Annotated in this window: 42 protein-coding genes (1 of these 42 running past the window's edge); 19 read left to right on the plus strand and 23 right to left on the minus strand. The window is 38.8% G+C overall.

Annotated features, from left to right (window positions below; genetic code table 11):
* A partial coding sequence (locus L2567_RS19820; RefSeq protein WP_235299601.1) for a T9SS type A sorting domain-containing protein occupies positions 1–2,259 on the plus strand: 2,259 nt, incomplete at its 5' end.
* A gap of 137 nt (positions 2,260–2,396) precedes the next feature.
* Here L2567_RS19820 and L2567_RS19825 read toward each other — a convergent pair.
* The 4 genes from L2567_RS19825 to L2567_RS19840 all read right to left on the minus strand — a co-directional run bounded on the left by L2567_RS19825 (position 2,397) and on the right by L2567_RS19840 (position 10,235).
* Positions 2,397–4,499 (minus strand): Tex family protein, encoded by a 2,103-nt coding sequence (locus tag L2567_RS19825; protein ID WP_235299602.1) that lies wholly within the window; start codon positions 4,497–4,499, stop codon positions 2,397–2,399.
* Between the two features lie 213 nt (positions 4,500–4,712).
* Complete coding sequence (locus tag L2567_RS19830; RefSeq protein WP_235299603.1) at positions 4,713–6,326, minus strand: M28 family peptidase; 1,614 nt, start codon at positions 6,324–6,326, stop codon at positions 4,713–4,715.
* 68 nt (positions 6,327–6,394) lie between these two features.
* On the minus strand, positions 6,395–6,826 hold the full coding sequence (gene rpiB / locus L2567_RS19835; protein WP_235299604.1) for a ribose 5-phosphate isomerase B: 432 nt from the start codon (positions 6,824–6,826) through the stop codon (positions 6,395–6,397).
* A gap of 373 nt (positions 6,827–7,199) precedes the next feature.
* On the minus strand, positions 7,200–10,235 hold the full coding sequence (locus L2567_RS19840) for a glycosyltransferase family 117 protein (protein WP_235299605.1): 3,036 nt from the start codon (positions 10,233–10,235) through the stop codon (positions 7,200–7,202).
* A gap of 217 nt (positions 10,236–10,452) precedes the next feature.
* Between L2567_RS19840 and L2567_RS19845 the strand changes: the two genes are divergently transcribed.
* Genes L2567_RS19845 through L2567_RS19855 form a run of 3 tightly spaced genes read left to right on the plus strand, consistent with a single transcriptional unit; the run spans position 10,453 to position 12,357 of the window.
* Positions 10,453–11,058 (plus strand): hypothetical protein, encoded by a 606-nt coding sequence (locus L2567_RS19845; protein WP_235299606.1) that lies wholly within the window; start codon positions 10,453–10,455, stop codon positions 11,056–11,058.
* A complete protein-coding gene (locus L2567_RS19850; RefSeq protein WP_235299607.1) occupies positions 11,055–11,576 on the plus strand; it encodes an LVIVD repeat-containing protein in 522 nt (173 codons plus the stop codon). The genes L2567_RS19845 and L2567_RS19850 overlap by 4 nt, the downstream gene beginning before the upstream one ends.
* Positions 11,577–11,586: 10 nt before the next feature.
* Positions 11,587–12,357 (plus strand): LVIVD repeat-containing protein, encoded by a 771-nt coding sequence (locus L2567_RS19855; protein WP_235299608.1) that lies wholly within the window; start codon positions 11,587–11,589, stop codon positions 12,355–12,357.
* 380 nt (positions 12,358–12,737) lie between these two features.
* Here the strand turns inward: L2567_RS19855 and L2567_RS19860 are convergent, their stop codons facing one another.
* From L2567_RS19860 to glgB, 3 genes are read right to left on the minus strand one after another with little or no spacing between them, the layout of a single operon-like run.
* Complete coding sequence (locus L2567_RS19860) at positions 12,738–14,030, minus strand: glucose-1-phosphate adenylyltransferase (protein WP_235299609.1); 1,293 nt, start codon at positions 14,028–14,030, stop codon at positions 12,738–12,740.
* Entirely contained in the window at positions 14,027–15,448 is a 1,422-nt protein-coding gene (locus L2567_RS19865) for a glycogen synthase (RefSeq protein ID WP_235299610.1), read from the minus strand. The genes L2567_RS19860 and L2567_RS19865 overlap by 4 nt, the downstream gene beginning before the upstream one ends.
* Positions 15,445–17,352, minus strand: a complete 1,908-nt coding sequence (gene glgB / locus L2567_RS19870) for a 1,4-alpha-glucan branching protein GlgB (protein ID WP_235299611.1) — start codon at positions 17,350–17,352, stop codon at positions 15,445–15,447. Before glgB ends, L2567_RS19865 begins: the two co-directional genes overlap by 4 nt.
* A 142-nt stretch (positions 17,353–17,494) precedes the next feature.
* Between glgB and L2567_RS19875 the strand changes: the two genes are divergently transcribed.
* The 4 genes from L2567_RS19875 to L2567_RS19895 are packed head-to-tail and all read left to right on the plus strand — an operon-like array spanning position 17,495 to position 20,544.
* Positions 17,495–18,145: a hypothetical protein gene (locus L2567_RS19875; RefSeq protein ID WP_235299612.1), complete on the plus strand. Its 651-nt coding sequence runs from the start codon at positions 17,495–17,497 to the stop codon at positions 18,143–18,145.
* Between the two features lies 1 nt (position 18,146).
* Positions 18,147–18,746, plus strand: coding sequence for a hypothetical protein (locus tag L2567_RS19880; RefSeq protein ID WP_235299613.1), 600 nt, complete (start codon positions 18,147–18,149; stop codon positions 18,744–18,746).
* 58 nt (positions 18,747–18,804) lie between these two features.
* The gene (locus tag L2567_RS21220) at positions 18,805–19,983 is read left to right on the plus strand and encodes a cytochrome-c peroxidase (RefSeq protein ID WP_319942145.1); all 1,179 of its coding nucleotides are present in this window, start codon (positions 18,805–18,807) and stop codon (positions 19,981–19,983) included.
* A gap of 48 nt (positions 19,984–20,031) precedes the next feature.
* The gene (locus L2567_RS19895; protein WP_235299614.1) at positions 20,032–20,544 is read left to right on the plus strand and encodes a hypothetical protein; all 513 of its coding nucleotides are present in this window, start codon (positions 20,032–20,034) and stop codon (positions 20,542–20,544) included.
* An 86-nt stretch (positions 20,545–20,630) separates the two neighbouring features.
* On the opposite strand, the gene L2567_RS19900 is transcribed toward L2567_RS19895, so the two are convergent.
* Positions 20,631–22,031: a tetratricopeptide repeat protein gene (locus tag L2567_RS19900; protein WP_235299615.1), complete on the minus strand. Its 1,401-nt coding sequence runs from the start codon at positions 22,029–22,031 to the stop codon at positions 20,631–20,633.
* A 228-nt stretch (positions 22,032–22,259) separates the two neighbouring features.
* Positions 22,260–23,153, minus strand: coding sequence for a DMT family transporter (locus tag L2567_RS21225; protein WP_319942146.1), 894 nt, complete (start codon positions 23,151–23,153; stop codon positions 22,260–22,262).
* A 63-nt stretch (positions 23,154–23,216) separates the two neighbouring features.
* On the opposite strand from L2567_RS21225, the gene L2567_RS19910 reads away from it, so the two are divergent.
* Positions 23,217–24,881: a glycerol-3-phosphate dehydrogenase/oxidase gene (locus L2567_RS19910; protein WP_235299616.1), complete on the plus strand. Its 1,665-nt coding sequence runs from the start codon at positions 23,217–23,219 to the stop codon at positions 24,879–24,881.
* A gap of 297 nt (positions 24,882–25,178) precedes the next feature.
* Here L2567_RS19910 and L2567_RS19915 read toward each other — a convergent pair whose 3' ends face one another.
* The gene (locus L2567_RS19915) at positions 25,179–26,171 is read right to left on the minus strand and encodes an NADP-dependent oxidoreductase (protein WP_235299617.1); all 993 of its coding nucleotides are present in this window, start codon (positions 26,169–26,171) and stop codon (positions 25,179–25,181) included.
* 157 nt (positions 26,172–26,328) lie between these two features.
* On the opposite strand from L2567_RS19915, the gene L2567_RS19920 reads away from it, so the two are divergent.
* Positions 26,329–26,952: a MarC family protein gene (locus tag L2567_RS19920; protein ID WP_235299618.1), complete on the plus strand. Its 624-nt coding sequence runs from the start codon at positions 26,329–26,331 to the stop codon at positions 26,950–26,952.
* Between the two features lie 147 nt (positions 26,953–27,099).
* Here the strand turns inward: L2567_RS19920 and L2567_RS19925 are convergent, their stop codons facing one another.
* The 7 genes from L2567_RS19925 to L2567_RS19955 form a co-directional block, all read right to left on the minus strand.
* Positions 27,100–28,416: a sugar porter family MFS transporter gene (locus L2567_RS19925; RefSeq protein ID WP_235299619.1), complete on the minus strand. Its 1,317-nt coding sequence runs from the start codon at positions 28,414–28,416 to the stop codon at positions 27,100–27,102.
* A gap of 11 nt (positions 28,417–28,427) precedes the next feature.
* On the minus strand, positions 28,428–29,153 hold the full coding sequence (locus L2567_RS19930) for an SDR family NAD(P)-dependent oxidoreductase (protein ID WP_235299620.1): 726 nt from the start codon (positions 29,151–29,153) through the stop codon (positions 28,428–28,430).
* Positions 29,154–29,211: 58 nt separating this feature from the next.
* Positions 29,212–30,198 (minus strand): alpha/beta hydrolase, encoded by a 987-nt coding sequence (locus tag L2567_RS19935; protein ID WP_235299621.1) that lies wholly within the window; start codon positions 30,196–30,198, stop codon positions 29,212–29,214.
* 213 nt (positions 30,199–30,411) lie between these two features.
* Complete coding sequence (locus tag L2567_RS19940; RefSeq protein WP_235299622.1) at positions 30,412–31,455, minus strand: phosphotransferase family protein; 1,044 nt, start codon at positions 31,453–31,455, stop codon at positions 30,412–30,414.
* Between the two features lie 88 nt (positions 31,456–31,543).
* Positions 31,544–32,758, minus strand: a complete 1,215-nt coding sequence (locus L2567_RS19945; protein ID WP_235299623.1) for an acyl-CoA dehydrogenase family protein — start codon at positions 32,756–32,758, stop codon at positions 31,544–31,546.
* A gap of 102 nt (positions 32,759–32,860) precedes the next feature.
* Positions 32,861–33,613 carry an SDR family NAD(P)-dependent oxidoreductase gene (locus L2567_RS19950; protein WP_235299624.1) on the minus strand — a complete coding sequence of 251 codons (753 nt, stop codon included), beginning with the start codon at positions 33,611–33,613 and terminating at the stop codon, positions 32,861–32,863.
* Between the two features lie 19 nt (positions 33,614–33,632).
* A complete protein-coding gene (locus L2567_RS19955; RefSeq protein ID WP_235299625.1) occupies positions 33,633–35,426 on the minus strand; it encodes an acyl-CoA dehydrogenase in 1,794 nt (597 codons plus the stop codon).
* Between the two features lie 180 nt (positions 35,427–35,606).
* Between L2567_RS19955 and L2567_RS19960 the strand changes: the two genes are divergently transcribed.
* Positions 35,607–36,803 carry a hypothetical protein gene (locus L2567_RS19960; RefSeq protein ID WP_235299626.1) on the plus strand — a complete coding sequence of 399 codons (1,197 nt, stop codon included), beginning with the start codon at positions 35,607–35,609 and terminating at the stop codon, positions 36,801–36,803.
* A gap of 33 nt (positions 36,804–36,836) precedes the next feature.
* Positions 36,837–37,526 carry a LytR/AlgR family response regulator transcription factor gene (locus L2567_RS19965; protein ID WP_235299627.1) on the plus strand — a complete coding sequence of 230 codons (690 nt, stop codon included), beginning with the start codon at positions 36,837–36,839 and terminating at the stop codon, positions 37,524–37,526.
* Here L2567_RS19965 and L2567_RS19970 read toward each other — a convergent pair.
* Positions 37,519–38,967, minus strand: a complete 1,449-nt coding sequence (locus tag L2567_RS19970) for an alpha/beta hydrolase (protein WP_235299628.1) — start codon at positions 38,965–38,967, stop codon at positions 37,519–37,521. The genes L2567_RS19965 and L2567_RS19970 overlap by 8 nt on opposite strands.
* Before the next feature lie 120 nt (positions 38,968–39,087).
* Here L2567_RS19970 and L2567_RS19975 point away from each other — a divergent pair, with 120 nt between their 5' ends.
* Positions 39,088–40,737: a histidine kinase gene (locus L2567_RS19975; RefSeq protein ID WP_235299629.1), complete on the plus strand. Its 1,650-nt coding sequence runs from the start codon at positions 39,088–39,090 to the stop codon at positions 40,735–40,737.
* 37 nt (positions 40,738–40,774) lie between these two features.
* On the opposite strand, the gene L2567_RS19980 is transcribed toward L2567_RS19975, so the two are convergent.
* Positions 40,775–41,950: a hypothetical protein gene (locus L2567_RS19980; protein ID WP_235299630.1), complete on the minus strand. Its 1,176-nt coding sequence runs from the start codon at positions 41,948–41,950 to the stop codon at positions 40,775–40,777.
* 210 nt (positions 41,951–42,160) lie between these two features.
* On the opposite strand from L2567_RS19980, the gene L2567_RS19985 reads away from it, so the two are divergent.
* Entirely contained in the window at positions 42,161–42,616 is a 456-nt protein-coding gene (locus tag L2567_RS19985) for a hypothetical protein (RefSeq protein ID WP_235299631.1), read from the plus strand.
* 144 nt (positions 42,617–42,760) lie between these two features.
* Positions 42,761–45,415 carry a TonB-dependent receptor gene (locus L2567_RS21100; protein ID WP_262913219.1) on the plus strand — a complete coding sequence of 885 codons (2,655 nt, stop codon included), beginning with the start codon at positions 42,761–42,763 and terminating at the stop codon, positions 45,413–45,415.
* A 90-nt stretch (positions 45,416–45,505) separates the two neighbouring features.
* On the opposite strand, the gene L2567_RS20005 is transcribed toward L2567_RS21100, so the two are convergent.
* On the minus strand, positions 45,506–45,931 hold the full coding sequence (locus tag L2567_RS20005; protein WP_235299632.1) for a (4Fe-4S)-binding protein: 426 nt from the start codon (positions 45,929–45,931) through the stop codon (positions 45,506–45,508).
* Between the two features lie 97 nt (positions 45,932–46,028).
* On the opposite strand from L2567_RS20005, the gene L2567_RS20010 reads away from it, so the two are divergent.
* On the plus strand, positions 46,029–47,306 hold the full coding sequence (locus tag L2567_RS20010; protein ID WP_235299633.1) for an Nramp family divalent metal transporter: 1,278 nt from the start codon (positions 46,029–46,031) through the stop codon (positions 47,304–47,306).
* 122 nt (positions 47,307–47,428) lie between these two features.
* Here L2567_RS20010 and L2567_RS20015 read toward each other — a convergent pair whose 3' ends face one another.
* On the minus strand, positions 47,429–48,772 hold the full coding sequence (locus L2567_RS20015) for a WD40/YVTN/BNR-like repeat-containing protein (RefSeq protein ID WP_235299634.1): 1,344 nt from the start codon (positions 48,770–48,772) through the stop codon (positions 47,429–47,431).
* A 108-nt stretch (positions 48,773–48,880) separates the two neighbouring features.
* Positions 48,881–52,858, minus strand: coding sequence for a hybrid sensor histidine kinase/response regulator transcription factor (locus L2567_RS20020; protein WP_235299635.1), 3,978 nt, complete (start codon positions 52,856–52,858; stop codon positions 48,881–48,883).
* Positions 52,859–53,018: 160 nt separating this feature from the next.
* On the opposite strand from L2567_RS20020, the gene L2567_RS20025 reads away from it, so the two are divergent.
* Both L2567_RS20025 and L2567_RS20030 read left to right on the plus strand, forming a co-directional pair.
* Complete coding sequence (locus L2567_RS20025) at positions 53,019–53,894, plus strand: ABC transporter ATP-binding protein (protein WP_235299636.1); 876 nt, start codon at positions 53,019–53,021, stop codon at positions 53,892–53,894.
* A gap of 1 nt (position 53,895) precedes the next feature.
* Positions 53,896–54,696, plus strand: coding sequence for an ABC transporter permease subunit (locus L2567_RS20030; RefSeq protein WP_235299637.1), 801 nt, complete (start codon positions 53,896–53,898; stop codon positions 54,694–54,696).
* 173 nt (positions 54,697–54,869) lie between these two features.
* On the opposite strand, the gene L2567_RS20035 is transcribed toward L2567_RS20030, so the two are convergent.
* The gene (locus L2567_RS20035) at positions 54,870–55,535 is read right to left on the minus strand and encodes a transposase (protein ID WP_235299638.1); all 666 of its coding nucleotides are present in this window, start codon (positions 55,533–55,535) and stop codon (positions 54,870–54,872) included.
* A 428-nt stretch (positions 55,536–55,963) separates the two neighbouring features.
* Between L2567_RS20035 and L2567_RS20040 the strand changes: the two genes are divergently transcribed.
* Positions 55,964–57,671, plus strand: partial view of an ATP-dependent Clp protease ATP-binding subunit gene (locus L2567_RS20040; RefSeq protein ID WP_235299639.1) — the 5' portion only. The gene runs 1,085 nt beyond the window's last position; only the first 1,708 of its 2,793 coding nucleotides appear in the window; it begins with the start codon at positions 55,964–55,966; the stop codon falls past the right edge of the window.

Below are 57,671 nucleotides of genomic sequence, written 5' to 3' on the forward strand. Positions count from 1 at the left end.
AATACTTCTTCAGTAAGTCAGACGATCATTGTAGAAGATAAAACAGCTCCAGTCGCACCAGCGGCTCCTGCTGATCTCACTTTGGACTGTGCTGCAGATCTACCGCCGCCTGTTAATCTCACTGCAAGCGACAATTGTGATGGTGACATTACTGTGTCACCAACTGCTCAAATAATACCGGGAAGTTGCCTGAATAATTTTACCATGTTTCGTACCTGGACATTTACAGACACTTGTGGCAATACTTCAGCGGTAAGTCAGACGATCATTGTAGAAGATAAAACAGCTCCAGTCGCACCAGCGGCTCCTGCTGATCTCACTTTGGACTGTGCTGCAGATCTACCGCCGCCTGTTAATCTCACTGCAACCGACAATTGTGATGGTGACATTACTGTGTCACCAACTGCTCTAATATTACCGGGAAGTTGCCTGAATGATTTTACTATGTTTCGTACCTGGACATTTACGGACACTTGTGGTAATGCTTCGTCAGTGAGCCAAAAAATAGTTGTACTGGATGATGCAGCTCCAGTCGCACCAGCAGCTCCTGCTGACCTCATTTTGGAATGTGGTAATGATGTGCCTCCGCCAGTGAATCTCACTGCAATCGATTATTGTGATGGTGACATTACTGTGTCACCAACTGCTCAAATAATACCGGGAAGTTGCCTGAATGATTTTACCATGGTCCGTACCTGGACATTTACAGACACCTGTGGCAATACTTCCTCAGTAAGTCAGACTATTATTGTAGAAGATAATACAGCTCCAGTCCCACCAGCGGCTCCTGCAGGCCTGATTTTGGACTGTGCTGACGAGGTCCCACCACCCATAAATCTCACTGCAATCGATTATTGTGATGGTGAAATCACTGTCTCGCCGACTGTCCAGATTACAGCAGGAACAAGTCCTAATGCTTACAGTGAATTGAGAACTTGGACATTTGTTGATACGTGTGGGAATGTAGCTAATGTGACACAACTTATTGACGTAGGAGATAGTTCTGCACCTAATATTCCTATTTTAGATGATATTACAGCGGAATGCGAATTATCTTCTTTAACTGCACCAGAGGCGCTGGACAATTGTGCAGGTTTAATTACTGGAACCACCAACGTATCTCTACCGATTTCAGATCTTGGATTAACAGTGATCAACTGGGAATTTGATGATGGAAATGGAAACACATCTATTGGGACGCAGAATGTGATCGTTTACGATTTATCACCACCTGAGATGAGCGAAATTATTATACCGTTGGATCCAATCCAATTAGGAACGAGCATAAATGCCTCAAGTTCTTATACTGACAATTGTGATAAAAATGACCATAGTGGAACATGGTTTTGGGGAGATGCCTCAGGAAGCTCTTCTCCGGCCAACATAGATCAAAATTTGAATACGATTACAGGGTCCCACACCTATTCGGAACCAGGCGTTTATATTATTTCTCTTTATCTTACAGATGCCTCTGGAAATAGCAGTGAATTAGCAGCAACCACATATGCTGTCATTTATGATCCAAATGGAGGATTTGTAACCGGAGGAGGTTGGATTGAATCCCCTATGGGTGCTTATAGACCCGATGTCAATATTTATGGTAAGGCTAATTTTGGATTTATATCTAAATTTAAAAAAGGAGCAAATGTTCCAGATGGCAATTCTACCTTTCATTTGAATGCAGCGAATTTTAATTTTAAAAGTACGGTTTATGACTGGTTGGTGATTGCTGGTGCGAATGCTAAATTCAAAGGAGAAGGTCAAGTCAACGGTGAAGGAAATTATGGTTTCATGATTACTGGTATTGATTCTGACATAAATGAACCTAGTGAAGCGGATAAATTTAGAATTAAGATATGGGACATGGATAATGGCGATTTTGTCATATACGATAACCAGTTCGGTGAGGATGATGAATCTTACCAGACCCAGGATATAGGAGGTGGTTCGATAACGGTCCACAAGTCAGCGAAAGGAAGATCAGCTCAATTAGATGATCATGCAGCCCGCCCAACCATGACATTATTTCCAAATCCAGCACGAGAAAGGATTACTATCAAAGTCGAAGGAGGTACTCAAAATCAAAAAGTTAAGATCTTGGATCAGCTCGGTAAAGTAGTATGGATGGGTTACGCAAAAAGCAACAATCAAGATTCAGAAATTACGATAAATACTGGAGATTTTGCAGCAGGTATATATTTTACAACCATAAATGTGGCTAATTACCAAATTGTAAATAAGTTCGTGATCATAAAGTGATGACGTAATTTCTTATGAAATAATGGGTCGTATTTTCTCGAAATACGGCCCTTTTTTATAGCCGAATAATTTTAAAAGTGTCAAAAAGTGAAACTTGTTTATAATCTAAATAGTTAAACTTTCACATATTCAACTGCTTAATTGACATCTAGCATACTCACACTTATTCTTTTTCTCTTCAAGTCCACATCGGTCACTTTAACCTCGACACTTTGTTGAATGGATAAAACTTCTGCAGGATCAGAAATAAACCGATCGGTGATTTGGGAAATATGCAAGAGGGCAGATTCTTTAATTCCAATGTCAATGAATGCACCAAACTTAGTCAAATTGGTAACTTGACCTTGAAGTATCTGGCCAATTCTAAGATCAGAGATTGTTTCTAGTCCTTCTTGGAAGTCAATTTGTTTGGCTTTTGACCTTGGGTCTAATCCGGGTTTCTTCAATTCATTCACAATATCATATACTGTTGGAAGTCCTACGGCACTATTAACAAATTGGCTTAAATCTATACTTTCAATAAGTCTAACATTACCTACTAAAGCCGATAATTCAGTTCGTAAGGTTTTTATGATATTCTCTACAACTGAATAGGACTCCGGATGAACTCCTGTATTGTCCAACGGATTCACCCCATCTTTAATTCGAATAAATCCTGCACATTGTTCGAAAGCTTTTACACCAAGTCTAGGAACTTCTTTTAGCTGTTCAATATTGGTAAATTTTCCAATCTCACTGCGATAGTCTACTATATTTTGTGCAAGTCCAGGCCCCAAACCTGAAACATAACTCAGCAAATGCTTACTGGCTGTATTCAGATTGATTCCTACTTTATTGACACATGCTTCCACTGTTTCAGTCAAACTTTCTTTCAATAGTTTCTGGTTAACATCATGCTGATATTGGCCAACCCCAATGGATTTAGGGTCAATTTTTACCAATTCAGCTAATGGATCCATCAATCTCCGTCCAATACTCACTGCACCCCTGACGGTGAGGTCTTCATTCGGAAATTCCTCTCTGGCAATTTCAGAGGCAGAGTAAATGGATGCACCATCCTCATTGACCAAATAGATTTCAACCTTAGGTAGATTTAATTTTTTCAACCATAGGAAAGTCTCACGTCCAGCAGTACCATTTCCTACAGCAATGGCTTCCGTTTCAAATTTTGATATTAGTGTGTAAACTTCATCTTCTGCCTTCTGTACATGATTTTGTGGAGGATGAGGGTAAATCGTTGTGCTTTTCTGTAAATCTCCCTTTTCATCTAGACAGACCACCTTACAACCAGTTCTAAATCCCGGATCAATGCCCATTACTTTCTTGGCTCCCAAAGGTGGACTAAGGAGCAAATCCGCAGCATTCCGCGCGAAAACCTTAATTGCTTCTTTGTCCGCTGCATCTTTGGCATCTTTCAAGGCTTCGTTTCTGATGGAAGGAAGAATGAGTCTTTTTAAGCTATCTTCAATTGCACTTATGATATAGGACTGTGCATCTGTTTGTCGTTTTATGTAGTATCGATTGAGCCTGCTTTGAGCTTCATCAATGTCAATGTCTACCTTGGATCTTAACATTCCTTCATTCTCTCCACGCAAAATGGCAAGTAAGCGATGTGAAGGCGTTTTCTTTAACAAACCGTTATAATCGAAGTAATCTCTATATTTTGAAGCTTCCTCTTTCTTATTTTTAATGACCTTGCTGGTAATTATCGCTTTTCTGTTGAAAATAGAACGGACGATATCTCTGACAGCTGGATTTTCACTGATCCATTCAGAGATGATGTGCCCTGCCCCTTCCAATGCCTCATCGGGATCACCAAACCTCTTAGCCTGAGATCGAATATTATCTGTTCGCTGGGCCATTATGATTTTAGCAAGCCCTTCATATCCTGCCTTTCTGGCAATTGCAGCTTTGGTCTGTTGCTTTCTCTTAAAAGGAAGATAAAGATCTTCCAATGTTTTGTCATTCCAGGTATCTTGAATGCGTTTCTTTAATTCAGCGGTGAGTTGGCCTTGTTCTTCGATAGACTTGAGGATGGCCTCTTTTCGTTTGAGGAGGTCTTGTACGTTTCTCAATTCTTGTTGAATGGTGCTGATTTGAACCTCGTCAAGGGAGCCGGTAGCTTCCTTTCTGTATCTTGCAATGAATGGTATGGTGGCTCCGTCGTCAAGAAGTTCGACCGTTTTAAAGACTTTGGATTGGGGCAGACCAGTTCGTTGAGCTACTAAGTTTTTAATCATAGGGTGAAGATATTTAAATAACTGGTCAAGAATTAAAAATGATAGGAGATTTGAGAATGGGATGTGTGCTGAAATTGCAGGATTGAAAGGCTTATATCTAATTACCTGGCAAATGGAATTTGGCAGTCCCAAGACAGTGTTTAAGACTCCGATAATTACAATAAAATACGATCACAGCTAGCGAACTACATCTTTCAGTCCTTGCATTCCTATTTACGCTTTACCATTGGTAATTCTTAGGTCTGCATCCTGATTAGACAACCTCCAAGCCAATTGAAAAATATGTCGCGCTACCTGCGTCATTTTATCAAAATTGATTTTCTCGACTGTATCTGTAGTCTTGTGATAGTCCTCATGCACACCATTGAAGAAAAAGATAGAAGGAATCCCATTTTTAGCAAAATTATAATGATCCGATCTGTAGTAAAATCTGTTAGGATCTTCTTCGGAATTATAGGTATAATCCAAAGTCAATTGGGTATAAAGTTGATTCACTTCCTCATTGACATTGTGAAGATCCTGGCTGATTCTGTCTGAGCCTATCACGTAAATATAATTGGGATAGTCTTCATATTTCTCATCTACTCTTCCCACCATATCGATATTAATATCTGCAATGGTTTTTTCGAGCGGAAAAACCGGATATTCAGTATAATATTCAGAACCTAGAAGCCCCTTTTCTTCCCCTGTTAACCATAGAAAAAGGATGCTTCTCCTAGGACCATTGCCATTTTCTTTAGCAATTTGAAAGGCCTCTGCCAACTCCAGAACTGTTGTACTTCCCGAGCCATTATCATCAGCACCATTGAAAACATCATCGCCTCTCATTCCAACATGATCATAGTGAGCAGATACGATCAAGACTTCATCTTTTTTATCTGTTCCTTCAATGTAGGCCAATATATTATTACCAGCTAATTCGTAATCGCTTCGCTTTTGCACCAATTCCATATCCGTCTTAAGTTTCACACGCTTAAACTTACCTTTCGCAATCCGCTTTCTAGCTCTAAGCATTTTTTTCTCTTTATTTCCAATAATCTCCTTAGCAATATTAGAAGAGATGTAAATTGAATTAGCCTTTTTAGTCTGACTGTCTTCTTGTTGGCCAATGATTACTGTTGGGCCCAATAACTTACTCCTATTTTCTGCCAACATCTTCTGAATATCCTTGGTAATGATCAATACCACCTTCGCGCCCTTCTCATATGCCAATTCCAATTTTTTATCAGGATACTGTGACCACTCTGACTCTCCTGTATCGCCGCTGATTAAATATTTGCCGTCCTCATCCATAGGTTCACCTTCATTAATCATGATGACTTTTCCTTCTATGTCCGCTCTTTTATAATCTGTATATTTTGGATCATCTATTCCATAACCCATGAAAATCACTTCATCAACATCGATTTTTCCTAAGTCCATATTTTGATCCGGAAAGGCTAAGAAATCCCATAAATGCTTAAATCTACTTTCTCCTACATGAATAGAAATCTCGTCCCAACTGATCCATTTAAAATCAACTTTTTGGAAGTAGCTATCTCCTTGCAAAGGTTCAATTCCCATTCTTTCTAATTCACCAGCGATGTATGCAGATGCCAGATCGTTACCTGGTGTTCCTGTTTCTCTTCCCTGAAATTCATCTGAAGCCAGAATGGTAAGATGCTTGATCAGATCTTCCTTTGTAATGGTCATACTAGTCGTATACGCAGGATCCTTCTCATCCATTATTTTTTGGATCGAGGTATCTGGTGTTGTGACACTCTCTATAAATTGAGCTTGAACTAGGCCAAATACGAGTAGCAATATTATTGTGAGTTTCTCTTTCATTGTTATTACATTAAATTGTACTTATAGCAAAACTTCCATATTTGAGTATTTCTCTTTTATGTCAATGGTTAGTGAGCCGGAATTTTATTGACTCTTCTCTCGTGTCGACCACCTTCAAATTCTGAGGTTAAAAAGGCTTTAACCATGTTTTTGGCCATTTTGAAACTCACGAATCTAACTGGAACCGCAATTGCATTGGCATTATTGTGTTGACGGGCCAACTCTGCCAGCTCTACTTTCCAACAGACCGCTGCCCTGATGTGCTGATGTTTATTAGCGGTAATGGCGACACCATTGCCACTACCACATAAAATAACGGCCAGGTCATGTTTCTTTTGAGCCAATTCATTGGACAATGGGTGAATATAGTCCGGATAATCAACAGATTGATCAGAGTTGGTGCCAAAGTCTTTGACTTCATGGCCCATTTTTTGAAGCATTTTAATAAGTGGTGCTTTGTAGGGAAAACCTGCATGGTCGCCACCAATTGCTATTTTCATTTTTTATATATTTTAATCTTCGAGGCCAATTGCAGATCGAAGAATTTTCTATCTGTAAAGCTTGCAAATGTATTTGGAAGTACGGTAATAAATGGTGATCAAAATTTAATCAAATCTTGCAAAGAGAGCCTGAAAGCCCAAAATCATTCGAAATCTGCTATCTGATAGCTTGAAAATAGAATTTAAAAGTCCCGTCGTGAATCTAATGCAAGTTTATCATCAAACTAATACTAGACTAAAACTGCTATCTGATAGCTTGCAATTTCAAAAGGCAGTTTAAAGCCTTATCTAACAGCTTGCAAATAAAATTTGCAAGTCCCAAAGCAGTCCCAAAAAAAATACCAAAGCACCTTCTAGCTATAGCTTTATTCAATTAATTAGCCAATCCGCTCAAATTCCAGTTGCCAACAAGGTTTCTCATCTCTGTCGCAAAGTTCGGATCTCCCAGCTTATCTACATCCTGCAAGATTTGATTTGCAGCCTTCAGTGCCAGAACATATTCTCTCCTAAAACTACCATCTCTGGTCTCCTCATCCAAAGTGTCAAAAAATGCAAGTCGTTCAGCAGATACTTCAGCTAAAATCCTCATATGTTTCTTAGCTTTCTCCATCTCTCCAGCCCTAAAATAAATCTGGATGAAAGGATAAACATTGTCATCATAAGGAAAATTCATGTTTGGAAATCCTTCAAAATACTTATCTGCTAATGCAACGGCCTTAGATCTATCATATTTAGCCATTTCTTCAGCACCCCGTCTGATCGTCATTTGCATCGCCTGAATTTCTGCACCATAGCTATTATCAATAAACAACTTCTTATTATCAAAATTACCCCATCGCCATTTGTTCATAACATTATCATACAATGCTTCCGTATTAACGCGACCGCTTCCGTATATGCCTATGTTCCTATCCGAAGTGGTTTTAAAAGGAACTACTCTGAAAGCAAGACCTTCCAATTGGGTATAGTCATTGATGCCCATCAACTTCTCATTCTTACAAGTGACCGCAAAATAGATTGGTCGTTCCCAAATATTAGAAGCAATCACATCCAAAATCGCTATCTCATCCTTTCTCAGCGACTGCTTGCCATCTGCAAATACAAATGGTATAGATGGTACAATTGCCGATGAATCATTTGGCACAGTCATGCCCATCCTGGCTACTGCTTCCCTATTGGTTGGTAAAACCAGGTGTTTGGAAGGCACATAACCTTTAATACGATCATTCACACCTTGAGGCCTGGCATCGCTACTCATCAATTTAAGTGCTGAATATATATTAACGGGATTTTTGTTATCAGGAGGAATGAAATACAATTGGTTCCTTTGCGATCCTCGATAAGCTTCTTCTGTAATAGTTAGGTTTAAAGCAGGGGATTCATTTACTTTCGACCTGAGTTTATTGATATACCAATCTACGGCAATTAAACTTAAGTTAACCACCCGTACATCAGTTCTGATTTCCTCGACTTCCTGAGCATACCACAGGGGATAAGTATCATTATCTCCATAAGTGAAAATGATGGCATTCTCTTCTAATGAATTTAGAAAATTAGAGGCATAATCTCTGGAAGCATAATGATCTTTTCTACCTAAATCATCAAAGTTCTCTGTTACCATCAGCAATGGTGCCACAAGAACCAAAGCCCCTGCAACAGCTGCCGCTGGAATACCCTTGAATTTATATCTTTCGAATCCAAGATAAATGGCATTGACCGCCATACCTATCCAGATACAATAACTAAATATAGATCCCGCTAAAACATAGTCTCGTTCTCTGGGCTCATTTGGAGGTTGATTCGAATAAATTACAATTCCGATACCTGTTATTAAAAATAACATAAAGAGTGCCGTAAAATCCTTCGGCCTCCTTTTGGCATGGAAAAAGAGTCCTATTAAACCAAAGAGAAAAGGCAACATGTAATAATTATTGTTGGCCAGACTTTCCATGCTCTCAGGCAAATCATCCATATCATAATTCAACTTGGCATCATCTACAAAACCTATTCCTGATACCCAATGACCGGCACTTTTATCCCATGGAAAATATCCCTGATCTCCATTCTGTCTTCCAGCAAAGTTCCACATAAAGTATCGGCCATACATCCACCCCAATTGATATTGGAATAGAAACTTCAGATTATACGCCATACCAGGTGTCCCTGTGTCCTGTCCCCACCACATGCGATGGAGCTGAGATCTCCCTGGGTCGTTATGACCTATCCTTGGAAACAAAATCTTATCTTCTTGATTATACACATACTCATACTTCTCATCGACGTATTCGTATTTGTCTCCCACTCTTCCATATCTTTTTTCAATCTCAACGTCTTGAGGTTGAGCATCAAAATGTGGCCCGTAAAGCAAAGCTCTTTCACCATATTGCTCCCTATTAAGATAGGGGAGTAATCTTACAGCATCACTAGGAACATTCATATTGACAGGAGTATCCGCATTGGCTCTGATCACAATTACTCCAATGGTACTAAATCCTATAGTAACTAGTGTAAGCGCTACCAAACCCATTTGAAGAAGATACTTTCCTTTAGTATGAGCATGTCTGAGCCCTATGTAAACCAAGGCACCTAATAATATTAAGGTGATGGCCAGACCTGAGTGAAATGGCAGACCCAAACCATTGACAGCAAAAATTTCAAAATTCTTCCACAGCGTAGGAATCCCTACAATGATCAATTTTTGAATAATACCCACGGCGACCATCCCAGCAGCGACGGCTAAAATTCCTCCACCGATTGAATGCTTTTTATATTTCTTGAAATAGTATAAAAGTGCAATTGCTGGAAGCGTCAGAATACTTAAAAGGTGAACTCCTGTAGATAAACCCACAGCATAAAGTGCAAATAACAACCATCTGTCTGAACGCTCGTCATCGGGAAGCGCATACCATTTAACTGCCGACCAAAAGGTCAATGCAGTAAAAAAAGTAGACATAGCATATACCTCACCTTCTACCGCAGAAAACCAAATGGAGGTCGCAAAGGCACTTGCAAGTCCTGCAACCACTCCGGAAAGTGCATTCGCAATACTTGCACCACCAGTCAATTCTCCTTCTCTTCCTACCATCGCTAATTTTCCAAAAATCATGGTAATCCAGGCTACAAACATCGCCATAAATGCAGAGCATATACCTGACATCAAATTGACAGCGAATGCGATGTCTGAAAGTTTGGAAGAAAAAATTTCTCCAAAAAAGGCAAACACTCTTCCTACAATCATAAACAGTGGTGCTCCTGGAGGGTGCACTACCTGTAATTTATAGGCGCCTAAGATAAATTCGCCGCAATCCCATAAACTACCCGTTCTCTCGGCTGAAAAAAAGTAAACTATAGCATTGATGGCAAAAACACTCCAACCTGCGATGTTTATTAGTTTTTTATTTGATAGCATATTAGTCTAAAATTGAACCACAAAAGTAATAAAATTGCTAAGATTACTCTTTTTTAACATGTGTCATAATGAGAATCACGTATTCAACGCAATAATTGTGTGTTCTTTGTATTCTTTGTCTATGAAAATCAATAAATTGTAGAATATAAGGTCCAAATCATGTAATGGCTCAAGGAATAAGCAGCGATATGGGTTCTTAAATCATTATTAATAAACCATGGTTAAATTTTTATCGACTCTTTTTTTAATTTTCCTGGGATGGAGCACTAGTGCACAAGAGGTCATGGTATTTCCAAAGTGGAGAATTGGAGTTACACCTACTGCATTGGTCAATCTATATCCTGGCCTTCAAATGAGTATTGATAAAAGACTGAATGAGCGAATTAATTTGACTTGCGAAACAGCCTATCTTTTTACATCAATTGAAGAACAGCAAGGCATACGAATACGACCCGGCGTAGAGATTTTCCTGGCCAGAAGTAGCTGGGTCTCTTATGTTTGCGGTGTTAATTTAACCCATCGGTTTACCAGGGGACAAGTGGTAAGACCTACCATTGCAACAAATGGTGAGTTTAATTTTCTCAATTATAGAAAATTAGAAACGATGCTGACAGGGATGAATCTATCTAATCAGTTGCTATTTAAACTCAACTCAAGAACCTATCTGGAAGCAGGTGGTGGCATTGGTATAGGTAGATTGACCACTGAACTAAAGGGTGATGAGACAGAGTTTTTTACGGTCAATAGAATGTTGGCCCGTTCTACCACACCTCATCCGATAGTATATGCACATTTGAACATTTCATACGCTCTGGGGAGATGAGGCTAGCAATCATTTTCATACTAGTTTTTCTACTGGGTTGCAGAGATCAGGAATTTAAAGCACTGGCCTACGTTCCCACTTACTTTGATGCACTTGATTTTAGCTCAATAAGAACTCTGCCACCCCAACCCATCGTTCAGCAAGGAACGATTGTCCAATCCGGCAATTATTTGTTTGTTAACGATAAGAAACGAGGTATTCATGTTATTGATAATACTGTGCCCGGCAATCCTTCCTATATTTATTTCTGGAATATTCCCGGTAATCAGACATTTAATTTTAGGGACGGCTTCCTTTATGCTGATAATGGGCCTCATATGCTTGTAATTAACATCTCAGATTTTGGAAATATCAAATTTGAAATGTATATTGAAGGAGTTTTCTTTAAAAATATGAAGGAGCAGTTTCCGGAATTTGCGACATCAGGTGAATTTTTTGTGTGTCCAGACCCCGAAAAAGGCTTGGTGAAGTCGTGGAATAAGGAAATCGTAGAAAACCCAAATTGTGAAAAAATCTAAAATAATTACTATGAAATTGACACATCTCTTATTTGCCAGCGCTCTTTTTCTGCTTATTTCTTGTGAAGTAGACCTGGGCATCTCCACTATCGCACCCTCTGATACCAATACACAGGGATCATACGCGAATATGATTGTTCTAGACAACCTCATGTATGTCATTACAAAAGAAGATTTACAAACTTATTCATTAGAAAATCCTGAAAACCCTGAATTGATCGATGAGCAATTTCTTGGTTTTAATATAGAATCATTGCTTCATTATAAAGGAAACTTATTTGTGGGTTCACCTCAGGCCATGTATATCTATGAAATTGATACAGAAGGAATTCCGAGAAACTCCAGCATCACTGATTATACCGGTTTCGGAGCAGATTTTTGTCAGCGCGACCCGATTGCTGTAAATGACGAAACAGCATTTGCAAGTTTGTCTTCCATACAAATTGGGCAGTGCCGTGAAGTAGATCGAAATGAAATCAGAGTATTTAATATTGAGAATATCAATCATCCCAAGCACATCAATACTGTACAGATGGAATCTCCAAGAGGAATTACTCTTGATGGTGACCTACTTTTCATTTGCGAAGCCAACAATGGTTTGAAAGTGATGGATGTCAGTGATCCTACTCATTTCATTGAACTATATCATTTTGAGGGTTTTAAAGCCTATGATGTGATTGCCAATGATGGTCTACTTGTTGTAGTGGGTCCTGAAAAGATCTATGAGTACGATTATTCAGATATCAACGATATGAGATACTTGTCTCAGCTGGATTTTTAGGCCAATAGTATTACTATAATTTACATGGTTTACAATAGCTTACCGATAGACAATATGTCTTTCTCTAAATTCAATTTGTATTAAGCTAATTTTACTGGTGATATCCACATAGGCAAAACACTGCTTAAAATTAAGGTTGAACGATTTTTTCATTTGAGCATGAAAGTTCTTACTGCATAAAGCTTTCTTTAATAAACCGTGTTACCATCATCCCTGAGCAAGAATTAATGGTATCCTCCCATATACTCAGATCTTCAATCAGCATAAGTATTGAAACACTCGTATCATCTTATATTCGAGACGTAAAAGTATAAATGACAATTTATCAAATAAATGAGTTGGCCTCCAATGCTCATCCATGACCGATAGAGGGATATATTTTAATATTGACCTTCTATAAACCCTATTTTTTTGTTGTCCGGGATATGAACACCCTTCTTGACCACCACGATACCATCTCGAATGCAGTACAAGTCTGTTTCTGAATCTTCCAGTTGGGCGCTCCCCTTTATTTCCACATGATTTCCAATCTTAACATTTTTCTCTACAATGGCCATTTCGATTTTACAATCTTTTCCAATACCTAAAAGTTTTTGCTGAGAGGCTTCAGAAATATCTTCTAATTTCTGATAGAAATCATTACCAAATATGACAGAATCTTTGACAAATGTACGTGGCCCAATTCGCGACCTTATTCCTATCACAGAATTTTCAATCTCCCTTGCATGTAAAATACAACCTTCAGATATTAAACTATTGTTGACTAATGTTCCAAATATTTTAGAAGGCGAAAGCATTCTCGCTCTTGAATAAAGCGGGAACGTATTGCTATACATGTCAAATTGTGGAAGAAAATCATTCAGCATCAGATTGGCCTCATAGTATGATTTAATCGTTCCAATGTCTGACCAATAGCCACCAAAAGGATAACTGGATACCTTGTAGTCATCATTTTCCACTGCATGTGGAATGAAGTGCTTTCCAAAATCTGTTGCTTCCGGCATGTCATCAAAAAGCTTCTTCATTGCTTCTTTACGGAAAACGTATATTCCCATAGAAGCCAGGTAGTGCTTTTCTTCCTTTGCATATTTCTCTTCGACAGGGGAAGTCCATTTATCCAATTGGTCTGTACTCGGCTTCTCGATAAAATCATTGATATTATCATCCTCATCGACCTTCATAATGCCAAAACCTGGCGCATCACTGGCGTCCACAGGTATGGTCCCGATGGTTACATCAGCACCTGTTTCAGTGTGATGGTTAATGATGGTTTTTAGATCCATCTGATAGAGTTGGTCTCCAGAGAGAATGATGATGTATTCATGCTCATGCATGTTGATCCTGGGCATCACTTGCTTGACTGCATCAGCGGTTCCCTGAAACCACTTTTCATTGTCCCGGGTCTGTTCTGCTGCATGGATGTCCACAAAACCTTTAGAAAATATGTCAAAGTGATAAGTATTGGTGACATGCTTATTCAAGGATGCTGAATTGAACTGGGTTAAAACCAAAATTCTCTTCAAACCGGAGTTTAGACAATTGCTCACAGGAATATCAATCAATCTGTATTTACCCCCTAGCGGTACAGCTGGTTTAGAACGGTCTTTCGTAAGTGGATACAATCTGGTTCCGGCTCCCCCGCCCAATATGATGGAAATTGTTTTTTCTGTCATTTTATTAATTTTTTATATTGATCTGCATACTCTTGAGCTGACTTCTCCCAGGAGAAATTCTTTCGCGTACATCTCAATCTTAATTTTTTGAATTCTTTTTTGTTCTTGTAAGTCTGAAGTGCTCTCATCATAGCTCTTGCAAAATCATACGAATTGCTTTGATCATAGGTAAATCCTGTCCCATCTTCCGGAGACTCAGTAACGGTATCTCTTAACCCACCGGTCGCCCTTACTACTGGCACTGTGCCGTATCGCATGGCAAACATCTGATTCAAACCACAAGGTTCAAAGCGAGATGGCATAACAATAAAGTCTGAACTCGCATATATTTCATGGGCAAGCGCTTCATTGTACATGATGAAAGACTTCACTATTCCCGGTGTTTCCAAATGTTGAATCTCAAATTCCAATCTTTTATCACCGCTACCCAGTATGATAAAACATGCATCATTGTCTTGTGTCAATAGTGCCCTAATCGCAGGAGCCAGCGTATCCACACCCTTTTGTTCTGTAAACCTTCCTATAAAGGAATACCATGCTTTATCCGGATTCAATCCATACTTTTCAGCGAAATGCTGCTTATTAGTTTGCTTAAAATTATCCCAACTCTTAGACCACTTATGAGTCAACAAATCATCAGTCTTGGGGTCCCATTCTTCGTTATCAATACCATTTAGAATACCTATACACTTGTGCCTTGCACCACCGAATAGATAGGCGAGACTGCCAGGTTGCTGAGTGATCTCTTCCATATAACTGGGAGAAACCGTATTGACCATAGAAGCACATCTCACCGCCGAAGCCATGGAATGAATGGTTCCATCCCAATCTAACAAGCCAGCATGTCTTCCTTCAAATGCTGGCAGTGTTTCGTAGTGATGCCAATCAAAGGCACCATAATAGGCTGCATTGTGAATGGTGTAAAAAGTTGGTACATTTTCGAGACCTCTGTACTCGTAACCATATTTCATAAAAAATGGGATCAATCCTGTCATATGATCATGACAATGTACCAGATCAAACTTGGACTGATCAGAATGAAGCCAACTCAGAACTACTCTCTGAAACGCAACATTTCTTTCTACTTCATCTCTGAAACCATGACCATCAGGAGCAAGATAGATGGAATCTCTGTCAAATTTTCCGGGGATATCTGCACAATATAAATCAAAATCCAAACCACTCTTCCGAATTTTCTGGATAGCAAATTGTATATAATCTCCTCTTTGGTAGAAAGCTCCTGTAAAGACTGTTTCATAAGCTTTGTCATGAAACCATATCATGTCATATTTAGGAATAATCACAGATGCTTCCACATCAAATTTCTTGAGGTACTTAGGCAATGATCCCACCACATCACCCATTCCACCAGCTTTTGCTGCCGGATAACATTCGGTACTCACTTGTAAAACTTTCATTTCTTCTCCTTTTTCAATATCACGGTTCCCAATGGCGCCAGACTCATTTCGAGACTGTATTCCCGACCATGAGATTTCTCCGCAATCGTGCTGTATACTCTTTTCTTTGAACTTCCACTTCCACCATACTTCACACTATCTGTATTTAAAAGCACTTTATACTTTCCTTTACCTGGAACTCCAATTTTATAACCATGCAGAACATTCGGTGTAAAATTACAAATGACCAAAACAGATTCATCTTCACTTTTTCGCACATAAGAAAGAACGCTGTTTTGATGATCGTCATAGGATATCCATTCGAAGCCATCAGGCGAAAAGTTCTTTTCATTCAATGCCGATTCTTCAACATAAAGTTGATTCAGGTCTTTGACCAGCTGTTGGATCCCCTTATGTAAAGTATAATCCAGAACAAACCATTCCAAGGATTCATTAAAATTCCATTCTGATCTTTGACCTATTTCATTACCCATAAATAGAAGCTTATCTCCCGGATGAGTATACATGTAGGAATAAAGTAATCTTAGGTTTGCAAACTGTTGCCAGTCGTCACCCGGCATACGAGAAATAATGGAACCCTTTCCATGAACAACTTCATCATGTGAAAGTGGCAACATAAAATTTTCTGTAAATGCATAAGTCATCGAGAAGCTGATCTCGTTATGATGGTATTTTCTATAAATGGGATCTCTGGAAAAGTATTCTAATGTGTCGTTCATCCAACCCATCATCCACTTCTTTCCAAATCCTAGTCCTCCTGTATGAGCGGGTTTGGTCACTCCAGGAAAAGCGGTAGATTCCTCCGCAATCATTTGCACATTGGGGAAAGTGCCATAAATGGCAATATTGAGATCTCGCAAGAAATCCTTGGCCGCCAGATATTCATTTCCTCCGAATATGTTGGGAGACCATTGACCTTCGTCTCTGGAATAATCCAGGTAAAGCATAGACGATACCGCATCCACTCTTAATCCATCGAAATGAAAGTGTTCAAACCAATAAAAAGCACTGGATATGAGGAAGGATCTAATTTCGTTTCGCTCGAAATTAAAAATCAAACTGTTCCAGTCAGGATGGAAACCTTTTTGCCGATCAAAATGCTCATAAACACAGGAACCGTCAAAGTCTGCAAGCGCAAATTCATCATTTGGAAAATGGGCCGGTACCCAATCCACGAGAACACCTATTCCTGCTTTGTGAAAGGAATCTACTAAAAACTTAAGTTCATCAGGATCTCCATATCTGCTGGTCGGCGCAAAATAAGAAGTAGAAAGATAACCCCAGGACGGATAGTACGGATGCTCAGTAATCGGCATCATCTCCACATGAGTAAACCCCATTTCCTTGACGTAGTCTACCAGGTCTTTTCCAAGCTCCTTATATGAAAGAGAATCTGTACCATTTTTTTTCCAACTTCCCAGATGGACCTCATATACTGCAAATGGCGACTCGTGCTGATTTTTCTCTGCTCGTCCCTTCGTCATCCATTTTTTATCTTTCCACTTATGTTTGGAAGTCCAAATAATGGACGCCGATTTCGGCATCAGTTCTGTTTTGAAAGCATAGGGGTCAGCTTTATGCCTGATTCTTCCATCTTTTGTGGAAAATATCTCGAACTTATACATTTCTCCCTCTCCCAGGCCTGGTGCAAAACCTTCCCATATACCTGAGCTATCCCATCTAACATAAAGGTCATAACCCTCACCAATCCAGCCATTAAAACTTCCTACAACCCTCACTCTGTCGGCGGATGGAGCATATACCGCAAAATAAACTCCTTTTTCACCATCCACTTCCATAGGATGCGCTCCGAATTTCTCATAAAGCTTGAAGTGTTTGCCAGCTCTAAAAAGATTGACATCAAAATCAGTAAAATAATTGTGAACCTTAGTTTTATTCTCCATTCGTTATATTTCGCGAATAATTTATTAAAATAATTCGTAAAAGCGGCTTTAATCTTTTGATAAAATCAATAAATTACTGAAATGCACGTTTTAAAGAGAAGTTGCCCTAAGTATACACCAGGATTCTGGCCAAAACAGAACTATGCATAAAACTTTTTTACTATTTCTATTCCTTCTATTTTTGATCAACTCTGTAAAATGTCAGGATGATTTCACTTTTCCCAAATCTGGTGATATAGGATTGAATATCACCAATGTTTTAAGTTCTTTTATAGGTAATAGTAGCAATCAGGATAACATCGCTTCCTATCCATTTGTCGCTAAATTGAATTACGGCAGAAACGCGGTCAGATTTGGTGTGGGTTTTACTTTTGATAATTCGAATGAGACTTTTGTAAACATTGAACAATTCATATTCAATAATTATCAGCTTAACGCGCGAGTAGGTTGGGAACGGAAGAAATACCTGGGCAATAGATTTGGCTTTTACTACGGATTAGATTTGGTCACGATGATCAAGAATGAAGAAACGACGGTAAGTAATTCGATAGATGTAACATCGATCAGAACCGACACTCAGGGGTTGGGAGGTGGCTTAGTTTACGGTTTTGAGTATTACATCAATAAGTTTATGTATCTCGGCACAGAAGGCAATATTTATGGACTATATAAAATCTCAAAGCGAACCGAGTCATTTCAATTCAACATGGACATCAACAGTGAACGAAAAATAATCGGATTTGAGGCGCAAATAACACCTCCTGTCAATTTATATGTGATGGTAAGATTTTAAGATGAAGCGAATACTACTTTTATTGATTATTTTTTATACCTATGGTCTTAGAGCACAAGACACCATAGAGGTAAGAACCCAGGAAGACTTGATCACTGAATTTGGGATGAATATAACGGCTCTCGTCAATCAATTGATTCCATTCAAACAGGTTTCGAATCGAACGGGACCTTATTCTGCTACATTGAAATTCATCAGAAACCAAAATGCCTTCAGAATGGGAATCGGTATGCATCTCTTATCAAATGATTTTAACGCTAATGTTCCTAATTTCAATGCTAAGGGTCCCGATATCTTCAATTTCAATCTCCGCCTGGGATTTGAGCGTCGACATCTGGTCAACGAGAAGTTTACCTTTTATCAAACTTTTGATCTGATGTTCATGGCGGGTAATTTTAATTCTCCGATCAACGATTTTTCTGACAATGAACATGCAGGTGCAGGGATTGGACTTGGCTTGGGAATTGAATATTTTATTTTTAAGAATTTAAGCTTAAGTACAGAAGGCATAGGGTTTTTAGGGGTGGTAGGTGGAACCTCCAGTATTTTTAATGCAACAGTAATACCACCCATATCTATATTTCTTAACTATAAATTTTAAGCCCATCATACAGAAATTGGAAAAAAATCGTTATAATAACAATCCACTTATGAAAATCATGAAGAAAACAATCTACACCACCTGTCTCCTGTCTTTGATATTCCTTCTCACCCTTAGTTGCGAGAAAAACATAGAAATTTATAAGAAAGACATTGTTCTGGAGCTGCCTGATGAAAACTTTGACTATATCAATGGAAGTTATAAAACCGCAATCAGTGAGGCAACAAGACAGGTTCCTCAACTCCTAAAAAATACCGGTGTAACCAATGAAGGGGCAAAATTAGGAAGAGTATTGTTTTATGATACCCAATTATCGCTAAATAACAGAGTTTCCTGTGCCTCTTGCCATGAACAGTCATTGGCATTTTCAGATTCTAAAGCTTTTAGTGTGGGGTTCGAAACCAAGGTCACGCCTAGAAATAGTATGGCCATTGTTAATCCAATCGTAAACAATAGTCTTTTCTGGGATTCAAGAGCCAGTTCGATTGAAGATTTGATTAGTGAGCCCATCAAAAACCACATCGAAATGGGTATGGAATCCATGGAGTCTTTGGTAAGAAAACTTAAAACTATTGAATATTATGATCCGTTATTTGAGGAAGCTTACGGAGATCGAGTGATTACAGAAAAAAAAGTGGTAGATGCCATGTCTCAGTTTTTGAGATCAATGGTTTCCATGGAATCCAAGTTTGATACTGGCGCAGCTAAGGGCTTTACCAATTATTCAGAACTTGAATTGAAAGGCAAAGAAATCTTCTTTAGTAAAGATGCACAGTGCTCTTCGTGCCACAAAGGCATAAATTTCAGTGCTCCGGACGGCGGAGGAGCAGGTGCGCGAATCTCTAACGATTTTATTGATCAATCGGACAACGGTTTTGGTGATAGCGAATATGCAGGTCCTGAAATCATGGGAACTGCAAATATTGGTTTGGATGTCGTTTATTCCGATAATGGATTCGGCCAGGGCCAATTTAAGATTCCAACTTTAAGAAACATTGAATTGACCGCTCCATACATGCATGATGGTCGATATGCTACTTTAGAAGAAGTGGTTGATCATTACAGTTCAAATATTCAATTGCACAATAATTTGGATGATAAATTTCTGGAAGCGGGGCAAGTCAAACACCTAAATTTCAATGACAGAGAAAAATCGGCTTTGGTTGCTTTCTTAAAAACACTGACAGACCAGGAATTTGTCACTGCAGAAAGATTTTCAGATCCTTTTATTAGGTAATTTCAGTCGATTGGGAACCGATTAAAAATTGAAAACATTGATGATCTTATGAAGACCAATCAAGTATATTCTAATTTTGAAAAAACCCAATATTTAAAAAATAAGATTTTTGATGCTTTTTTAGATGGGGATTATCCAATGGCTAGGGCATTTGTATCTGTCATGCTTAATTTGGCTGAAGTAGAGAAAGGAGAATGGAATTATTCTAATCTAATTCACATCAGTCATACCTATCTCGGTTTAATTCATCTTGCTGAGGAGAATATCGAAGAGGCAAAAAAGAACCTTTTAAAATCAATTAATTTTAAAATTGGCTCACCTCAACTCAAGTCTTTTGGACCCAATATGATGTTAGCAGAACAGCTATTGAAAGTTGGGGAAAAAGAAGTGGTTTTAGAATATTTGAAGAAGTCTGGTAAGATTTGGTATTTCATCTTTAGCTTTTACAGGCTTAATAAGTGGCGAAATCAAATTAGAAATAATGAGATTCCAGATTTCGGAGTAAATCAGAATTTACATCTCATGAAGCAAGAAAATTTAAATTTAGAAAGACGTCATTGATCAAAAAAAACAGTCTTCTGCAAGCAGAAGACTGTCGAATTTTGGTAATAAAGATTGAGTTTCACCCCTGAATAAAGAGGATTCTCTTACATCTTTGATTCTCCCTCATAGTAGTGTATGATAGAGAGTATGTCTTTGTCGAATTTCAGTGATGGATCCAGATCAAACAGTTTTCCGTGCATTGAAAAATCATCGATTAAGGCCTCATCCAATATCGCTAAAGCCTCTTTTTTTCTGCCGATCAGACTAAGGCAAACAGCACGACAGTAAAGCAATTCCGGACCCCAGGATTCTTCTTCAGCTTCATCCAGAGCTTCGAGGGCATCTTCTACACGCCCAAGTTTAATCAGCAAACTGGCATATTGGTACCATAGGTGTTCTTTGTAAGGGGCTAATTCTGTAGCTGTTTCGTAATACTTAACAGCATTCGTATTGTCTCCTAATTGAACATAGGCAGTAGCTATTCCTTCAAAGTACTCCTCCCTCTCTTCATCTATATTTGCTGCTTTCTTAAATGCACTTATGGCTGAATGCAAGGATTTCTCTTTCAAATAACATTGGCCTAAATAGAAATAAATTTCATCATTATAGGAGTCTAATCGAAGCGCACTAAATAAATTGGCTTTTGCAGATAACAAATTGTCCAGATTCAAATTGCATATTGCCATTTGAAGTAGTATTTCGCTATCTGGTCCGAAATATTGATTGGCCTCTTCGAAAATCGTGAGCGCCTTTTGATAATTATTGAGATAGATACAAGTCTCAGCACATTCAAGATAGGCCAGTTCAAAATCTTTATTTACTATAAAGCTATACTCCATGGCTGTTATGGCTTTGTCATATTCGCCTAAACTGGAGTAAGCATGTCCCAGATTATACCATGCCAAAAAGTTGTAAGGATTTATTTCAAGCAGCTCATTGTGAAATTCAATGCTTTTCTCATAACATTTCGAAATGTCTACGCTGATATATACTTTCTCCAGGGCCTCGGTGTATAAAGGATTGATCAAGAGCAGTTCTCTGAGCGTAGAAAACATCCGCTTATAACGTTTTCCACTCTCGTAAATCAGTGCTTCAGAGAAATAGATCTCACAAAGTTCATCTTTACCCGCATATTGCTTGATGGGCTCTAGCATTTTAAGTCCAACATTGCCACCGAAACACCTGGCTTTCAATATGGTGATTTCGTTCTCAAATGGTGATATGATTTCAGCCTCTTCAAGTACTTCAAGGGCTTCCTCTATTCTTTTACCTCTGATGAGCAATCTTGCTTTCGTGATAAAAAATTCAACTCTATATTGATATTGTTCGATGGCCATTTGGACCACAGCCAGCGCTTTGTCTATCAGAAATTCCCCCTGATAGTAATTGATCAACTGATAGTAAGTTTTTTCGTCGAGGTAAGACAGATTCCCAGTTTCTGACATAGCCTCGAACTCACTCACCAGATGTTTTAGTTTGTGGTCTCGTCTCGTTCTGTTTTCCATATTTCTCTTAAGCCGGATTATAATTAACAGGTGGTAAATATAAATAAAAAAGAAGCTGGCGGAATTGATTGCACCATTTATTTATCAACATATCCTTGACGAACTTCAAATTGGATAACAATTGCTAATTGTTGTTATTCAAGCTCATATATATATTTTTTATATTTATTTGTTTTGGATTATCAGCTAAATGTTTATAAAGCACTTCACTACACATTAGAATATAATCTACGTGTTCCGTGGAAAACTTTTTTTAATGACGAAATATAAACCAGTGAGAATTAAAATACCTGCAATGATCTTATGAAGGGTTAATTCATCTTTACCAAATCCAATGGACAGTACGGTGGTTATAAAGGGCTGGAGGTAGAGATATAAACCAGCGACTACAGGGCTTAAAATTTTAATGGCATATGCATTAAACAGATAAGTAAAGAAAGTGGCAAAAATGATGACGTAGATAAGTCCAATCCAGGCATAGGTTGTAAAGGCACTCCAGTCTATCTGAATAAAATCGCGATAGGAAATAATAATAATCATAGGTGCGGAGAAGGTGAATACCCATTTGATTACAGTCAAAGGATGATAAGTTCTAAGCAATGGTTTGATGAGCACCAGATAAAGTCCATAAGCGGTTGCGTTTAAAATAATGAGTGAATTCCCCAGTAAATAATCATTGCTAAAATCTATTTTTCCTCTGGCACTTAAAAGCACTGCTGTTCCGATTCCAGCGAGAACGATGCCTGCTATTCTATTTAGCGTCAATCGCTCTTTGAGTATAACTACGCTGAAGCCTGCTACAATAATGGGAGTGGTACTTACAAGCAGAGAAGCATTAATAGTCGGCGTTTTTTCCAGACCCATTAGAAATGAATTTTGAGCGATTACAATTCCGATAATAGAACAGAGAATAAAATATGGAACATCTTTCTTTTTTATTCGTTCTCTTATGAATGAGACATGTATGATCCAAAACATAGTTCCGGCCCCTATTACTCTGAAAAGTACAAGGGCTATAGGAGGAATAAAATCTCCTTGCATCACATCTTGGGCAATGATGTAGTTGCAGCTATAGAAAATACTGACAGCGAAGAGGGCTAAATGCGCTTTGACCTTATTAATATACTTGGATTTTTACATTGAGCTGAATAACTTACTTGAATTTACTGACCACAAGATTTAGATATGCATGATATTCCATTTTCTGGATTGAGAAGACAAGATATAGTAGAAACCTTGAATAAAGAACCGTTCGATCTACTAATTATCGGCGGAGGTGTAACAGGATGCGGAATTGCTCTTGATGCTGCCAGCAGAGGCCTTAAGGTAGCGCTTGTCGAGAAAAATGACTTTGCCTCAGGAACGAGTTCTAAATCTACCAAACTGATTCATGGCGGGTTAAGATATCTAAAGCAGTTTGATGTTGCGCTTGTACGTGAAACGGGTAAAGAAAGAGCTGTTTTAAATCAATTGGCTCCTCATCTTGCGCTTCCGGAAAAAATGCTTCTCCCCATTGTTGAAGATGGAACCTTCGGAAAGTATTCAGCTTCAGTCGGACTGTGGGTTTATGATTGGCTCGCCGGAGTTTCAGGTGATGATAAAAGAAGAATGCTAACCAAGGAGGAGGCACTAAAAAAAGAACCTTTACTGGATGAATCGATATTGAAATCAGCTGGTTATTACGCTGAATATCGGACTGACGATGCCAGACTGACCATAGAATTGATCAAAAAAGCAGTGAGTCTTGGAGCGGTAGCTTTAAACTACTGTGAGGTGGTTGACTTTTTAGAAGACGAAAAGATCAAAGGAGTGGAAGTAGTAGATCGACTGAAGAATCAGCACTACTATATCAAAGCCAAGAAGGTCGTTTCTGCAGCAGGTCCCTGGGTGGATACCCTTAGAAAAATGAACGATTCCTTTGAGGGCAAACGATTACATCTGACAAAGGGCGTACATTTGGTGTTTCCACATGTCAAGCTACCTTTAAAGCATTCCGTATATTTTGATGTTCCAGATGGAAGAATGATTTTTGCCATTCCCAGAGGAAGAGCTACATATGTCGGAACCACTGACACAGAATACCATGGCGATCTCAATAGAATTGTTGCAACCAAGGATGACCTGGCGTACCTTCTAGACGCTGTGAATAGTGCTTTTCCAGATATTGGCCTAAGTGCAGAAGATGTAGAATCAAATTGGTCAGGATTACGGCCGCTGATTCATGAAGATGGGAAGTCAGCTTCAGAAATTTCCAGAAAAGATGAAATTTTTCATGCGGATAATGGGTTGATATCAATTGCTGGAGGTAAATTAACGGGATATCGAAAGATGTCTGAAAAAATAGTCGATCTGGTATGTGATCTACTGAAAAAAGAGGAAAGCAAGCTATTTCCACCTTCAAAAACTGAATCCATACCACTTACTACGCAGCCATTTAAATCGAATAAGGAAGTAAAAAAATACATTGACACCTTAGCAGCAGCATTCGAAATAGAAAATATTAATCCGTACTATGCCTGGTACATCGTTACGAATTATGGACAGGATTGCAAAGAAATCATAGATGAAGCCAAGGGAGAGAATAAGACTATTTCTGAACAAGAACTAATTGCTGCTGAAGTAAATCACTGCGTAAAAAAAGAACTTACGGTGACTGTCGCAGACTTTTTTGTTCGAAGAACCGGACGTCTATACTTTAATATACAAAGTACCATCGATTATAAAGATTTCGTTATAGATAAAATGGCCAAATATTTTGATTGGTCACCAGAGCGTATAGAGAAAGAGTCAGAGGAAATGAACCAACTGATTCAAGACGCAACAACTTATTATGACCAGGAATTCGAATAAGCTTATTTTAACTTTATATGTGATCTACGCGCTACTTTATTTCGTGATCACAGCTATCATTTATCAACCCAGTTCGACTCAGAGTAAGAATATATTGATTGCTATTCTCCATTCGTTGAGTAATATGCTTTTCTGGATCAATGCGATAGGAATCTTTCTCTTGAGCATTTTACTCAGTTCAATAATAGGCATGATTGTAATGCACTGTCAAAACAAGCCCAAAGCCTTTGGAATCTTCAAATGGATATCAATCACAACCCTTCTGATATTTATGATCAGTTATATCATATCTCTATTTTAAACTTTTAGCACTAATTTTCCTCGCTTATCGCCACTAAACAATTTGAGAAAAGTGTCTCTAAAGTTTTCAATACCTTCTATGACCGTCTCTTCAGTTTTAATTTTACCCTCAGCTACCCATCGACCCAATGCTTGTAACGCTTCACTATACCTATCTGCAAAATGAAAGATGACAAAACCTTCCATTTTGGCACCATTGACCAATAATGACATATAATTAGAAGGTCCTTTCATTCCATCTGTACTGTTATACTGACTAATGGCACCACATATTACCACTCTTGCCTTCTTTTTTAAGGCTGTAAGTGCATGATCCAGAATGTCTCCACCTACATTGTCAAAATAAACATCTATACCGTCCGGACAATACTCATGAATTTTTCGTCTGACATTTTCATTTTTATAGTCAATGGCATGGTCAAAACCCAGTTCTTTTTTAATGTAATTGCACTTTTGTGGTCCTCCGGCAATACCGATTACCGTACAATTCTTGATCTTGGCGATCTGGCCCACCACACTTCCAACGGCTCCAGCTGCTCCAGAAACTAAAACGACATCACCTTCTTTTAATTCACCCACATCTAACAAGCCAAAATAGGCGGTCATTCCCGGCATCCCTATAGTTCCAGTGTAGGTTTCAAGTGGTGCCATCGATGGATCGACCTTATAGAAGCCTTTACCATCCGTCAACTTATATTGCTGCACACCACCCATTCCAAATACGAAATCTCCCTTTTTAAACTTATCATTTTTCGACTCCATAACCTCACCCACGGCACCAGCTCTCATCACATCATCCAATTTCACTGGGGGTATATAAGATCTGGCATCATTGATCCAGCCTCTCATCGCAGGATCCATAGATATAAACTTATTCCTTATGAGCATCTCACCATCTCCAACTTCTGGAATTTCAGTTTCTATAAGTTCCCATGTTTTTTCATCGGGAACGCCCACAGGACGATTTCGTAAAATTTGTTGCTTATTCATACTTTATATCATTTGCTGACCACTTGGCGTTGTCTGTTGAAATTGAAATTGTTCTTATCTCTTGACCTATATCACTAAGTTAAAAAGATACTGAATGTTCTATACTTAATCCCATTTAAAGGCAGTATGTTTGCACACTTTTTCTAAATTTCAACATATGGAACCTACATTTTCTATTATTAGTACTGCATTGGTCCTCACATTTATTTTAGACCCCTTTGGGAATGTGCCATTGTTGTTGACCATTTTGAAGGATATAGATCGCAAGCATCATCGCAGGATCATTATCAGGGAGATGATCATTGGTTTGATCATCCTGGTGCTTTTTCTATTTGCTGGTAGAAGCTTTCTGAATATATTTCATTTAGAAACCAGTTCGGTTTCCATAGCCGGAGGGCTTATTTTTTTAATCATTGCCTTAAGATTGATTTTTCCTGCGCCTGATGGCAGCTCCATTTTTTCTTCTACCGGAGGAGAACCATTCATCGTTCCTATTGCCATGCCGATGGTTGCCGGGCCATCTGCACTTGCAACGCTTATGGTCATGGCGAATAATCACGAAGGTCATCTTTCAGGCCTTTTTTTCGCAGTATTGATTGCTTGGGGCGCTACTGCTATCATTTTACTGCTCTCTCCACTGTTTTTTAGGTTACTTAGAAAAAAGGGATTGGTAGCATTAGAAAAATTAATGGGTATGTTGCTTTTAATTATGGCTGTTCAAATGCTATTGAATGGTATCAGCGAATATGCTCACACCTTGATGGCTACTTTCGAAAATTAAACCAGACTTAGCTTATCTAACCATGTCCTTATGTACAGCCGCTTGATTTCTGATTATCATTGTCATCTCTGACTAATTTTCTTCTGCGGAATTGTATATGTGTCTCACTGGGCCTTTTCGCACACAAGCTACTTTAAAGATTGTCATTTAATTTAATGAAGAATTCAGATCTTCCAGATTGCGACCTTTAGTTTCAGGCATCATTTTCCACACAAATAACAACTGTAGTAACATCATAAAAGCGAAAAATAAAAATACGGGTGCTGCTCCAATATTGGTAAAAAGAACCGGGACGAATGAAGGTATAATCGCTGCTAAAACCCAATGAGTACTACTTCCGAATGCCTGACCACTTGCCCGAAGATGGTTGGGAAAAATTTCTGAAATAAATACCCAGATCACAGCACCCTGTCCTATGGCGTGTGATGCAATAAACATGAAAAGAAACAGTGGCACAGCAAATCCCTGCCATTGATTTATAAAAGAAAGGGCCACCATAGTTAATGAGAAAATATAGCCTATGGAACCGATATACATCAATTGTTTTCTGCCTCGACGATCGATCAGGGCTATTCCAATCAGTGTAAATATCAGATTGGTTATTCCAATTCCCACACTGCTTAATAGTGCTGATTTTTCTCCAAGACCGGCAATTTCAAAAATTCTAGGTGCGTAGTACAGAAATGCATTGATACCGGAAAATTGATTAAAAAAAGCAATTAAAAAAGCCAGAATCAATGGAAAACGGTATTTCTTCATGAAAACATGTTCAGATTTAGGTTGATTTCCAAAGCTGTTTTCGATCTTATTAGCCAGTTCCTCTGGGTCTTCATTGGGATTGATTATAGCCAACGTTTTCATGGCTTCAGCTCTCTTAGATTTCGAAAGAAGCCATCTTGGACTTTGAGGCACACCCAAAACCATTAAGGTGTAAATCAGCGCAGGTAAAGCTTCTACGCCAATCATCCATCTCCATGCATTCTCAGGTATGCCACTTAGAAGGAAGTTGGAAATAAAGGCCACTAAAATGCCAAAAACAATGTTGAATTGATATAAGGCCACTAATTTACCTCGATCCTGGGCTGGCGAGATTTCTGAAACATAAGCTGGAGCGGCTATGGTGGATGCTCCGACGCCCAGGCCACCGATAAACCTAAAAATGGCAAACATATAAGGATCTGTAGCCAAGGCTGATCCAAGAGCTGATACCAGGTAAAGTATTCCGATGATAATTAGTGTTTTTTTACGTCCAAATACATCAGTAGGAATTCCTCCGAAAATAGCACCAATGACCGTACCCCATAGTGCTGATGAAATGATCACAAATCCATGAAACAAATCTCCCTTATCCCATAGTTCTTGCAAAGAAAGGTCCGCTCCTGAAATTACAATGGTGTCAAAGCCAAAAAGAAAACCAGCCAGTGCAACAGTTAATGACCAATACCAAATTTTTCTACTTGTCATCATTCAATGTGTTAAAGTGATAATCCTCCGTCTAATGTTATACATTGCCCCATCATGTAGGACGATTGGTCAGAAGCCAACCAAATGGCTGCGTCCGCAATTTCGTTTGCTTCTCCATATCTTCGCAAAGGAATGGATTTTTTTAAAGCCTCCTCTAACTCGGGTTTATATTGAAACATTTTATCCAACAATGGAGATATGGTATATCCGGGACAAATGGCGTTGATGCGAATATTCTTACTTGCATATTCCATAGCAGCCGATTTGGTCATCCCAACAACTGCAAATTTAGAAGCTGAGTAACTAATGTTATTGGGAGATGCTTTTAATCCTGCTAAGGATGCAATATTGATAATATTGCCATGCCCCTGATTGAGCATTTGCTTTAAGGCTGCTTTCATTCCATAAAAAACACCGGTCTGGTTCACAGCTATGACATTTTCCCAGTCTTCAAAGCTAAAGTCAGCGGTCTTTACCAGTTTTTTAGGTCCGATTCCGGCATTATTAATCATTACATCAACTTTTCCCCATTGATTTACACAAGTATTGATCAAATTCTCTACCTCATTGTACTGGGTTACATCCACCTTTTTGTGGATTATATTTTCATCCTGTGATTCATTAGCAATGTTGATATCTCCCAATAAGCAACGATAGCCCGCTCGCAGAAAAGTTTCGGCCATGGCTTTTCCCAATCCGGATGCTGCACCCGTTATGACGGCAGTTTTGTTTTGCATAAAAAGTCTGTGAATATAAGCTTGTCACTAAAGTTAAGATTATTCTAAAAATGACAGTCTAAATCTCAATATTTAGTTGATTCCGAAGAAAAGAAATAATTACTTCCACAGTAAGAGGATACTGAGAAGTCTTTATCTCACTTCCCATGAAATGGGTTTCAGGTTGATCCATGGGCTTCAGTACTTTCAAAGAATCAGGGGTCGAAAATTGCTTGAAAATTTTTGGGAAAATATCAACCTCGACATGACTGTCTTCTTGTATGATGTTTTTCTTATAATAAACCAACAACAAGGGTACAGTCACCTCACTAAAGGTCTCAGGCTTCATGGTTGTCTGCACTAAATTTTGCAAATGACTAAGAGCTTCAGCTGGATAAAGAGTGTCCCAATACAGATCAGCTTTTGGCTCTTTAAATTCTAATTTTCGATTTTCACCACCAGCTACTATATGCGCGACTTCCTCACCAATCAATGTATTCAAGATACCAGCACCAGTTTGATCATCTTTATAATTAGGAGAAATATTGATGATCGCGTGTACTTTTTCAGGATATTTTGCGGCCAACAAGGTGGCTAATGTGCCTCCGGTCGAAGTACTCATAATGATGGTTTTTTTTCCAATAGCATTGCCGATTGCAAGTGCTTCCTTAGCATCTTCCCATGAATTTTCAGGTGTGAAATCCTCCATTGAATGGGGTGGAAATTGCCCATGATCCCCCCACCGGGCATGGTAAACATTAGCCTTCAAGGTATCCGCTATGATTTGATTTGCAGGGAAGCCATCCATGTAAGATCCGGCAAAACCATGGAGATATACCACAGAATAATCAGTTTTTATGGGCTGATTATTATAAAAGTCGATTCTGGCTTGGTTGTCCTCTCTTATAGGAAAATTAGACTCCGCCATGGCTATGGAATCTTGCAATGACTTCAGAGGCTTTTCAATCTCCCGAAAATCAAAATCATAATTTGGTTTGACCTCAGAGCTATCTTTGCACTGCTGAATACCAATAAGAAACATGAAGAGGACGGCTACATTTTTCATATCCATTAGTATTATTCCTACGTACAGTCAAAGGTTCGATCAGTACATCATTTAAATCATAAAGCACTGATCCATTTATCTTAGCGATGATAGTCGTAACTTAACCATCATTTGAAATCTTAAAAACCAAACTTATCACTTGAATTAAGACTAAAAGTGTTTAAAGGAAATACTCACGCAAGTCCCACTTCTCTTTTAATTAGGAAATACTGTTCAATCTATCCTCTTTTTTTGAATAGCATATTTAGCCATCTTGCAAAGTCCTTCACTAGCAGACTCCAAATTCTTAAATTTGGGATCTTTGGTTAATCCTTTTTGATACCGATAGAAGATTTGCTGCGCGATCACTGCTATTTTGAAAAGTCCATATATATAGTAGAAAAGTATGTGATCAACACTCCGGCGAGTAAGTAGAGCATATCTTTCGACCAATTCTGATCTTCCCGGATTCCCCGGAAAAATAGTAGACGACGGCAAACCTTTCTGTAAAAATCCAGGATCGCTTTTCACTGTCCAATATCCCAATGTTGTTCCTAAGTCCATTAATGGATCTCCTATGGTCGCCATTTCCCAATCTAAAACGGCATTAATTTGCTCAAATGATTGGTCTTTAAAAACTACATTGTCATAGCGAAAATCGTTGTGAATCAAAGAGTAGTCTTCGGATTCCACCTGATGCTCAGCAAGCCAATTCATGACAAACCCAGCCTCATCGACCTCCTTTGTTTTTGCTGCAATATATTGTTTCGACCAGTTGGAGACCTGTCTCTTTACATAACCTTGAGGTCTGCCAAAATCTGATAGTCCTAAAATTTCAGTGTCCAGATTATGTAACTCGACGAATGTCTTGAGCCAGGTTTCAGCTATTTGTTGAAATTCAGACTCCGATCTCTTTTCATTTCTAATGATGATTCCCTTAACCCTTTCCATGATGTAGAAAGGAACACCGAGCAACTGTGTATCATCAAAGAAATAAACTTCAGGGACTTTATTCCAGTGACCATTTAAAGCGCTTAAAATCTTGTATTCCCGTGCCATGTCATGGCCTCGCTTAATGGCACCCAGAGGAGGTCTGCGTAAGACAAATTCCTTATTTTCAGTACTGATGAGATAGGTCAGATTCGAATATCCCTTTGAGAATTGTTTGAGGTCAATGGAAGACTTATCATCCTCAATGAGTGAAGCTTCATTTAGTATTTCTCTAATTTTGACTTCAGCAATTTCTTCGCCTGAAAGAACTTCTCTTATATCACTCATATTCCAAATTACTAAAATCTCATCAATGTGAAAAGACCCCTCAAGTGGGCGGCCTTTTTTTATTTATACGGAGTCATCAATTTACTAGTCAATAATCAGCTTCTCTTGCAATTTGCTTTCCCAACTGATACATGTGCACTTCATCGGGACCATCTGCGAGTCGTAATATACGGGCAGCTGCATAGAAATGAGCCAGTGGTAAATCCTGGCTGAGGCCCAAACCTCCATATATCTGGATGGCGCGATCTATAACTTTACAGGCCATTCGGGGTGCGACAATTTTAATCATGGCAATCAAATCTTTTGCCGCCTTATTACCTTCTTTGTCCATTTTATCTGCAGCTGCGAGGCAAAGTAGTCTTGCTTGATCAATTTCACATTTACTCAAAGCCAATTCCTGTCTTATACTACTATAGTCTTTGAATGTTTTTCCAAAAGTCTGCCTTTCGTTCACCCTACGTGCCATTAATTCAAGAGATCTTTGAGCCATCCCGATCAATCTCATACAATGATGTATTCTGCCTGGTCCCAAGCGACCTTGTGCAATTTCAAAACCTCTTCCTTCACCCAAAAGCATATTCTCCTTAGGAACACGGACATTATTCAACTTAATTTCACCATGTCCCTCTGGAGAATCATTGTAACCAAACACTGTCATAGGTCTGATGATGTGTACACCTTCCGTACTTACCGGTACTAAGATCATGGATTGTTGCAAATGTCTGTCTGCATTGGGATCAGTTTTACCCATAACAATCAGAATCTTGCAATTGGGATGTAGCGCACCTGAAGACCAAACTTTATGACCATTAATAACGTAGTCCTCTCCATCTGATTTGATAGTAGTTTCGATATTGGTTGCATCCGAAGAAGCCACCTGGGGTTCAGTCATCAGAAAAGCAGATCGGATTTCACCCTTTAATAATGGATTCAACCATTGATTTCTTTGATTTTCATTTCCATACCGGGCTAAGACTTCCATGTTTCCTGTGTCCGGGGCAGAGCAATTAAATATTTCTGATGACCAAAGGACTCTACCCATGATCTCCGCTAATGGAGCATATTCTAAGTTGGTTAATCCCGGACTATATGCTCCGTAAGCTTTAGGAAGGAACAGATTCCACAAGCCGGCTTCCTTTGCCTTTGCTTTTAGGTCATTGAATCCGGGCCAAATCTGCCAGTCAGATTTAGGATCATGATGGAATGCTGAAACTTGTTTTTCCAGCGGATAAATGTGCTCGTCCATGAAGGCCTGTAAACGATTTTGATAATCTCTGACGCTGTCTGTGTGTTCAAAATTCATTTCTGCATATAGTTATGTTTTCGTAAAAAACACGGAATAGCCATTGTTTCATTGACAAATGATCTTGCTCATTCCAACACTTCGTAAGTTGTGAAACATTCGTCATTTGACCAGGTAACCTCCATCCGCTGTATAGACACCCCCAGTCATGTATGACCCATCATCCGAAGCCAGCAACAAAGCCAGACCTGTCATCTCTTCAGGCATGGCCATTCTCCCACTTGGAATAGATTCTTCCAGATGGTCCAGAATTTTTTCATTCGACCATAAGGCCTGGCTAAACTTAGTTTTTACCAGTCCCGGACAAATGACATTGCACCTTACCTGATGCTTCCCCCATTCCTTAGCCTGATTTTTAGTCAACATAATAACAGCAGCTTTACTCATAGAATACAGTCCTAATCCAAATCCAGGATGTAGACCCTCCACAGAACTCACATTGATGATCGAACCTCCATTATTCTCGATCATGTGAGGCAGTACTAAATTAGATAAAGACCAAACGGATTTGACATTGACATTGATGATCTTATCAAAAGCCACGTCCTCCACATCCTCTATTGGTCCAAAAACAGGATTGATAGCCGCATTATTGACTAAAACATCAATTTTCCCATAAGCCTGAATCGTTTTTTCCACCAGGGATTGTCGTTGTAAATCATCCCCAACATGACATTCAATTCCAGTGGCTTCATATCCTTTGCCCTTCAGGTCAAATGCAACCTCCTCACATGCTTCCTGCTTTCTGCTGCTGATCACAACCTTAGCTCCTTGCTTGCAAAAGCGTTCAGCGATTGCCTTTCCAATACCTTTGCTAGAGCCCGTTATAATGGCCACTTTATCGTCTAAATTCATTTTGTTAATGGTTGTGAAATTAAATCAGTACTTCTTGCTGCGTCTTTAATGTCAATGTGGCTTCGTCCATAATAATATCCTTTAAGCCTGATATGGCTTTAAGTTCATAATGAAAAAAATACCTCATCGTGTGAATCTTACTATCTAAAAATTGATCATCATAGGTGCTAGAACCTTTCATTTCGTGTGCTTTAACCGCCATTTTGAGCCATTGCCAAGCCACGCAAACCGTTGAAAAATAGTTCATGAACAAGGTGGCATCTGCTAAATAGGTATTAAATTGACCCCTTTGAGCAAACTGACCCAGATATTGCATAATATCTACAATGTCTTTCAACCTTCTGCCCAATTGATCTGCATACTTTGAAAATCCTTCAATTTTTTGTGCTTTCTGCATGGTTTGGCTTATCTCCTGAGCCAACAATTGAGGTGCTAAACCATCTTTCATGGTCATTTTACGGCCTAATAAATCAATCGACTGAATGCCTGTAGTTCCCTCATACAAACTAAATATTCTTATGTCTCTAAAATACTGTTGCAAGATGTACTCTGAGCAAAAGCCATAGCCTCCCAGTACTTGTAGCCCATCGGAAACCGAGGAAATGCCCTGCTCTGAGGGATAGGTTTTGGCCATGGGGGTAAGCAATTCGAGCAACAAATGCCATTTTTGCCTTTCTTCATCATCCGAAGCAATGGTCATCGCATCGTGGTAAAATGCTGCCTGTAAAACCAAACTCATTGCGCCTTCACTTATGGCTTTTTGACGCAGCAACATCCGCCTTACATCTGGGTGATTTATAATCAATGTTTGGTCCTGTGACAGATCTTTTTTCCCGCTATCCGAAATCTTTCTACCTTGACTTCTTTCATTGGCATATTTTAAGGAGGCCTCATAAGCCGCCATGGCAATAGCAGCAGCACCTCTTCCTACCGCGATCCGTGCTCCATTCATCATTTTAAACATGTGCGCCAATCCTCGATTCTTTTCACCCACTAATTCACCAATACACGAATCCTTTTCTCCAAAGATTAAATGTGTTGTACAATAGCCTTTCTGCCCCATTTTCAAGAACTCTCCTGCCGTTGTCACATCATTGGAACGACCATCCGGTTTGTATTTTGGTACTGTGAATAATGAAATTCCTTTTGTGCCTGCAGGGGCACCTTCTATTCTGGCCAATAATAAATGTATGACATTATCTACGTGCTCATGATCGCCACCAGAAATGAAAATCTTTTGACCTTTGATCTTGTATGTTCCATCTTCTTGAGGATATGCTGTGGTCGTAATATCAGATAAGGACGACCCAGCCTGAGGTTCTGTCAGGCACATGGTACCCGCAAATACTCCTGTAATCATTTGCTCACTGTATTTAGCAATCAAATCCTCTGACCCAAATTCCAGTATCAACTCTAATGCACCAAAGGTCAAACCCGTATATCCCGGCATGGAATTGTTAGCCGCGTCCATAATGGCAAGTGCAACGGTATGGACTGACAAAGGAATTTGCAACCCACCGTGCTCTGCCGGCAATGGTCCAGCTATAATACCCAAATCTGCTCCTTCTTTGAACATCTTACCAACTTGCTCATGAGTGACAATTTTGCCATCTTGAAAGTGTGCGGGATGCTCATCCATTTCCTGGAAATAAGGAAAAAGCTCTTTCTCAGAAAAGTCAGTGATTGCATCGAGAAACATACTCAGTCCTTCTCTGTCATGATCACTGAAATAACCTTCTTTTAAATGTGTGTCCGCTTCGAGTACATCGAAAAGTTGGAATTTTAAAGTATCTGTATTTATAAATGTAGCCATGTATTTTGCTTTTGCGCTTTTAAGTTACAAATTCTGCTGTGTTTTTTGACTTTATGTCAATTTTTCAAAGTACAACAATCTCCCTTTGTCTACAGAAATGTTTATACGGAAGCCATACAAAGCAAAATACCTCCTATAAAAATCATGGTCCACCCATGAAGATTTATATATTTTTGTTAGATGAAAACCATCGTGATTCAAATTAATAATCACAACATTCGTTTGGGTGTACATACAAATATTCCCATAGAAAAGTCAAATTTACCTGCACAGGCTATGACCTTCAAAAGCTCAGCTTTAATTTTCTGGGAGGCTGAAATGATTTCATATTCCAAATCGACCAAGAGATTAAGATTGCGAGTAGTGAAGTATGATCTTTGTGATGGTATTGCTTTAGAATTGCAGCAATCAAAATATGAAATTCAAAGTGTCCATTTCGAGCCACTTCATTGGAAAAGCCTGGAACCTCTTCTTACTACCTATCAAAAGAGTCAATTGTCCCAGATACTTGCTGGCCCTACTGAGATTAATTCACAGCCTCATCTGAGCAAAATTTATTTAAAAGTGCCCCTCTCCAAGTTAAGTTTTGGCATGGGGCAGGTCAGGTTCCATAGGGCTTTTCACTGGAGAAGACCGGAAACTGAAATTGCTGTATCTCATCCAGATAGCATACCGGAATTTGAGCATATCAAATTCTACTTTACAAAAATTTTGGGAAAGGGAACCTTGGAATTTACAATCACTGTAGAAAGTACTAAGAGCTCTTCAAAAATTAAATATGTCACTTCTAAGGACTTACAAAAAATCAATACAGAAGCTGTTCGTGTGCTTAAAATTTCAAAAATGAACGAGTGGGCTACTAAAAAACCCAAGTTAGAACAACCGGATAAAGCTCTATTTACATTTGATGATGCCATGAAAAGTTATGGGGATGAGGCTCTTGGCAATATAGATTCATTAGAAAAAGATCTGCTATTTCACTTGCTTGAGAAAAAAAGTGTTCGAAATAAAATGCAATTGCGTTACTTGAGTGAACAGATACATGATGTAGAACAAAAACTTTTGATGACGCTTGTACCACAATTCGGCTTCATGATAGTGCACAAGGGACAAGAAATGCTTCATTATGTATGGGAATTACTAAATAGTCATGCCACCTATATTTGGTCAATTCCGCGATATGTGGAGTTTGATCCAATCAAAGTCATTGAGAATGAAATACAGACCATCACTGTTCACGGAAGACAATTTTACCGAGATCATTTTGAACCAAGTGAAACCTTATATTTTAATACCATTCGACACAAGGCAAGTCATTACAGTTACGAGCAGTATTTTGCAAGATGGAAGAAAGAACTAGATGCCCTGCTTATATGAAAAAGTGCTTTAAAAAGTAGATAATTTAAAGTCATGAAAATACTCATCATAGAAGACGAAAGAAGCATAGCCAGCCGCCTGGAAAGATTGTTAAGATCTATACTGCAGTCGAAAATAGAAAAACTTGAAATAAGAGCATACATAGAAGGAGGACTCGACTATATTCAACAGCATGAAATAGATCTGCTGTTTCTTGATCTCAATCTGAATGGACAAGACGGCTTTGAAATTTTGAAAACCCTATTAGCAGAATCATTTCAAACCATTATCGTATCGGCTTATAAAGAAAAGGCAATCGAGGCATTTGAATATGGTGTGGTCGATTTCGTTCCAAAACCATTTGACAAAGATCGCCTAGAAAAAGCACTGTCACGCATTCATCAAAAACCAGATCGTTTACATTCATTGATTATCAAAAAACAAGGCCAATTAAAAATCATCCCATTGCATGAAATCATCTACATTAAAGGCGCAAATATTTACTCAGAAATTTACACTGATAGTAACCCAAAAGAACTGTCAAATAAAACACTAGATCAACTTTCTAAAATGCTTCCTCGACAATTCGTTCGTATACATAAATCCTACATTGCTGACTTGAATAGAGCTACTAAAATCCGGATTCAACCCGGAAGTAAGTATGAACTGATTCTTGAAAATAATCTTATTCTGCCGATCGGTAGAACAAAATACAAGTCCGTAAAAAAGCAAATGGTTAGTTAGCAGGTAAATCAAACTCCATTAAGGGCAAGCTAATTCGAGGGTTTCCAATATCTTCCCCTTTCATAAAATCAATCATATATTCGGTAATTTTGGGAGAGGAAAGGAACAGTGGATCACTATGACCTGCGCCATCTATAATAAGATGGTGACCATTCGCTAATGATTTTAGCGTAATTTTTGCGTTTCTTACAGAAGTTCTTCCATCCAAGGTGCCACTAATACACATCACTGGAACTTCAGATTCAAATGGTGTTCTAAATTCTGCACCCAAGTCGAAGTGTTTTAATGCATTGTATTCAATTAAATATGGAAAATTAATAGCGTCTCCCAAGAGCGTTTGCCTGGATTCCGTTGTAATTCTTTCAAGCCTTTCGTCGCTAATACCTGAAGCTATATCCATTGCTGTACTCATGCCATTGAATTGTCCTGCTCTGGTATAGATGGCATATTCAGTAATTCCTGAGAAATCACCTTTTAACATCTTTTTGACAAGCAATGGCAGGTCTTTAAAGTTTTCTGGCGCACCTAACGACCATGAAAATAAAATTTGTAAATCAAATTTGCCCAAAACCATAAGCACCTCTTCATGATTGAGTGGATTTCTCACGTTAATGGTCACCGGAGCGCGTCCTACTTTAGAAAGCAGATTTTCAAGATCTCCAAGAAAGTCAGGATAAATTTCTTGAGTTTCCGGTCGAATTTTCAAAAGACTGTCTATTCGTTCTAACAAATCCTGTTGGTCAGATGGTAACTTGACCGTGTGATCGTACCCTTCCACACCGGCAAGAATGCACCTGTTGATATGTTGCTCATGACGCTTCAAAGTCGTCAAGGCCAGATGAGTACCATAACTAATTCCCCAAAGGCTTACTTTGTCTTCACCAAGCACTTTTCTCAAATCATTAATATCATCTGCACTTTCGTTGGTATTATAAGCTGAAAGGTCATGCCCAAGCTCTTGATAAAAGTCTTCCATTTTAATCACTTCGGAAGCAATGGCCTCGCTGGCATTTTCTGGAGTCATCGGCTTACTCAGATCGACAAGGTAGTAACCCGGGTAATCAGGTAGTCCATCTGACATACCGGTCCCTCTTTGGTCAAAAGCAATGACATCTCCGATTTCGCGCATGCGCATAAACAAATCAAATCTAGGCCCACGTGCAGTATTGATTCCTGAACCCCCAGGACCGCCTGCAAGATAAATGATCGGTGAACCAGGATTGGGAGAAGTGCTTTTAAATCTGACAAACTTAAGTGTTAACTGCTTACCTTCTGGGGAGCTTCTGTTTTCCGGAACCTTAAAGTTACCCAGCTCCGCATCTATCTGCTCTCCTTTGCTGTTTTCGAAAATATAAGGTTCAATTTTTAAAGTCGATTCTTGAGAAACACCTGCATTTGAAATGATGATCACCAAAAAATAGGATATGACATATTTCTTCATTTTCATTTTTAAAATAAATATGAATGTATTTCGTACACCTTACAAAGTATTTTTTGTGTACTGCTCATAGGATGTGGTCAACAACTTTTGACACTAGACAAGTAGACCTATATTTACCATATGAAATGGCTGTTGTTTCTTTCATTGTTGATCTATTCTTTAAGCCTGGTTGCTCAGAAAGGCTATATCTCTTATGAAAACTGGCAATTTAGTTTCGATGATCAAAAAACATGGACGGACAGCTTTCCCGAACAATCCGGGCAGTATTGGCTTAGAGCTGAAATAGATATTAAAGATGAACCTGACACTAATAAAATCGCCGGGCTTTATCTCTCAATGCTCGCCTCCACAGAGGCATTTTGGGATGGCCAATATATAGGAAGTAATGGCAAGATTGGAAATTCCATTGCGGATGAGATTCCCGGAAAAATTGAGAAAATATTCCTTCTACCACAGGATAAATTAAAGAAAGGAACCCATGAAATCTTACTTCGTTTTTCTAATCATCATGCAAAAGATAGAATGAGGTATTATGGAATGGCAATTGTTGACATGGTATCCGCGATAGAAAAGCCTCTCAGAAACACCGCATTCATTCATATTTATGCCGGATTATTTTTGATTACTGGCTTGTTTTATTTATTTAGATTTTTCAATTTTCAAAGCGATTTGACCCGCTTATTTTTTTCCATCTTATGCCTACTTTTTTTTGGATTAATCATCGTTGAATATATTCGCAATTATTTCCACTATCCTTATCCGTGGCATTTCACCAGACTGAATATAATACTTGCCATAACTGTACTGATATCTCTTTCACTCTCCATGTTTTTTATATTCAGATTTACTTTATTCAGACTGTGGCCACTCATCGCTATACAACTATTGATGATCTTCTACTTCGTGTATCTCCGGGTTTACGGTTATGACTATAGCACCTTCTTAACCATGGTCATTGGATTTTTTATCTCATCACTCATCATCATATTCGCCATTATAAAAAAACGAAAAGATGCTAAATTGCTGCTTATCAGTGTGCTTCCATTGGTAATCGCACTTGCGCTAGGCTTTAAATATTACGACGTAATATTGTACATTGGCTTTGGAAATCTGGTCTTAGTTAATTTAATCTCTCTTGCCAAAAAGGAACGCCGAGATCTCGATGAAAGAAGGCAGGTAGAACGTCTGTCGGAAAGGCTAAAGGTCGATTTACTTAAAAAGAATATACAACCCCATTTTATAAATAATTCCTTAACTGCTGCAATAGACTGGATAGAGCGCAGCCCTGAAAAAGGAGTTGATTTCCTATTCGCACTGAGCAGGGAATTTGACATACTTTTGGAAATTTCCGAAAAGAAGCTCATTCCTATCAATAAAGAAATCGAATTATGTCGAACGCATCTCGAAGTCATGACATTTCGCAAAGAGGAGCCTTATATTTTGAATGCGCAAGATATTGACGAATTCAATGTTATTCCTCCTGCTATCTTCTTAACTGTGATTGAGAATGGCATCAGTCATCAAAAGTCGGAGGGTAGTGGCTTAATATTCAAAATTACTTCCGTTAAATTAAAAGGAGAAATAACCTATAAAATCCATGTAAATGGTATAAGCAGGACTGAACAAATTTTGCAAGAGGGAACCGGAACTAAGTACATCAAAGCACGACTAGCTGAAAGTTATGCTCAAAATTGGTCCTATAAGAGCTATAGCACCTTCGATGGGTGGATTACAGAAATAATGATAAAAGAAAAGGAGACTTACTTTTAAGTCTCCTTCCTACTATACCGATGTGAAATTGTATTTCTTAAATACTGAACCTGCGCATCTCGTTCTTCATCACTTCCTTCAGTTCATGTGCGACGTCCATGCTCATGGCCAGGTCTGAAGGAAACGCAAGTGGTCTTGTTCTTAATCTGCTTCTCGTGCGCTCACACAATGCTCTTCTATCTCCATTAAATGTACTGGCGTATTCACTGAAGTGCGCTTCTACATTAAATGGCCTGGTTTCTATCAACTCTTTTGTCTCAGCATGAAACAATCCAAATCTTCCGGAAGCGACTGCAGACTTGGTCCTGTGGATCTCTACTACCTCTGCAACTACAGTCACGAACTTATCTACTTTCAAATCATTTCCCAATGAATCTTTCTTCACGTTTCCTTTTTCGTCTAACACATATTGCCATCCATCCTTAATCTCTTCCTTATCCACATATCTATTGATGACTTCTCTTTCCGGGCTCACTGCTATTTCATCCAGATCTAATCTGGCCACATAATCGAAATCATATCCGATATCCTCTCTGGTGTAATATTTGGTCCAGAATGTATTCATTTCCTTAATATTTACACTCATGATTTCCCTTTCAACCTCCCTTGGCATAAACCCAAAAGTATTGTTGTGCAACTTAACCAATACACGGTTGGTACCTAGAAATTGTGCTTCTTCTAGCAACGTGCGGCTGTCTTTATAACTATCCGTATATTTTTCTAAGGCCACTAGTTTATCATAAGCTCTGCGCGCTGCACGCTTATCCCCATTTTCAGCCAAAGAAAGTAAGCGTTCTGCCTCGTTGTAATTATAAACCGTTGCATGATCTGCCGCTTCATCCTTTAATGCTGCTACATTGGCAAACCTAAACTTAGCGCGATATCCATCCTTACTTACCAATGGTAGAAATGGTGCAATCAAATCCTGTCTTTCTTCTATTTTATGATACGTATTAAATACTTCATCCCAGGCACTTGGTCTTTGAGATTCCTTTAATCTCTGAGCATAAGCAAGATCATCAGCAGTTACTTTAGCAAATGCCTGCTCAAGGATCTTAACATCTTTTGTTTTCTTATTTTTACCACTCATTTTCCTGGCGACTTTTACGATGGCTTCATCGTAATTTCCTCGTTCAACCATTTTCTCTAATGAAGTACATGCACTAAAGAAAACCATGGTTATCATACCGGTTAAAATTGTTAGATTTTTCATAAGGCTTTCTTTTGATTGTTTTGAAATACTGTCTATGACATTAATTAGTTATTTATAGAGAAGACGGAAGATTTCACCCCTTGTTGCAGTTGTTAACTTTGTTTAACTAAAGGGTTGCGAAAGTGTTAAGAGTACGTCATAGGGGTACAATGCATAATGATGAAAGGGAGAAATAAGTAATATTTTTGTCCATTTCGTTGTTAATATGCTATGGTTAGAATTTGTGTTTTATTGCTTTTTATGTCAATGTTGGCTTCCTGCGCTTCGACGAAAATGTTGAACAGGCAAGCTGAGTACGAACGCGAACTAAATCGGCTGGTAAAGGCACCTTTAAATTTAGAGGAAAAGATGGATGGTGTCGCAGCAGTTCTTAATGAAGTTCTACAGGAATCACTGGATTACAATCGTGCTAAGCACACCCTTAGACATATCACTCAGTTTCAAAAAAGAAATAAAGCAACTATGAATGTCTTACTCCAACAAATGGAAGCGGAAAGGAGGAAGATGAACCCGGGACAACAGATTGCATTTTCTGTTTCCATTCTGCGCAAGCCATATATTAAATCCTTCCTGACCATCGTACCTAAGGTGGAAAAGAAAATCAATCGCAAGCTGAAACAAGTCGCCATGTTCGGCAGGTTTTTAAAGATTTTAAATCCATTCTGATCTTTTCGCTTTCGCTATGCACTGACTTAAACTGACTGCCTCTTGCCACAGCTAGCAAATAGCTAAAATATCTTTCATATAAATAAAATATATTCTGATTTTACTTTAGCTTTCAGAATATTTACTAACCAATTTTATATCTATATGAATTTATCTATTAGTAATCGCAAGTTTTTCAGCATATGCGTTGCAACGCTGATTTTTTGCCTGGGAGCTCATGCACAAAGTGGCACAACCATCACTGGGAGCATAGTAGATCAGGAAACAGGTGTACCTTTAATCGGAGCGACCATCATCGAACCATCCTCTGGAAGGGGAACAGTAACCGATTTGAATGGTGAATTTGCACTCAATGTTTCTTCACTGCCTACCAGATTAGAAATTTCCTATACAGGCTTTGTTTTGCAAAATCTCGATGTCACTTCAGCTGACAATCTGGAGGTGTCACTTGCACAAAGTTTCAGCAGGCTGGATGAAGTAGTAGTCGTGGGCACAAGAGGGAAACCCAGAACCATATTGGACTCAGCAGTACCCATCGATAATATCAATTCAGCAGATCTCCAACTCAGTGGCCAGGCTTCCGTTGATCAGATGATTAATTACAGAGTGCCTTCTTATAATTCAACCAATCAGACCATCTCAGATGCTACAGCCCATTTCGACCCCTCTGAATTAAGAAATTTAGGTCCTTCCAGAACCTTGGTTCTGGTCAATGGCAAAAGAAAAAATCAATCTGCTCTGGTATATGTGAATGATACACCGGGAAAAGGTGAAGTCGGAACAGACATGAAAAGCATACCTGTCGAAGCCATCGAAAGAGTAGAGGTACTAAGAGATGGAGCAGCAGCTCAATACGGGTCTGACGCCATCGCAGGTGTAATCAATATTGTCCTTAAAGAAAGATTGATTGGAGAAATCACAGCCGGTGCCGGAATAACCACTGCTGGTGATGGCCTGACTTATGAGGCGGGAATTAATAAGGGCTTTTCAGTGGGTAAAGGTATTCTAAATCTTACTGCAAGCTACTATCATCAGGATTTGACAAATAGAGCTGGTGAACCAGGTGGCGATGGGCTGTTTGGTGTGATTTTCGGAGATGAAGCTATTCTCAATGGTACACATCCATGGATTCAGGAAAATCCGGATCTGGGAATGACTATCGGCCAGCCAGAATACGATAAGATTTCCGGTTTTGCAAATTTTGAGAATCCATATGCCAATGGCGCAGGAGAATTTTATGCGTTTGGTGGATATACTTATCGGGATGGAAAATCCTTCGCATTGTATAGAGCACCGTACTGGATTACCGATGATGCAGGTCTTTTGACTCCTGATGGTGAAACCTACCAAGGGTTTCAGCCCACCTTCGAAACCACCATTGGTGACCTCTCCTTTACGGTAGGTAATCGTTATAATGTCAATGGATGGAATACCGATCTGAGTCTTTCCACTGGTTCAAATTCTGTCAGTTATATCATCGGAAATACAATCAATCCTGCTTTACTACCCAATAGTCCTACAGAATTCGATGCTGGGGCTTATTCATTTGGAAACATACTCGGTAATCTTGATTTTTCCAAGGCATTTGGAAGTGCTGTTCTGAGCTTTGGCTCTGAAATTAGAAGAGAAAGATTCGTTGTCGAAGCAGGACAAGAAGAATCATATGTCGATGGCGGTGCCCAATCATTCCCTGGGCTTCAGCCTGGAAATGCATTAGATGAAACCAGGAGTAATGTAGGTGTCTACGCTGGATTAGATTATGATATCACAGAAGACTTTCTATTGGGTGGAGCTTTCCGCTATGAAAATTACTCAGATTTTGGTGGCAATTTTTCATGGAAGGTAAATGGAAGATACAAGTTGAGCGAAAATGGCGCCATTCGTGCTTCAGCATCGACCGGATTTCGAGCTCCTTCCCTACATCAAATTTATCTATCCAATGTACAGACTTTGGTTTCGGGAGGAACAGTATCCAACCAAGGAACCTTTAATAATGTAGATCCTGTGATCAAAGCACTTGGAGTACCTTCCCTGGATGCTGAAACATCGTTGAATTTTACGGCTGGATTGACTTATAAACTATTGAATAACTTATCTTTTACCGCCGATTACTATAATATAGCAGTAGATAATAGGGTGTTATTTACAGGTGAAATTGGATTTGATGGAGATGACACTTCAGTCAATCCAGTTGAGCAAATTCTAATTGATAACAGTGTGACCAGCATCAAATTTTTTGTCAATGCTTTGGATACTCGGACCTCTGGGGTGGACCTGGTCTTGGATTACAGAGATGTTGCATTGGGATCCAGCGCATCTTTAGACTTGATATTATCTGCTAATTTTAATCAGACCAATATAGATGGAACCATTGAAGCACCAGGCGTAATCGGTGCTGAGGGCTACAATATTTTCAATAGAAAAGAACAATCCAGGATAACCAGTGCGCGCCCTAATCAAAAGGTTTTAGTGGGTGCCAATGTTAAATTTGGAAAGTTCAGAATAGCATTAAACAATACCTACTTTGGCTCTGTAACATGGCAACATGCTACTGATCCTGATAAAGATCAAACGTTTACGCCGAGAGTTCTTACAGATGTGATCGCTGGCTACGCATTAAGTTCTAATGCGGATGTAAATCTCGTCATTAACAATATTTTCAATGTTTATCCTGATGAGATAGATACTGGTGGAGACTTCGTTACGGATCTGGGTGGAAGGTTCCGCTATCCTTGGGAAGTGAATCAATTTGGCTTTATGGGTACCATCGTTAAGGTAAGAGGCAGTTACAAGTTTTAAAATCCAAAAATAGAAAAGTTGCAGCCGTTGATATACTCAATGACTGCAACTTTTTTTATTTGATGACAGATTGCAAAAAAAGTGATTTGTCTATCCCTGAAAATCTATCTTCATATGTGAACCATCACAATAGGGCTTCTTTGATGAAGCACCACACCTGCAAAAGGCTGTTTTGGTATTCCTGGTAGTAACGTCTCCATCCTTATCTTTCACAGAAATACTACCGTAAACCAGGAGTGGTCCATTCTCTAAAACTTCTATATCATGCTTGTCTTTGCCTGAAACGTCTGAAGGATTATCATTCATAAAATAGGTCAATGCTCCTGATGGACATTTCTGCACTTGTGATTTCAATTGTTCAGTGGTGGCATTTTCAGGTTGAACCCAAGGTTTTTCATTGGGCTTGTAAACTTGCGGAAGGGTCTGGACACAAATTCCTGAATGATAACATTTTTTTGGTTTCCAGACTATAGTGATTTCTCCGTTGGTATATTCTTTAATTTTATCGACTGACATACGCTACTTTTATTTACAAAGTGAATAGGAACCAAAAATGATCGATCTAAATATAACGATCTCACTCCTAACTCGCACGTTTTGCTATATTTAATGAATGAAAAATCTGCGAGCCATTCTTTTCTGGTCCATTATATCTGCTGCATTTATAGGGCCCGGAACAGTGACGACTGCAGCAAAGGCTGGCGCATCTTTTGACCTCCGACTTTTGTGGGCATTGACTTTTTCTATCATCGGTACGGTCGTTTTACAAGAAGCTGCAGCGAGACTCAGTATTGTTTCAGGTAAAAATATTGGCCAAATAATAAGTACAGGAGATCACCGCAAGTGGGGACAGCTCATTCTTGTATTTCTAACGGTGGCTTTCGGATGTGCGGCGTACCAAGCGGGAAACATGCTTGGCGCAGTGGCAGGATTAAATCTTTTTTCTGACTGGAATCATTTTCTCACTACCTTCCTGGTTTTTATCATAGGTTTCGCACTTTTATGGACCTCTAATTTCAAATTGATTGCTACTGTGCTGGGTTTCGTAGTGGCCATCATGGGATTCGCTTTTGTGTATGTGGCTTTTAAGACGGATACATCGGCTTCCGCTTTTTTATTCAGTGCTGTAAGACCTTCACTTCCCGATGGAGGAAATCTGCTACTTATTGGTCTGATCGGCACCACCATCGTACCCTATAACTTGTTTCTTGGCAATGGAATTAAGCATGGTCAAGAAATGAAACAAATGCGCTTTGGTTTGATCATCGCCATCATACTGGGTGGTATTATTTCCATGTCCATCATGGTGGTTGGTACTGAAGTAACGGGAGAATTTAGTTTCCAAAGCTTGTCTGACGCCATATCCAATCGAGGTGGTCACTTTTTAGGCTTGCTATTTGGAATAGGACTCGCAGCGGCTGGATTAAGTTCTTCCATCACATCACCTTTAGCAGCTGCGATTACCGCACAGAGTACTTTTAATGATGAAAAAGATCTATGGAATGAAAAAGGATATCGATTTAAATCGGTTTGGATGATCATCATGGCTATTGGACTGGTCATCGGTCTTTCAGGAGTTAAAGTCATACCCGTTATTATTGCAGCTCAAGCCCTCAATGGTTTATTACTTCCGGTGGTTGCTTGCTATTTGATTCTGATCGTAAATCGAGCAGATCTAATGGGCCGGTTCAAGAATGGTTTGCTATTAAATATTTTGAGCCTTATGATCATTGGGGTTTGCATATTCCTTGGACTTAACAACATATTCAATGCATTGAGCAAGATTTTTAGTGCACCTGAATGGAATAACTACATCGGGTTAAAAATGACATTATCCATTGTCGGGATAGTTTTTATGGGGTGGAAAATTTTTATCAAAAGAAAAGAGTAAGCAAAATGAAATGCTTACTCTCATTGGTTTGTTTGAATAAAACCTACTTCAATCTTTCGTTTTTTGATTGAAATTGACAACTTATATTAATCAGCTGTCATGATTAATGGGGTTATGCAAAGTCATTTTAGTTTATATATTTTTTCATTATTGATCCCGCTGGCAAAAAGTTGGCCTTGTAAACTTGTCAGTGACCAGATTTGATAGGTTCCTAATGCTGTTCCTACGCTACGCCAGTTTTGATCCTCCGTTAATTTGAAAACGCCGTAATTACCAGGTGTGGCATAAATTTCTCCACTTTCCATCACGGTCAAATTCTTTAAAAATTCACTTTGGGGTAAACCATCGTTAAATACTTCCCAGCTTGATCCTTCATCTTTAGATATGTAAACATTTTGATCTGTAGTAATAAGAATACCATCACTTATTCTAGCGGCATCCACAACGAATTCGGCAGAGGGTATTGTTAGTTTGTTCCAACTTTCTCCACCTAGCGAATGATGTAAACTTGCCGGGTATGCGGTGTGAACAAAAACTTCAGAGCTTGACCCCAGACTTATTCCTTCAATACCACCTACATTTAACACCTTTTGCCATTTTAATCCGTTCGCACTTTTATAAACACCATCTACAGTCGAATTTTGAGCATTCAACCATCCAGCGATGTAGAATTCATTTTCTGATGATATCACCATTTGAGAGATACCAGAAAACACAGGTAAGTCAGTCTGAACCTTGGTCCAGCTTACCCCATCATCATTTGATGTATAGAGGTTTCCAGGTTCATATGCACCCACGTAAAGTTTACCGTCCGGATGCTGAGTAAATTTAGAGAACCAGCCGTTAAATGAGGGTACTGATATAGGTTCCCAAGATTCTCCCTGATCCGTACTTCGATAAATAACATTATCAAAATGGGTAAGAAGACTTCCATCTAAGGTGGCAAATAATTGTTGTCCAAACTGGTTTTCACTGAAAGGGTCAAAAGTCACTTCCTCCCATTCTGCCTGCAATACTGAAGAAGCATCAAAACCCAAAGGAAGTGTTATTAAAACTTTGGCTTCCACCTTGTTCCCTTTCATATCCTCCACTTCTAAACGAAATGGTGGAAGACCTCCGGATAAATAGATCAATGTCACATCGAATGTACCTCCTGTCTTAGAGCTGTTGAGACTAAACTGTCCTACATCTGAAAGAGGATCTCCCCCGAAAGTGGCCGTTTTGTACCCAGCGGGGGTCTTAATTTTATATTGAATACTCAAGTCCGCTTCTCTTGGAACTTCGACGGTATATTCGTCTCCGTTTTGTTGTTTTAAAGTTGAATTGGCATTAAAGCTCACTTCTATAGATGGTAGTTCATTTACTACTTCATCCATAGGTTCATCCTCATTGTCAATGGGTTCTTTTTCGCAGGAAAAAACAAATAATGACAGTAACATCAGACCATAAATTGATAAATTTTTCATTTTTTGAAGTATTTGGTTTTACAATACTCCAAAGTAAGTGTAGACTTATACTTAGTCGTTTGACAATTTCTCGCAATACATATACATTTTCTTGTAAATGCTTCAATATTAAGCTTTAGATGATACCGAGGATGGTGTATATCCAAACTCTCTTTTGAAACTTCTTGTAAAACTTGAAACTTCAGAAAAGCCACATTGAAAAGCAACTTCACTTACATTTGCACTCCTGGCTGTCAATAAATCATTGGCTCTGTGCAATCTCATTTTCCTTATCAATGCCCCTGGCGACTTTCCAGTTATGGCCTTCAGTTTTCTATGTAGCTGTGACTCACTTAGATTTGAAAATTCTGCCAATTGGATGACCCCAAAATCAACATCTTCCATTTTCTCTTCAATATGATTTAGAATTTTGAGCATGAAAGCATCGTCTAAAGATTTTACATCAATCTGATTAGGACGAATTACCTTAGATCCACTAAATTTATCCCTTAAACCACTCCGGATCTTCAACAAATTTCGAATCCGCAATAGCAACTCTTTCTTATGAAATGGTTTTAATACATAGTCATCAATTCCCGTTTCGAGACCTTCTAATCGATCTCGTTCAGAGGCCTTAGCTGTAAGCATAATTACAGGAATATGGGATGTAGCTTCATTTTTCTTGATCAACTTGCTAAATGTGATTCCATCCATTACAGGCATCATCACATCGGTAATAATCAAGTCAGGAATAGTTGTTATTGCTAGTTCATAAGCTTCTTTACCATTGATAGAATCCAAAACGTTGTATATGGGTGACAAACAAGATTTTAAATATGACCTGACATCTTCATTGTCCTCAACGACCAGAACGATAGGGGCGTCTTTCTGCAAGGATGTAGTAGGCTGAATATCTTTGCTTATTACATTGTGATTTTTCAAGCTATCCAAAGTTAAGGAATGCTCTTGTGACTGAAAGCTGAGCAGTGGCAGCCTTAGAATAAAGGTCATGCCTTTTGCTTCATTGTTTTGAGCTTGCAGGGTTCCTTTGTGCATCTTAGTCAATTCTTTCGCAAGCGCCAAGCCTATTCCTGTACCTTCAGCAGCATGATATTTCGCACTCTTGGCTTGTCTGAATCTTTCAAAAATAATTTCTAACTCTTCGGTCCCTACTCCTGGTCCTTCATCTGATATTGCGATCTGTATTTCATCATGATCGACTGCGTCCACTTTTAGCACTATCTGGCTTTGTGGAGGAGAAAATTTAATGGCGTTGCTTACTAAATTAGTGATAACCGTCTCCAGCTTTTCAGCTTCAAATAAAGCTTTGCAGTGCTTTAAAGTACTAATGTACTTTAATTGGACCTCCTTACTGGTGGCCAGTGATTCGAATGAATAAAGACTGTTTTTGATCAGAGGTAGAAGGTCTCCTTCTTTGAGATTGAGTTCTTCTTTTCCTGCATTAATTTTAGATAAGCTTAAAAGTTGATTGATGTAAACCAACAATTTCCTCGCATTTTTAATACTTGCTTCTAACTCTTCCTTGAACATTAGATTGCTTTTTTCCAAAACAGTGTTCAATTGACCTAAAATTACTGTAAGTGGGGTTCTGAATTCATGCGAGATATTAGCAAAGAAATTGCTTTTCATTTCATCAAGTTCCTTCAGTCTAAGGGCTTCTTTTTTCTCAAACTCCAAAGCCTTTGTCATGGTAATCCTTCTTTTCTCATACTGATAAAGAAAATATAGAAGAGCCATTGACAAAAAAACATACGCAGCGATTGCCCAACCGGATTGCCACCACGGCGGCATGATGATAAAACTAAATAATTTTTGGGCTTCATCTTTGGCATCGCTGTACGCATTGGTTTTCACATGAAATTCATAGTTACCAGGCGGAAGGTTTGAATATGAGACAGTTCTCTGCTTGCCTGTCTCTTGAAATCCAACCTCATGATTAAGCAGTCTGTGTAAGTATTTTACCTGATCAGGAAATCTAGAATTAATACCTGCAAATGTGAATCTGAAGTTATTTTGGTTGTGATTGAACTTAATTCTAGACGTTCGATCCAGGTTTAAATAGACTTGTTCATCATTGACTAAAGTCTCTTCTAAAACGACTTTGATGGCATTCTCTCCTTCAAATTTAGAAGCAGGGTCAAAAATATGAAATCCACCAACTCCCCCCAAAAAGCATTCACCTGTAGAAATTTGTTTTATAATATTTGCACCGTAATACACCGGTAGCAGACCGCTAGCATTATCAAAGATCCTAAAATCCCTTGAGTCAGGTTGATAAGCGACCAATTGTTGATTAGACAAAACCCATAAGTCCTTTTCTGGAGTAGCAACAAAATCATATGCAGTCGATATAGGCAATCCTTCCCGAAAAGAGAAGTTTTGAATCTCTCTGGTGTCAGCATTGATTTTGACCATTCCTTTTGAGTCGGTCGACGCCCAAATATTTCCCTCTTCGTCAACTTTCATAAAACTGATCGACACAGATTGATTTTCAGAATAGAAGAGACTATCTAAATGGTCATCATGTTGTGACCAAATATTTATGCCATTATTAGTACCAATCCAAAGATTTCCGACTCGATCTTTGCATAAACTTTGAACACCCGGATGGTTTAAAATAGTTTGACCATGCTCATCAACTAATCTTGAATAATTACCTTGCTTATCAACTTTGATAGGTGAATAGTGAGCATTGAACCAGAAAGAGCCATCTTTTTCAAAAGCAAAATCGATGTGATGATCCATATAAACGGAAAGCTCATTAAATTTTCCTTCTAATTTTTCAATTTGGCTTGTGTTAATATCATATTCATATATACCACAGTCATTGATTAATAGCAATGCATTATTATACAGAGCAAGACTGGTCCCTAATAAGTCCCATTGATTACAAGATCCCTCCGGCAGCACTATTTCTTGATACTCATCTGAATTTCTATTCCACCTGATCAAGCGATTCTTGTCGGTCCCCATGAAGAAAGTACCAGGAGATATTTCTTCGACATCAGTTATCCTTTCCTGATCACCAATAATAGAAGGAGTAACAATTTCGAAAGTCTCATCTGGATGGAAAGAAATTAATCCACTCGCACTTCCTATCCAATAACGGTCATTGTGATCTCTTATCATCGAAAATAAACGATCGTCACCAATGCTATAAGGATCGTCACTATTGTATGCATACTGTGAGACTTTCTTAGAATTTTTATCTACATAAAGTAATCCCGCCCTGTAAGTAGCGATGAAAAATCCAACATCATCGACTGGTATGATGGCTGTTGCTCCTAAAAAATCAGGTCTGATCGGTGAAGTGGCATAGGGTGTGATATCGATAAAAAGTTGGATGTTTCCACTTTGGATATTGATGGTATAAAGTCCTCCTTGCCAGGTTGAAAATAGAAGATGTTGGTCATCAAAAGGTGCGATGGCTTGAACAAAATTCCTATCGTTTTGAGAAGAATCTTGGGTCACCAGAAAATTTTCAAATGTTTTTTGTTCTGGATCATACCTGGTCAATCCTCCCGGAAGTCCTTTTCCCCTTTCACTTTCCCATGGGTTTCCAGATCCAAACCATAAGTTTCCATCCGGATCAAGGTGGACAGCTCTTAAAAAAGGTCCTTTTACACCTGCTTTTTCCTGAACGTTGTAGGGTAAGTAAAGGCACGAATCTGTTTCAGGCGAATACACTATAATTTTTTCGGTTGATTCAAGGCATAGTACTCTGTTTGAAAATTGATGAATGGAATGAATTTCATTATCGAAATCACAGAGGATTCCATCGATTTCACTTTCAAAGTTTTGATTCAGGCGATTAAAGAGCTGCAATCTGCGTCCGGAGTTGACCCATAGCCTTCCTTCATTGTCTTCGTGTACAAACTTCGCATAAGTATCATTTAATGAAAATGAGTTCTCCTCATCACTCCAAAAACTTTTGAATTCATAACCATTATATCGATGAAGGCCGTTCCAGGTGGAAATCCAGATATATCCATCACTGTCTTCGGTCAACGAATTGACTGGGCTTGAGGGAATACCATTGGAATAGTCGTACTTTTGAAAAGTATACGGTGTAAATTGGCCAAACATTACCGAAAAATTAATGCTGATCCATAAAACAAAAGTGCATACTATGGTTTTATCTTGAGGCAACTGGGCTAAAAGGTTTTTATGAATTTATGAAAAATCAATTGAAACGACACTTTCATCTTATGAAAAGGGCTACAATTAATCAAAAAGTATTAAAAAGTTGAGGGCAATTACCATAGAAAACCTTACCAAATATTACGGTAAGAATATAGGGATCGAAAAGGTGAGTTTACAAGTGGAACAGGGTGAGGTCTACGGATTTATAGGTCCCAATGGTGCCGGTAAGTCTACCACAATCAGAGCTTTAATGGGATTGCTCATTCCAACTTCCGGAAAAGCAAAGATTTTAGGGGTCGATGTTTTCAAGGATGGTGCAAAAATTCGACAGCGAGTAGGTTATTTGCCCTCTGAGATAGATTATTATGACAAGATGACCTCTCTCGAACTTTTGGAATATCATTGCAGATTTTACGGCATCACAGACTATTCGAAAATACATGAATTGGCCTCTATTTTTGAACTTGACCTCGAAAAAGAAATCGAAGATTTGTCTTTTGGCAACAAAAAGAAATGTGGCATAATACAAGCCTTGGTCCATGAACCCGAAGTCCTCATTCTGGACGAACCTACGTCTGGTTTAGATCCACTGATGCAAAATGTTTTCTTCGATTATCTTAAAAAGCTGAATAAAGAAGGAATCACCATTTTCTTTAGTTCACATGTCCTTTCTGAGATTCAGCGAATCTGCCAAAGAGCTGCTATTATTCGAAATGGCAAAATTGTGGAAATTGAAAACATAGATACGCTGCTAAAAAAGCAAATGAAGTTGGTGAAAGTAATCTTTAGAGTTGTTCCCGATCATTTTGAACTGCCTGAAGGTGCTCAGAAACAATCCATTGTCAACAATAAACTTTCTTTTGAATATTTAGGATCCATGAATGAGTTGGTGCAGTGGTTGTCTCAGTACAATATATACGATGTAACGATGACTGAACCAGATTTGGAATCTCTTTTCATGAATTACTACGAACGATAATATGATCTGGAATTTATACCGTAAGGAACTTCAAAGGAATATCAAATATTTACTGATTTGGGCTTCAGTTTTGATTATTCTGACTTTTACGACAATGGCCATGTACCCTTACATGTCTGATGCAGGTGATTCTATTGCCTCCGTTATGAAAATGCTCCCACCTGCAATGATGAAAGCATTCGGAATAGATCCCGATATGTTTACGAGCATTGTTGGTTTGTACAATACCTATTATGGTTTCTATTTGGTATTACTGATGGGCATTTATTCGGGTACCAACGGAGCCACTATCATTTCTAAAGAAAAAAGAGACAAGACTTCCGAATTTTTAATGACCAAACCATTGACGCGGAAGCAGATTTTTCAAACCAAGATGGTAACACTATTCACTTTACTTATTTTAATTTTCAGTATTCAGGTTTTATTTGCATATGTAGGCGTCAAAATTTTTGGCGAGGCCAATGTGAATTGGGAAATATTTAGAACGATGCATACCCATGGTTTAGGTTTATTGATTTTCTTCACCAGTCTGGGTGTATTTCTGTCTATGATCATTAATGGCAGGGTAAATTTTATGGGTATTATAGTGGGAATTGTTTTTGGGTCTTATTTTCTGGATGCCATTTCCAAGGCTGTTGAACAGGTCAATTGGTTAGGTTATATCTCACCCAATTACTATTTGGATTTCAATATTTTCGCACCGGGATTCGGCTTTAGGGTATTCAATTTTGTCTTTTTTATGGTTTTATCATTGGCATTGATATTTTCAAGTTACCTGATTTTCAGAAAAAAAGATTTATAGGACCTCGGACTTCAGTCCGAGCACAGGACCTCGGGCTTTAGCCCGATTTAGGACCTCGCGGCTTCAGTCCGAGCACAGGACCTCGGGCTTCAGTCCGAGCACAGGACCTCCGGTTTTAACCCGAGAAGCTGGGATTGAAATCCGAGGTCCTATCCATGGTCCTAACCAAAGTCCTATACCTCTAAATTCACAAAGGTAAAGGGATGTTCTTCATAGTGATTTACAAGTCTCGCTTTCACAGGATTATCAAGAATATATGATATCACATTTTGAACCATTTTCTCATTTCTCATATAAATATCAAAGCTTTCTTCTTCCCATACTTTTTCACCAATTATGCCTCTTTTTTGGTTGATGTACCTGGCAGATCCTCCCTTAATTAATTTCATTATTTGATCTAACTGCACATAATTTACTGGAGTAGTATTTGGTTCAAGAAGACTTTTTATTTGAATGCTGGTGTCAATAAGCATATGAAAATGATTAGGCATGATGGACAATGCCAGAAGCTTATAGTATTGCATGTGATAGGACTCTATCCTTGCCAAGAGGATTCGAGCGATATCCGGATTTCCCAGAAAATTTGGTCCCGACGAACCATGTAAATTCTCCTCTAAATCGGTAACATACTTTCTTCTAGTTTCATATTTCATAAAGTTTGAAGTTTGCCGATCAGTATTTCGTGGGAAACTCCTAATATTTGAATGATAATTATTTCGTAACTCCAATAGTTTTTCCTTTGGAATCGCACCTTTTAAGGAACAGGTGATAAAAAAAGTTGCGCCAATGGGTTGAATGTGTGGCAGGTTTCTTCGATAGAAAATTTTATCTTTCTTCATATAGATTAATAAATCCGCGAGATAAGTTGTTAACAATCGGACCTTAGATTTTTGAGAAAGTAGGTTAGGACCTCTGGGTTTTTACCCGATACAGGACCTCGGACTTCAGTCCGAGCACAGGTCCCCGGGTTTTAACCCGACTTAGGACCTCGGACTTCAGTCCGAGCACAGGTCCCCGGGTTTTTACCCGACTTAGGACCTCTTGGCTTTAGCCCGAGAAGCTCGGATTGAAATCCGAGGTCCTATCCGAATCCTAAACGCAGAAATTTTGTCAGTTAAATCAGCCCACTTCATGACAATTTTTCCGAATAAAGAACATAGAACACGATGGCTAAATATTTGTTTCCTAAATAAATGAAAGTAATTTTAAGCACCGACCGATACTTAATGGGTGCAACATTGACATAAATAAGAAAGAATACAATACAATGACATACGATAATTTCACTATAAAAGCTCAAGAGAGCATCCTTCGCGGACAGCAAATCGCTGGAGGCAAGGACCAACAAGTGGTAGACACCAGCCACTTAATCATGGGAATTATGGAAATCGATGATAAAATTCCAGAGTTCCTCTTCAATAAAATGGGTGTCAATGTAGGCCAGTTAAAGGCTGAACTCAATGACGAAATCGCGTCACTACCGAAAGTGGAAGGTGGTGGAAAACAGTATTTATCGAATGACTCCAATAAAGCATTGGCAAAAGCCAAAAAATTAATGAAAGAATACGGAGACGAATTTATCTCCGTAGAATTAATACTGCTCGGAATTATAGATGGTACGGATAAAACTGCTAAAATCATAAAAGGCTTAGGTGGCAGTTTGAAAGGCATGAAAGATGCTATTACAGAGCTGCGTAAAGGCCGAAAAGTCACTGATCAAAGTGGCGACGGCAATTACAATGCACTTAAAAAGTTTGCGATCAATCTGAATGAAAGAGCTGAATCCGGGGAATTAGATCCTATAGTGGGAAGGGATGAGGAGATCAGAAGGATTCTTCACATTCTATCCAGAAGAAAGAAAAACAATCCCATTCTTATCGGTGAAGCGGGCGTAGGTAAAACAGCCATTGTTGAAGGAATTGCCTGGAGAATTGTCAAGGGTGATGTCCCTGAGAACTTACTCAGCAAACAAATTTTTGTACTTGATATTTCTACCTTGGTGGCTGGTGCAAAATATAAAGGAGAGTTTGAAGAACGTCTAAAATCTGTCATCAAAGAGGTCAAGGAATCTGCAGGGGAATTTATCTTATTCATAGATGAAATCCACACTTTAATTGGTGCCGGTGGCGGCAATGGAGCTATGGATGCTGCTAATATTCTGAAACCCGCACTGGCTCGTGGAGAAATCAGGACCATAGGAGCCACCACACTGGATGAATATCAGAAATACTTTGAAAAGGATAAGGCTTTGGTCAGAAGGTTTTTGACTGTGTTTATTGACGAGCCATCTGTGGCCGATACGATTTCTATACTTAGGGGAATCCAGGACCGCTATGAGGTGTATCATAAAATGGATATTTTGGATGAAGCATTGGTGGCTGCCGCCGAATTATCACATCGCTACATTACGGAAAGACAATTACCGGATAAAGCGATTGATATTATTGACGAAGCGGCTGCAAAACTCAGACTTGAATTGGATTCAGTACCGGAAGAAGTAGATGAGTGGGATCGCAAAGTGCGCCAACTGGAGATCGAGAAAGAGGCCATTAAGAGAGAAGGAGATAAGCGTAAACTCAAGGTCATCAGCGAAGAAATTGCGAACGCAAAAGAAAAACTGGACTCCATAACAGCAGCCTGGAAATCTGAAAAAGAGATTGTTGATGAAATCCAGGAGATCAAGAAGGAAATTGAAGAATTGGAACACAAGGCAGAAGTTGCAGAGAGAGAAAGTGATTTTGAAAAAGTTGCGAGAATTCGGTACGGTGATCTGAAGGAGAAGCAGTCTCAATTGCAAGAAGTAGAAAAAAAGCTTGATGAGTTGCCTGAGGGTTCAAGATTCACAAACGAAGAAGTCACAGCTAACGATATTGCAGAAGTGGTTTCCAGATGGACAGGTATACCGCTTCAAAAAATGATGAAGACCGAAAGAGAACGTCTTCTTAGAATGGAACAAGAAATAGGTAAGCGACTCA

Source organism: Portibacter marinus (assembly GCF_021533195.1).
In the GTDB taxonomy this organism is placed as follows: domain Bacteria; phylum Bacteroidota; class Bacteroidia; order Chitinophagales; family Saprospiraceae; genus Portibacter; species Portibacter marinus.

Bases quoted from the DNA above. Each gene is read 5' to 3' on its own strand.
- L2567_RS19850 (WP_235299607.1), top strand. From the start codon at position 11,055: ATGAGGCTAGCAATCATTTTCATACTAGTTTTTCTACTGGGTTGCAGA.
- L2567_RS19860 (WP_235299609.1), bottom strand. From the start codon at position 14,030: ATGACAGAAAAAACAATTTCCATCATATTGGGCGGGGGAGCCGGAACC.
- L2567_RS19965 (WP_235299627.1), top strand. From the start codon at position 36,837: ATGAAAATACTCATCATAGAAGACGAAAGAAGCATAGCCAGCCGCCTG.
- L2567_RS19945 (WP_235299623.1), bottom strand. From the start codon at position 32,758: ATGAATTTTGAACACACAGACAGCGTCAGAGATTATCAAAATCGTTTA.
- L2567_RS19940 (WP_235299622.1), bottom strand. From the start codon at position 31,455: ATGAGTGATATAAGAGAAGTTCTTTCAGGCGAAGAAATTGCTGAAGTC.
- L2567_RS19980 (WP_235299630.1), bottom strand. From the start codon at position 41,950: ATGAAAAATCTAACAATTTTAACCGGTATGATAACCATGGTTTTCTTT.
- L2567_RS19910 (WP_235299616.1), top strand. From the start codon at position 23,217: ATGCATGATATTCCATTTTCTGGATTGAGAAGACAAGATATAGTAGAA.
- L2567_RS19895 (WP_235299614.1), top strand. From the start codon at position 20,032: ATGAAGACCAATCAAGTATATTCTAATTTTGAAAAAACCCAATATTTA.
- L2567_RS19975 (WP_235299629.1), top strand. From the start codon at position 39,088: ATGAAATGGCTGTTGTTTCTTTCATTGTTGATCTATTCTTTAAGCCTG.
- L2567_RS19865 (WP_235299610.1), bottom strand. From the start codon at position 15,448: ATGAAAGTTTTACAAGTGAGTACCGAATGTTATCCGGCAGCAAAAGCT.
- L2567_RS19845 (WP_235299606.1), top strand. From the start codon at position 10,453: ATGGTTAAATTTTTATCGACTCTTTTTTTAATTTTCCTGGGATGGAGC.
- L2567_RS20035 (WP_235299638.1), bottom strand. From the start codon at position 55,535: ATGAAGAAAGATAAAATTTTCTATCGAAGAAACCTGCCACACATTCAA.
- L2567_RS20005 (WP_235299632.1), bottom strand. From the start codon at position 45,931: ATGTCAGTCGATAAAATTAAAGAATATACCAACGGAGAAATCACTATA.
- L2567_RS19935 (WP_235299621.1), bottom strand. From the start codon at position 30,198: ATGAAAAATGTAGCCGTCCTCTTCATGTTTCTTATTGGTATTCAGCAG.
- L2567_RS19875 (WP_235299612.1), top strand. From the start codon at position 17,495: ATGCATAAAACTTTTTTACTATTTCTATTCCTTCTATTTTTGATCAAC.
- L2567_RS19950 (WP_235299624.1), bottom strand. From the start codon at position 33,613: ATGAATTTAGACGATAAAGTGGCCATTATAACGGGCTCTAGCAAAGGT.
- L2567_RS19840 (WP_235299605.1), bottom strand. From the start codon at position 10,235: ATGCTATCAAATAAAAAACTAATAAACATCGCAGGTTGGAGTGTTTTT.
- L2567_RS19925 (WP_235299619.1), bottom strand. From the start codon at position 28,416: ATGACAAGTAGAAAAATTTGGTATTGGTCATTAACTGTTGCACTGGCT.
- rpiB (WP_235299604.1), bottom strand. From the start codon at position 6,826: ATGAAAATAGCAATTGGTGGCGACCATGCAGGTTTTCCCTACAAAGCA.
- L2567_RS20020 (WP_235299635.1), bottom strand. From the start codon at position 52,858: ATGTTTGGCCAATTTACACCGTATACTTTTCAAAAGTACGACTATTCC.
- L2567_RS19960 (WP_235299626.1), top strand. From the start codon at position 35,607: ATGAAAACCATCGTGATTCAAATTAATAATCACAACATTCGTTTGGGT.
- L2567_RS20030 (WP_235299637.1), top strand. From the start codon at position 53,896: ATGATCTGGAATTTATACCGTAAGGAACTTCAAAGGAATATCAAATAT.
- L2567_RS19830 (WP_235299603.1), bottom strand. From the start codon at position 6,326: ATGAAAGAGAAACTCACAATAATATTGCTACTCGTATTTGGCCTAGTT.
- L2567_RS20015 (WP_235299634.1), bottom strand. From the start codon at position 48,772: ATGAAAAATTTATCAATTTATGGTCTGATGTTACTGTCATTATTTGTT.
- L2567_RS21220 (WP_319942145.1), top strand. From the start codon at position 18,805: ATGAAGAAAACAATCTACACCACCTGTCTCCTGTCTTTGATATTCCTT.
- L2567_RS19930 (WP_235299620.1), bottom strand. From the start codon at position 29,153: ATGCAAAACAAAACTGCCGTCATAACGGGTGCAGCATCCGGATTGGGA.
- L2567_RS19920 (WP_235299618.1), top strand. From the start codon at position 26,329: ATGGAACCTACATTTTCTATTATTAGTACTGCATTGGTCCTCACATTT.
- L2567_RS20010 (WP_235299633.1), top strand. From the start codon at position 46,029: ATGAAAAATCTGCGAGCCATTCTTTTCTGGTCCATTATATCTGCTGCA.
- L2567_RS21100 (WP_262913219.1), top strand. From the start codon at position 42,761: ATGAATTTATCTATTAGTAATCGCAAGTTTTTCAGCATATGCGTTGCA.
- L2567_RS19985 (WP_235299631.1), top strand. From the start codon at position 42,161: ATGGTTAGAATTTGTGTTTTATTGCTTTTTATGTCAATGTTGGCTTCC.
- L2567_RS19855 (WP_235299608.1), top strand. From the start codon at position 11,587: ATGAAATTGACACATCTCTTATTTGCCAGCGCTCTTTTTCTGCTTATT.
- glgB (WP_235299611.1), bottom strand. From the start codon at position 17,352: ATGGAGAATAAAACTAAGGTTCACAATTATTTTACTGATTTTGATGTC.
- L2567_RS19825 (WP_235299602.1), bottom strand. From the start codon at position 4,499: ATGATTAAAAACTTAGTAGCTCAACGAACTGGTCTGCCCCAATCCAAA.
- L2567_RS19970 (WP_235299628.1), bottom strand. From the start codon at position 38,967: ATGAAGAAATATGTCATATCCTATTTTTTGGTGATCATCATTTCAAAT.
- L2567_RS19955 (WP_235299625.1), bottom strand. From the start codon at position 35,426: ATGGCTACATTTATAAATACAGATACTTTAAAATTCCAACTTTTCGAT.
- L2567_RS19880 (WP_235299613.1), top strand. From the start codon at position 18,147: ATGAAGCGAATACTACTTTTATTGATTATTTTTTATACCTATGGTCTT.
- L2567_RS19900 (WP_235299615.1), bottom strand. From the start codon at position 22,031: ATGGAAAACAGAACGAGACGAGACCACAAACTAAAACATCTGGTGAGT.
- L2567_RS19915 (WP_235299617.1), bottom strand. From the start codon at position 26,171: ATGAATAAGCAACAAATTTTACGAAATCGTCCTGTGGGCGTTCCCGAT.